The organism is Streptomyces sp. NPDC031049 (assembly GCF_055571015.1).
On record NZ_JBVIGC010000001.1, the window covers coordinates 303,642 to 360,960 of the forward strand.

Below are 57,319 nucleotides of genomic sequence, written 5' to 3' on the forward strand. Positions count from 1 at the left end.
CCCCCCCCCCCCCCCCCCCCCCCCCCCCCCCCCCCCCCCCCCCCCCCCCCTCCCTCCCCCCCCCCCCCCCCCCCCCCCCCCCCCCCCCCCCCCCCGGGGCGTTGCTCGGTGGGCGGCCCGGCGTCAGGCCTTCGAGACGCCGGTGTCGTCCTGCTCCAGGCCCTTGAGGCCCGGGTCCAGCACGACGTCCTCGTCGCGGGCCGCGACCGTCGGGTCCTCCGGGAAGTGGCACGCCGTCAGGTGGCCCGCACGGTTGCCGGAGATCTGGACGAGCGGCGGCTCCTCGGTCGCGCACTTGTCCTGCGCCTTCCAGCACCGGGTGCGGAAGCGGCAGCCGGACGGCGGCATGATCGGCGAGGGCACGTCACCGGCGAGGCGGATGCGCTCCCGGTTCTCCGCCTCGTCGTCCATGGCCACCTCTGGCACGGCCGACAGCAGGGCGTGCGTGTAGGGGTGGCGCGGGCGGTTGTAGATGGAGTCGCGGTCGCCGACCTCGACCACCTTGCCCAGGTACATCACGGCCACGCGCTGCGAGAAGTGCCGGACCACCGCCAGGTCGTGGGCGATGAACAGGAAGGCGATGCCCAGCTCTTCCTGGACCTTCTGGAGCAGGTTGACGACCTGGGCCTGGATGGACACGTCGAGCGCGGAGACCGGCTCGTCGGCCACGATCAGCTTCGGGTTGAGCGCGAGCGCCCGGGCGACGCCGATGCGCTGGCGCTGGCCGCCGGAGAACTCGTGCGGGAAGCGGTTGTAGTGCTCGGGGTTGAGGCCGACCAGCTCCAGCAGCTCGCGGACCTTCTTCTCCCGGCCGCCGGGCGGCTCGATCCCGTTGACCTCCATCGGCGACCGGATGATGGTGCCGACGGTCTGCCGCGGGTTCAGCGACGAGTACGGGTCCTGGAAGATCATCTGGATCTCGGACCGCACCGGCGCCAGCTGCCTTCGCGAGGCGTGCGTGATGTCCCGGCCCGCGTACTCGATCTTGCCGCCGGTCGGCTCCAGCAGCCGGGTGATGAGCCGGCCCGTGGTCGACTTGCCGCAGCCGGACTCGCCCACCAGGCCGACGCTCTCGCCGACGCCGACGGTCAGGTCGACGTTGTCGACGGCCTGGACCGCGCCGACCTTCCGCTTGATCGGAAAGCCGCCGTAGATGGGGAAGTGCTTGGTCAGGCCCTCCACCTTGAGCAGCGTCTCGGTCGACGCTCCGGTGGAGCCCTGCTGTGCGGGGAGGGTGAGGTTGTCGCTCATGTCTCGGATCTCTCCCTAGCGCAGCCGGGGCTGGATCGTGTCGATGAAGATGGACTGCTTCTGCTCCGCCGTCAGATGGCAGGCAGACGCACGCCCCGCGCCCAGCGGCGGGCGCTCGGTGCTGCACCGGTCACCGGACACCTCGCCGGTGAAGGCGCAGCGCGGGTGGAAGGGGCAGCCGGACGGCGGGTTGAGCAGGCTGGGCGGGGACCCGGGGATCGGGGTGAGCTGCTGCTCGGTGCTGCTGCTCAGGCGCGGCATGGAGCTGAGCAGACCCCAGGTGTAGGGGTGCCTCGGCGCGCGCAGCACCTCGCGCACGCTGCCGCGCTCCACGGCCCGGCCGGAGTACATCACCAGCAGGTCGTCGGCCATGTCGGAGATGACGCCGAGGTCGTGGGTGATGAAGATGATCGCCGAGCCGAACTCCTGCTGGAGGTCCTTGAGCAGGTCGAGGATCTGCGCCTGGACCGTCACGTCCAGGGCGGTGGTCGGTTCGTCGGCGATCAGCAGGTCGGGGTCGCAGACCAGGGCCATGGCGATCATCGCGCGCTGGCGCATACCGCCGGAGAACTGGTGCGGGTAGTCGTCCACCCGGGACTTGGGCTGCGGGATGCCGACCTTGGTCAGCATCTCGATCGCCCTCTCCCGCGCCTCCTTCTTGGAGGCGCCGGTGTGCTTCATGAACGGCTCGGCGATCTGCCGGCCGATCGTGTAGTAGGGCGACAGCGCCGTCAGCGGGTCCTGGAAGATCATCGCGACCTTGTTGCCGCGGAGCTTCTCCAGTTCCTTCTCGGTCGCGGTCACCAGTTCCTGGCCGTCGAGGACGATCTCGCCCTCCACGGTGGTGGTCTTGCGGTTGTGCAGGCCGAGCACCGTCAGGTTGGTGACCGACTTGCCGGATCCCGACTCGCCCACGATGCCGAGGGTCTTGCCGCGTTCGACGTCGAAGGACAGCCCGTCGACCGCCTTGACGATGCCGTCCTCGGTGGAGAACCGCACCCGCAGGTCGCGGACCGAGAGGAAGGCCTCGGACCCGGTCGGGGCCTTCTCGCCTTCGGTCTTGGTCAGTGTGGTCACGGTAGTTCTCCTAGCTGAGGCGCACGCGCGGGTCGATGTATGCGTAGACGACGTCCACGATGATGTTCAGAAGCAGGATGAAGAAGGCTCCGAACAGCATGACGCCCATCGTCACCGGAAGGTCCTTGGTCAGCGACGAGTCGACGGCGAGGCGGCCGATGCCGGCCAGGTCGAACGTGAACTCGGTGACCACCGCGCCGGACAGCAGGGCGCTGAGGTCGATGCCGAGGATGGTGACGATCGGGATGAGCGAACCGCGCCAGGCATAGCGGAAGAAGACGTACCGCTGGCGCATGCCCTTGGCGCGCGCGGTGCGGACGTGCTCCTCCTGAAGCTGCTCGATCATGGTCGAGCGGGACATACGAGTGTACTGGGCCGTGAAGATCGTGGCCATCACGAGCCAGGGGATGAGCATGCCGAGCGCCCAGGTGCCCGGGTTCTCGGTGAACGGGTGGTACTTCGGGTTCTCCATCCAGCCGGTGCTGTAGACGAAGATGCCGAGGGCGACCGGGCCGAGCAGGTAGATCTGGAAGGAGCTGAGCAGGATCGAGGCCCCGCTGACGAACTTGTCGACCATCGTGCCGCGCTTCCAGGCGGCGAGCAGACCCGCGCCGAGACCGACGGCCAGGAAGATCACCAGGCCACCGACGGTCAGCGACAGCGTGAGCGGGAAGCGGTCGATGATGGAGTCCCAGACGAACTCGCCGGTGTCGAAGGAGACACCCAGGCAGGGTGCCGAGCAGTGCCCCTGCGGGAAGTCCCGGCCGGAGACGATGCCCATCATGAACTCCCAGAACTGGGTGGTGATGGGCTTGTCCAGACCGAGGTTCTCGCGGATCACCGCGATGTTCTCGGGGGTGCAGTTCTTGCCGCAGGACAGCTGCGCGAAGTCCTGAGGGATCGTATAGAACAGGAAGAACGTGAAGGCGCCGATCAGGAACATGATGACGACGGCGCCGATCAGCCTGCGGATGAGGAACTGAAGCATGGCGGGTGGATGCTCTCTTCGAAACGCGGCGGCAGGGAGGGGGTACCGTCCGCGGGGGTGCGCTCCGCCTGGCGCGCACCCCCGCGGTCAGCCGGGCTGACGGATTACGGCTGCTTCACGAACAGGTCGTTGATGTCGACGTAGCTCGACTCGACGCTGTACTTCGCGCCACCGACGTTCGATCCGACGAGCTGGATGGTCTTGGAGTAGTAGACCGGGGCCGCCGGGTTGATCTCCTCCACGATGCGGTGGTGGGCCTGCTCCCAGGTCTTGGCCGCCTCCTCGGGCTGCTGCTTCAGAGCCTTCTGGATCAGCTCGTTGACCTGCTTGTCGTTGACGTGCGAGTAGTTCGACGCACCGTCGGCGACCAGCTCACCGTCGTAGACCGGGGTGATGACCGTGGACGGCGACGGCCAGTCCTGGCCCCAGCCGGTCATGTAGAGGTCGTACGGGTTGTCCAGCTTGCCGACCTGCTCGTAGAAGCTGGCCCGGTCGATCTCCTTGGCCTGGACGTCGAAGCCGAGCTTCTCCAGGGTGTCCCGGACGATGACCTGCTGGGCCTGGCCACGCGGGGTGTTGGAGTAGGCGTAGGTGAGCTTCGCGCCCTTCTCGACACCCGCCTCCTTCAGCAGCTGCTTGGCCTTCTCCAGGTCGCCGTTGGGCTTCTTCAGCTTGCCGAACGGGTCGTAGGTCGGGTCGAAGCCCGGCAGGGTCGGGGCGAGCAGGCCGCCGGCGACCTCACCGCCGTAGCGGCCACCGTCCGCCTGGACCATGGACTGGCTCGGCATCGCGTGGGCGATGGCGTCGCGGACCTTCTTGTCCTTCATCCGGTCCAGGTTGAAGGTCATCTGCCAGACGTAGGGCTGGTAGCCCTGGATGGTGCGCTTCTTGGCCGCCGCGTCGCCGATGACGGTCTGGAGCTGCGCCGGGTCCACGGTGTCCGTGAACTGGATGGCGTTCTTCGCCTCGCCCTGGTCGGCGATCAGACGCTTGGTCTGGCTGGCCTGGTCGATGGTGAAGGTGAAGTTGTAGCCGTCGACGTACTGGTGGCGCACCGGGTCCGTCTTCGGGTCCCACTGGTCGTTCTTGACCAGCTTGAGGGACTTGCCGGGCTTGTACTCGGCGAGCTTGTAGGGGCCGAGGGCCGCCGGGGCGTCGTCGTACTTCTCCTTCGTGTCCTGCTTCTCGGGCACGATGGAGTAGCCGGCCATCGCCAGGGCCTGCGGCAGGTCCGGGCGCGGCTGGTCGAACTTGAAGACGACGGTCTTGTCGTCCGGGGTCTCCAGGACGGAGTCCGGCAGGTGCTTGCCCTTGTACGGGCCGTCCGGCAGCGCCTTGCGGTAGTCGGAGCCGGAGAGCCAGGACTGGACGTAGGTCGGGCCGTCGAAGATGACCTTGGAGTACAGGCGCTCGATGGTGTGGCGGACGTCGGCCGAGGTGATCTCGTTGCCGTCCTCGTCCTTGATGCCGTCCTTGAGCTTGTACGTCCAGGTCTTGCCGCCGTCGGAGGACTGACCGGAGTCGGTGGCGATGTCGCCGACGACGGTCAGGTTGCCCTTGTCGTCCTCCTGGAAGTTGGTCAGACCGCGGTGGATCAGGTTGGAGAACTGGCCCGCGTCGCTGACGTAGATCTGGCCCGGGTCCATGTGGGTCAGGTCCGACTGCATGTAGACGTTGATGAAGCCACCGGTCTTGGCCCCGGCGACCTCCTCGGCCGGCCCGTTCGAAGCCGCGGCGTCGGCGTAGGCGACAGGCTTCTGCTGCTCGGCAGCGTCCTTCTGGGACTTGGAGTTGTCCTTGCCCTTGCTGCCACCACCGTCGCCGGAGCAACCGGTGAGCGCCAGCGAGCCGGCGACGATGGCCACGGCTATGGCGCGCGCAGTGCGCGTTCTGATGGGCTTCATGATGCCGATGCACCTACCTGTCGTTTGTTGTCCACGAGTGCTGCCTGACGGTCCGGTCACCCGGCACGGGGGCGGCAGCTCCCCCACCCACCAAAGGACGGTTAGCGTCCGGTCTTGGGGTCGAATGCGTCCCGGACGGAGTCGCCGAGAAGGTTGAAGGCGAGTACGAAGATCACCAGCGCCGCTCCCGGCCAGAACAGGAACATCGGGTCCTGCTCGTACACCTCGGTGCCGGTGGCGAACATGCGGCCCCAGTCCGGGGTGGGCTCGACGAACCCCACACCGATGAAGGAGAGGAAGGCGATGTTGAGGATCGTGCTCGGCAGGATGTAGGTGGCCTGCACCAGGATCGGCGTCACGATGTTCGGGAGGATCTCCTTGCGCACGATACGCCAGGGAGAGGCTCCGGAGACCTTCGCCGCCTCCACGAACTCCCGCTCGCGGAGCGAGAGTACCGAACTGCGGACCAGACGGGACAGACCCATCCAGCCGAGGAACCACATCACCAGGACGATGGCCACGGCCCTCAGGTAGGTCGGCGTCTCGTCCGTGGGGGAGACGAACAGCGCCGTCACCACCGGCATGAACGCGATGAAGAACAGCTGCTGCGGGAAGCCGAGGAAGAAGTCGGTGACCCGGCCCAGCCAGTAGTCGACCCGGCCGCCGAAGTAGCCGCCGACCATGCCGATGATCACGCCGGTGAGGACGCTGAACAGCGTCACGACCACCGCCATGTAGAGCGAGGTGCGCATGCCGTAGAGCAGCATGGTGAACACGTCACGCCCCAGCTTGGGCTCGACGCCGAACCAGAACTCGCCCGACATGCCGCCGAAGGAACCGGTCGGCATGGCGAAGTCGTCCAGCAGGAACGGGTAGTCGGGCTCCTGCGCGTACAGCGTGTAGGGGTCCTTGCCGTACAGCTTGGAGATGACCGGGGCAAGGGCGGCAACCACGAAGAAGAAAATCACCACGCACGCGGAGATGACTCCGGTACGGTCTCGCTTGAAGCGTTGCCACATCAACTGGCCGGGGGAACGACCCTCGGGCTGCTTCTCGCCCTTGGTGGCGACCTCGGTGGCCGTCTCCAGCTCAGGGTCCAAGGCAGCCGTGGACCCGGAGCCCTCGGCCTTGGTTGGACTGGTCATGTGTGTTCTTCCCCCGGGGGATGGAGAGTTGAGCGCAGCACAGATACCGGCAGGTTCTGTGGTTTGGGGGAACTTTCGCCAAGCGACTCAACGCGCGTCAAGGGCGGAAGACACAGGGATCTCCCTACCTTCCATATTTTGAGCAAAAATTGCAGCGATCGACACCTGAGCGCGCTTGACAGCTGATCCTTACATCGAGCCAATCGGACATACAGGGAAGATTTTTCGTTTACCTGTCCGAAACTTGATCACCAGATCACCGGTATGCGAACAGCGTCCGACGGCACACCAAAGGCCCGGCTCGCCTCCCGAGAAGGACGCGAAACCGGGCCTCCGGTCCGTCACCCGGCGTGACCGGCCGGGTGTCAGCTGTGCTTGGCGCGGCTGGCGGCGCGGGCGCGCTCGCGCTGGTCCAGCACCACCTTACGGATGCGGACCGCCTCCGGGGTCACCTCGACGCACTCGTCGTCGCGGCAGAACTCCAGGGACTGCTCCAGCGACAGCTTGCGCGGCGGCACGATCGACTCGGTCACGTCGGCCGTGGACGACCGCATGTTGGTGAGCTTCTTCTCCTTGGTGATGTTGACGTCCATGTCGTCGGAGCGAGAGTTCTCGCCGACGATCATGCCCTCGTACACCTCGGTGCCGGGCTCGACGAACAGCACGCCGCGCTCCTGAAGGTTCGTCATCGCGAAGGCGGTGACGGCGCCGGACCGGTCGGCGACCAGCGAGCCGTTGTTACGGGTCGTCAGCGTGCCGAACCAGGGCTCGTGGCCCTCGTGGATGGAGTGCGCGATACCGGTGCCCCGGGTCTGCGTCAGGAACTCCGTCCGGAACCCGATCAGCCCCCGCGAGGGCACCACGAACTCCATCCGCACCCAGCCGGAGCCGTGGTTGGACATGTTGTCCATCCGGCCCTTGCGGACGCCCATGAGCTGCGTGACGGCGCCCATGTGCTCCTCGGGCACGTCGATGGTCATCCGCTCGACGGGCTCGTAGACCTTGCCGTCGACGTCCTTGGTGACGACCTGGGGCTTGCCCACGGTCAGCTCGTACCCCTCCCGGCGCATGGTCTCCACCAGGATCGCCAGGGCCAGCTCACCGCGGCCCTGGACCTCCCAGGCGTCGGGCCGGTCGGTGTCCAGCACCCGCAGGCTGACGTTGCCGATCAGCTCACGGTCGAGCCGGTCCTTGACCTGGCGGGCGGTGACCTTGCGGTCCTTGACGGCGGCCTTGGCGTCGGCGCCCTTGCCGGTGCCGCCGCGGCCCACCAGCGGCGAGGTGTTCGTGCCGATGGTCATGGAGATCGCCGGCTCGTCGACGGTGATCAGCGGCAGCGCGACGGGGCTCTCCGGGTCGGCCAGGGTCTCGCCGATCATGATGTCCGGGATGCCGGCGACGGCGCAGATGTCACCGGGCCCGGCCTTCTCGGCCGGCTTGCGGGTCAGCGCCTCGGTCATCATCAGCTCGGAGATCCGCACGCTGGTGACGGACCCGTCGCGCTTCATCCACGCGACCGTCTGCCCCTTCTTCAGCTCGCCCTGGTGCACGCGCAGCAGCGCGATACGGCCGAGGAAGTTGTCCGCGTCGAGGTTGGTGACGTGGGCCTGGAGCGGGGCGCCCTCGTCGTAGGACGGGGCCGGGATGGTGTCCAGGATCGTGGAGAAGAACGGCTCCAGGCTGTCGGAGTCCGACGGGACGGTGCCGTCGTCCGGCTTGGTCAGCGAGGCGATGCCGTCACGGCCGCAGGCGTAGACGATCGGGAACTCGATCTGGTCCTCGTCGGCGTCCAGGTCCAGGAACAGGTCGTAGGTCTCGTTGACGACCTCGTCGATCCGGGAGTCCGGGCGGTCCGTCTTGTTGATGCACAGGATGATCGGCAGCCGCTGCTGGAGCGCCTTGCGCAGGACGAAGCGGGTCTGCGGCAGCGGGCCCTCGGAGGCGTCGACCAGCAACACGACCCCGTCCACCATCGACAGACCGCGCTCGACCTCGCCGCCGAAGTCGGCGTGGCCGGGGGTGTCGATGATGTTGATGGTGATCGGGTCCCCGCCGTCCTTGGGGTGATACTTCACCGCCGTGTTCTTGGCGAGGATCGTGATGCCCTTCTCACGCTCCAGGTCGTTCGAGTCCATCATGCGGTCGTCGACGGAGTCGAGCTGGTGGGCGGCGAAGGCACCGGCCTGCTTCAGCATGCCGTCGACGATGGTGGTCTTGCCGTGGTCGACGTGGGCGACGATGGCGACGTTGCGGATGTCGTGACGCGTTGCAGTCACAGCCATATTGCGGCGTTCTCCCGGAGTGGTGAGGACGGCTCTCGCGTACGTCCGTGTTACGCGGGCCCTGCCGGGCGGAACATGCCACGGCCTCACCCCATGGTACGGGGCCGCCGCGGCTCGGGCCGCGCGGGAGGGTTGGGGCGGGGCCGGCCGGCGTCGGGGGCGTTGCGGCAGCCCGGCGGAACGGGGTGCCGCCCGCTGCTGCGCCGCAGCAGAAGCACGAGCCGCACCCCCCGTCCCGCTCAGACCCCGTGTCTCAGTTGTCGGACGGGCTCGGCCGGGAGCCTGCGGTGCCCTTCTTCAGGTAGCCCATGTCCTCGTACACCGGTGTCTCGAAGCCGAAGGCCCCCGTGTTGACGAGGTTCTTGCGGGCCGCGACCAGCTCGGGGCGCTGATACAGCGGGATCGACCCGGCCGCCGCCCAGATCCGGGAGTCCGCCTTGCGCAGCAGCTCGCGGAGCTTCTTCTCGTCCAGCGTGCCGAGCGCCTGGTCGAAGAGCTGGTCGACCTGGTCGGTACCGACCCGCGTGTAGTTCTGCCCGACGTTCAGGGAGCCGTCGGCGGCCGGGACGGGCTTGGCGTAGATCGGGCGGGCGTCGGTCGCCGGGTAGGCCGAGGCCGGCCAGGAGTACAGCGCCAGGTCGTACTCGCCCGACGCCACGTGGTCCTTGAAGTAGCTCTCGTCCGGCACCTTGGTGATGTCCGTCCGGATGCCGACCTTCTTCAGCATCCCGGCGATCCGGTCGGCCACCGTCCGCAACGACTCCGCCCCGTCCCCCGACGGCACGACGAACCGGAGCGTCAGCGCCTTGCCGTCCTTGGCCAGCGGCGCCGACGCCGCCCCGGCCGGAGCCGCGGTGCCCTTCGGGGCGTAGGCCCCGGGAGCCCCGCCCTGCGCCTTCCGGTCGTGCCGGTCGCCGCCCTCGCCGTCCCCGCTCCGGCCACCACCGTCGCCGTCGTCGTTTCCGTCGCCTTCGCCGTCACCGGCTCCGTCACCGGGCTTGTCGTCCTCGCCCACGATGTACGTCCCGTCGCCCCCACCCGCCGACTGCCCGTCCTGCCCGGCGTCGCCGTCCCCCGTCTCGGCCCCGGCCGCCTTCTCCCCCTCGCCCTCGCCCTTCTTCCGCTTCTCGACCGGCCCGCCCGGCACCCACCCCGCGTCCGCCAGCAGCGCCCGCGCCTCCTTCACGTCCTGGTCGCCCAGCGCCCCGCTGCCGTCGGCGTACGCCTCCTGCCCGGACAGCGCGACGTGACTGCCGACGGGCTCGGTGGGCAGTCCCAGCGGCCCCAGGACGGCCTCGGCCAGCGCGTCCCGGTCGATGGCCCGCGCCACGGCCCTGCGGACCCGCTCGTCGGCGAGCGGTCCCCCGGCCCCGTTCAGCGCGAGCTGCGTGTAGGCGGGCTCCAGCGACTTGCGGACCTCGTAACGCGCCAGCGCCTTGTTCCGCCGCTCGGCCTCGGCCAGGGCCTCGCGCCGCTCCTCCCGCGCCAGGCTCTCCTCGTACGCGGCCTCCTCGTCGGACCCGTTGACGACGGCCCACGAGCGCAGCGCCTCCGCGGCCGACCGCCCCTCCGGCCCGCCGAGGGACACACCCCCACCACCGGACCCGCGACCGGACCCACCGCCGAACCCCTCACCGGACGGCCCCATCAGCGGTGCCCCGGACCGCTCACCACCCGGCGGTGCCGCCGCCACGTCGACCCGCCGCGCCGCCCCCGGATCGATCTCGGCCAGATCGATTCCGCCCGCCACCAGCGCCGCGACCCGCTTGTCGCGCGGCACGGCCTTCAGCACGATCTCCGACAGCTTCGGCGGCTCCCCCCACCAGCGCGGATTGCGGACGAGGACGACCTCGTCGGCGTCCCGGTCGACCTCCTTGACGCCGAAGGGCCCGGCGGTGACCTTCAGCTTCCGCCGCGCGCTGTCGTTGAAGGCGTCCGGCGTCCCGGTGACCTCCTTGGGGTACAGCGGCGTGAACAGCGACCTCCAGTCGGCGTAGGGCCGGCTGAAGGTGACCCTGACCTCCAGGTCACTGGCCCCGCGCTCGATCTTCTCGATGCGGTCGTACCCGGCGTTGCGCGCGGTCCAGTAGGCGGTGTCCTTGCCGGACAGCGCACGCCACTGCGCGGCGAAGTCGGCGGCGCCGATCTCCCGGCCGTCGCTCCAGACGGCCTGCTGATTGAGCTTGTACAGCACGACCTGCTTGGGCTCGGTCTCCACGACCTTCGCCGACTCCAGGTAGTCCGGGTTGCGCACCGGACGCCCGCGCTCGTCCATCCGGTACATCGACGGCAGCACGGCCTCGGCGACGCGCCTGGTGGTGGCGTCGGCGTCGGACTGGAAGGTGTTCAGGGTGCCCGGCACGGAGTCCACGGCCCAGCGCAGGGTGCCGCCGTCGGCGATCCGCGCCCGGGCCGCCGCCGCGATGTCCTGGCCGGCCAGCGGCTTGCCCGAGGGGTCCTCGGAGCTGCATCCGGAGAGCGCGGGGACCGCGAGCACCCCCGCGGTGAGGAAGGCGACCGAGCGCATCACCGCGCGCGGTCCGACGCCGACGTGGGACATCTCTGCTACCTCCGGAAAGCCGCGAGAGTTATGATCCGTTTTGGCGGTATATAAAGTTGATCATTTGTATCCAGATGTATGCCGCCACTGAAGAGGAATCGGTTCAGCAACAGAGGGCGACACGGCGACGACTCCCCGTAAGCCCACCCGTGCGGCGCAACGCACCGGGAAATGCACCCACACGCTCCGGCCAATCGGTGCACATCCCTTCCCACCGCCCGGTGTGACGCGCAACACTCGCAGGCGCATGAACGTCGCCGCCCAGGACCGGCCCGACGCCGCGTCCGACGGAAGTGAGGTCACGTCATGTCCGTGCACGACGAACTGGCAAGGATGCAGCACAGCCTCGACGATCTGAGGCGCTCGCTGAGCCGTCTGGAGCAGCAGATGGGCAGCGGCGGCCTGGAGATCCGCCGGGTCCGCACCGACACCGACCACCTGCGGGAGAGCGTCGCGCTGCTGCGGCAGGCCGCAGCAGCCGCCCCGGAGGCGACGAAGCGGCCCGACCTCGTCACCATCTCCGACGATCCCTACGACCTGTCGTTGTGGACGGACTCGGACGACGAGGGCCTCGGCGCCCGCGACCGCCGGGCTCCCTGACCCCGACCGGCGCGGACCCGGAAACCCCGACCGGACAACACACCCGGAAACCCGACCGGAGTCGCCCAGTGGCCACTGGTACGGAACCCCCAGCCACCGAACCCCATCCCCGTGGCGGCGGCGTCCACGCCCCGACGCGCGCCGCCATCGCCGCCCCGCACCTGCGCACCGACCGCTGGTGGCTGGCACCGGCCGCCACGGCCGCCGGGCTGCTGGCCTTCGTCGTCTACTCGACGTGGCGGGCGTTCGCAGGCGCCGACTACTACGCGGCGCCGTACGTCTCGCCGTTCTACTCCCCGTGCCTGGCGGAGAACTGCGAACCGATGCGGGGCGGCCCCAACTGGGAGATCTTCGGCTCGTGGTGGGGCATCTCCCCCGCGATCATCATCCTGATCTTCCCGCTCGGTTTCCGCCTGACCTGCTACTACTACCGCAAGGCCTACTACCGGGGCTTCTGGGCGTCCCCGCCGGCCTGCGCGGTGGCCGAGCCGCACAAGAAGTACACCGGCGAGACCCGCTTCCCGCTGGTCCTTCAGAACATCCACCGGTACTTCTTCTACGCGGCGATCCTGGTCGCGGGCGTCCTGACCTACGACACCGCACTCGCGTTCCGCGACGAGACGTACGAGTGGGGCCACATGGGCCTCGGCACCCTCGTCTTCCTGGTCAACATCGTGCTGATCTGGGCGTACACGATCTCCTGCCATTCCTGCCGGCACATCGTGGGCGGCAAGCTCAAGCACTTCTCCAAGCACCCGGTGCGCTACCGCATGTGGCAGTGGGTCGGAAAGCTCAACGCCCGGCACATGTCGCTCGCCTGGGCGTCCCTGCTGAGCGTCGCGCTCGCCGACTTCTACGTCTATCTCGTCGCGTCCGGTGTCTTCGAGGATCCGAGGTTCTTCTGATGAGCGTGGTCGACCGGCAGGAATGGGACGTCGTCGTGGTGGGGGCGGGCGGCGCCGGGCTGCGCGCGGCGATCGAGGCCCGCGAGCGGGGCGCCCGTACGGCCGTGATCTGCAAGTCGCTGTTCGGCAAGGCGCACACGGTGATGGCCGAGGGCGGCATCGCCGCGGCCATGGGCAACGTCAACGCCGGCGACGACTGGCGGGTGCACTTCCGCGACACCCTGCGCGGCGGCAAGTTCCTCAACCAGTGGCGGATGGCCGAGCTGCACGCCCGGGAGGCGCCGGACCGGGTGTGGGAGCTGGAGACCTGGGGCGCGCTGTTCGACCGCACCAAGGACGGCCGCATCTCGCAGCGCAACTTCGGCGGCCACGAGTACCCGCGCCTGGCGCATGTCGGCGACCGTACGGGCCTGGAGCTGATCCGCACCCTCCAGCAGAAGATCGTCCAGCTCCAGCAGGAGGACTTCGCCGAGACCGGCGACTACGAGTCCCGCCTGAAGGTCTTCCAGGAGTGCACGGTCACCCGCGTGCTCAAGACTGACGACCGCGTCTCCGGGGTCTTCGGCTACGAGCGCGAGTCCGGCCGCTTCTTCGTCCTCCAGGCGCCCGCCGTGGTCATCGCCACCGGCGGCATCGGCAAGTCGTTCAAGGTGACCTCGAACTCCTGGGAGTACACCGGCGACGGCCACGCGCTGGCGCTGCTGGCCGGGGCGCCGCTGCTGAACATGGAGTTCGTGCAGTTCCACCCCACGGGGATGGTCTGGCCGCCGTCGGTGAAGGGCATCCTGGTCACCGAGTCGGTGCGCGGCGACGGCGGGGTGCTGCGCAACAGCGACGGCAAGCGGTTCATGTTCGACTACATCCCGGACGTCTTCAAGGAGAAGTACGCCGAGACCGAGGACGAGGCCGACCGCTGGTACGACGACCCGGACCACCACCGGCGCCCGCCCGAGCTGCTGCCCCGCGACGAGGTGGCACGGGCGATCAACGCCGAGGTGAAGGAGGGCCGGGGCTCCCCGCACGGCGGTGTCTTCCTGGACGTGTCGACACGGATGCCGGCCGAGGTCGTCAAGCGGCGGCTGCCGTCGATGTACCACCAGTTCAAGGAGCTGGCCGACGTCGACATCACGGCGGAGGCGATGGAGGTCGGGCCCACCTGCCACTACGTGATGGGCGGCATCGCCGTCGACTCCGACACCGCCGCCGCGCGCGGGGTGCCGGGGCTGTTCGCGGCCGGTGAGGTGGCCGGCGGCATGCACGGCTCCAACCGGCTCGGCGGGAACTCGCTGTCCGACCTGCTGGTCTTCGGCCGCCGGGCGGGCCGGTACGCCGCCGAGCACGCGGCGGGGACGGCGGCCGGCGCCCGGCCCCGGGTGGACGACGAGCAGATCGACGCCGCCGCCGCGGAGGCCCTGCGCCCGTTCTCCGCCGAGGCCGGGACCGAGGAGCCGGCCGGCGGCCCGCCGGAGAACCCGTACACCCTCCACCAGGAACTCCAGCAGACGATGAACGACCTGGTGGGCATCATCCGCCGCGAGCCGGAGATGAAACAGGCCCTGGAGAAGCTGGCGGAGCTGCGGGTACGGGCCCGCCGGGCCGGCGTCGAGGGGCACCGGCAGTTCAACCCGGGCTGGCACCTCGCCCTGGACCTGAGGAACATGCTGCTGGTCAGCGAGTGCGTGGCGCGGGCCGCGCTGGAGCGCACCGAGTCCCGCGGCGGGCACACCCGCGAGGACCATCCGTCGATGGACCGCAAGTGGCGCGCCGTCAACCTGCTGTGCCGGCTGGCCGATCCGTCGGACGGGCTGGCGGCGACGGACCCGGTGCGCGGCCAGATCCTCCTGGAGCGGGAGACCACCGAACCCATCCGCCCCGACCTGCTCGCCCTCTTCGAGAAGGAGGAGCTGGTCAAGTACCTCGCCGAAGAGGAGCTGTACGAATGAGCAGCTACCAGGCCCGCTTCAAGGTGTGGCGGGGTGACGCGCAGGGCGGTGGCCTCGAGGACTTCACCGTCGAGGTGAACGACGGCGAGGTGGTCCTCGACATCGTGCACCGGCTCCAGGCGACCCAGGCGCCCGACCTGGCCGTGCGCTGGAACTGCAAGGCCGGCAAGTGCGGTTCGTGCTCGGCGGAGATCAACGGGCGGCCCCGGCTGCTGTGCATGACCCGCATGTCGGTCTTCAGCCGCGAGGAGACGATCACCGTCACGCCGCTGCGGGCCTTCCCGGTCGTGCGGGACCTGGTGACGGACGTCGGCTTCAACTACGCCAAGGCCCGCGAGGTCCCGGCGTTCGTGCCGCCCGCCGGTCTCGGGCCGGGCGAGTACCGGATGATGCAGGAGGACGTGGACCGTCCGCAGGAGTTCCGCAAGTGCATCGAGTGCTTCCTGTGCCAGGACACCTGCCATGTCGTCCGCGACCACGAGGAGAACAAGGCGGCGTTCGCGGGCCCGCGTTTCCTGATGCGGGTCGCGGAGCTGGACATGCATCCGCTGGACGCGGCGGCCGAGGCCGGTCTGGACCGCAAGAGCACGGCCCAGGACGAGCACGGCCTCGGCTACTGCAACATCACCAAGTGCTGCACGGAGGTCTGCCCCGAGGGCATCAAGATCACGGACAACGCCCTGATCCCGCTGAAGGAGCGGGCCGTGGACCGCAAGTACGACCCGCTGGTCTGGCTCGGGAACAAGATCCGCCGGCGGTCCTGACGGCGGCGCCCGGTCACCGGGCCGGGCGGACCCAGTCCTCGGTGTAGGCGGCCCAGTCGGCCTCCGTCGCCGCGAAGTCGATGTAGGCGGCCAGGCCGAAGCGGGCGCGGCCGGCGTCGGTGCGGGACAGGCCGAGGCGGACGCCGCGCACGGCGGCGGGGACGGTCTCGGCGTGGTTCCAGTGGCCGAAGCGGTTCTCGTGGAAGAACGGCAGGCCCATCAGCAGATGCGTGGTGGGCGGGGTGGCCTCCAGGGCGAGCGCGCTCTGCTGGGCGACGTAGCCGCCGTAGGTGCTCTCCAGCGGCTGCATGGTGTCGTACGACATCATCGCGATCTGGTCGACCCGGCGGGCGACCTGGCCGAAGAACCGCTGCGACCACCACTTCGGGTGCCCGGTGAACGTGCCCCACACGGAGTGGAAGCCGGGCAGCGGGTCGATCTGGTGGGCGGCGACCGACAGCTGTGCGCCGTGGGCGCGGGTGACCTCCCGCAGGTCGTCGAGGAGGGACAGGTAGTCGCCGTCGCCGGAGTGCAGCGGCTCCAGGTCGAGGTGGACGCCGTCGTAACCGGCGTCCAGGACCTGGCGGGCGGAGCCGGCGACCGCGGCACGGGTGGCGGCCCGCTCCAGCCGCATGCCGTCGGGGCTCTCGGTGGCCAGCACGTCGCCGAGGAAGGCCTGGACGCGGACGCCGGGCAGTTCCCGGTGCACGCCCTCGATCAGCCACCGCGCCCTCGGGTACCTCGACTCCGGCAGCGTGCCGTCGTGCTCCATCGGTCCGGAGTGCACGTACAGGTCGCGGATGCCGGTGCCCCGCAACCGCCGCGCCAGGGCGTCGAGGTCGGCGTCGTCCTTCCGCCCGTCCACCCAGGCGTGCCCGAGCCAGAGCGCGTCGCGGTTCCTGGTGTACGTGCCGTCGGCCGGATCGCCCGTGTAGTTGACCCGGAGGGCCGCCTCGGCGGCGAGCAGCGGCACGAGGACGACCAGGACGAGCCCGAGGACGCCGCGCCGGACCCACCGGACCGCGCGTCGAGTCCGGCGCCCGCCCCCGGCCGCGCGACCACCGGCCGAGGCGCCGTCGCCGTCGCCGTCGCCGCCGGCGTCGGCGTCGGCGTCGGCGTCGGCGTCGGCGTCGGGCTCGGCGTCGGCGTCGGGCACGGCGTCGGACTCGACGGCCGTCGCCCGTGGTTGGGCCGATGGCTCCCCGGCCGCCTGGGGCTCGGCGGGCGTCGGCTTCTCGGGCGGTGTCGGGGGCGGGTTCTGGCCGCCCCGGTCCTTCGGGATCGCCTCCGGGTCCGTGCGGCTCATCGTCGTGCCCCCTCCGTGTCGGCCGGCCGCCACGGTGCGAAGTGCCGCCGGGGTGGCCGGTGTTGCCCACGGGGACGACCCGGAATGATGTTCCGGTTCCGATCGCCGGGTACGTCGGTGCCGTCAGAACAGGCTCAGCAGGGCCTCCGCCGGGTCCGTCAGGACCGTTTCGCCGCCCGGCAGCGGCAGTTCGAACCACACCGTCTTGCCGCGCGGCGTCCGCCGTGAGCCCCAGGCCGCGCTGAGCAGGCCGACCAGTTGCAGGCCACGGCCGCCCTCGTCGGTGTCGCGGGCGCGGCGGCGGCGCGGCTGGACCAGGCCGGAGTCCCAGACCTCGCAGACCAGGGTGCGGTCGAGCAGCAGCCGGAGCCGGATCTCCCCCTCGCCGTACCGCAGCGCGTTGGTGACCAGCTCGCTGACCAGGAGTTCGGTGGTGTCGACCAGCGGCTCCATGTCCCAGGTGAGCAACTGGGCGCGCGCGTACTCACGGGCCCGGCCCACGCTGCGCGGTTCGCGCGGCAGCGTCCAGTCGCCGACGGACTCGGCGGGCAGGCCCTGCACCCGGGCCATCAGCAGGGCGATGTCGTCCTCGCCGTGGTGGGTGTCGAGGGTGTGCAGGACGTGGTCGCAGACGTCCTCCAACGGGCGCGCCGGATCGGTGAGCGCCCCCACGAAGGCCTGGAGCCCCTCGTCCAGGGGGTGGTCGCGGCTCTCGACCAGGCCGTCGGTGTAGAGCGCGAGCAGGGCGCCCTCGGGCAGTTCGACCTCGACGTCCTCGAAGGGCTCGCCGCCGACGCCGAGCGGCAGACCGGGCGGCACGTCCAGCATCAGCGCGGACTCGCCGGGCTCCACCAGGACCGGCGGCAGATGGCCCGCGTTGGCGAAGGTGCACCGTCTGGTCACCGAGTCGTAGACGGCGTAGACGCAGGTGGCCAGGTAGACCTCGGACAGGTCGGCCTCGCGGGGGCGGCGGGCGGCGCGGGTGGCCTGCTGGACGCCCCCGGGCGCGCCGAGGCCGCGGGCGATCTCGTCCAGCTGGGAGAGCACCTCGGCGGGCTCCAGGTCGAGCAGGGCCAGGGTGCGTACGGCGGTGCGGAGTTCGCCCATGGCGACCGCGGCGCGCAGTCCGCGGCCCATCACGTCGCCGACGACCAGCGCGGTGCGGTGGCCGGGCAGCTCGATGACGTCGAACCAGTCGCCGCCGACTTCGCTGGGCCGGCCGGTGGAGGCGTTGCCGGGCAGATAGCGGCAGGCGATGTCGAGCCCGGAGGCCTCCGGGTCGCCGGGCGGGAGCAGGGACCGCTGGAGTATCAGTGCCCGTTCGTGCTCGCGCCGGTACAGCCGGGCGTTGTCGATGCAGACGGCGGCCCGCGCGGCCAGCTCCACGGCGAGGTCGCGGTCGCGGTCCCCGAACGGTTCGCTGCCCTTGGTCCGGGAGAACTGCACGAGTCCGACCACGGTGTCCTGGGCGACCATCGGCACGGCCAGCGTGGACTGCACCAGGCCGCCGTCCTCGGCGGGCACGGTCCGCGGCCGGGCCGTGCGCAGGGCGTCGGCGCAGGGCGAGTTGAAGGGGTAGTGGTGGACGGAGCCGACCTCGATCTGCTCGCCGGTGCCGTGGAACGGCGCGTCGGACACGGCGCTGGAGAAGGCGACGCGGCGCAGTTCGGCGCTGCCGTCGGCGAGGCCGGGCGGCGTCTCGTCACCGGCCAGCAGACCCTGGTAGAGGTCGACGGTGGCCAGGTCGCAGAAGCCGGGGACGACGACGTCGAGGAGCTGGCGTGCGGTGGTCTCCAGGTCGAGGGAGTTGCCGATGCGGGCGCCCGCCTCGTTGAGGAGGGCGAGATTGCGCCGGGCGGCGGCGGCCTCGCGGGCGGCGGCGCGGCGGGCGGTGATGTCGGTTCCCAGCCAGGCGACGCCGATGGGGCGGCCGGTGCCGCTGTGCACGCGGTAGAGGTTGACGGACCAGTGGCGGCGCTCGTCGGAGTCCGGTGAGCCCGGCACGAAACCCGTGACGTGCATGTCCGTGATGGACTCGCCGGTCTCCAGCACCCGCCGCAGGGTGGCCGCGACGCGGTCGGCCTCGGCGCGCGGCAGGTAGTCGTGGACGCCCTTGCCGCGGTGGTCGTCGGGCGTGCCGCCGAAGACGGAGGCGAAGCGCTGGTTGGCGCGGCGCACCCGCAGGTCGGTGTCGATCAGCAGGAAGCCGAAGGGCGATTGACCGAATATGGCCTGTGAGGCGGCGAGGTCGGTCTCGATGCTGCGCAGGGTGCGGACGTCGACGACGATGCAGACGGCGGCCTTCTCGCCGTCGTCCGTGCGCGTCGGCATGACGTAGACCTCGGCGAGGCCGCGCCGGCCGCGTTCGCCGCGGGCGTCGTCCGGCAGCCGGAAGGAGACGACGCCCGTCCACTCTCGGCCGTCGAGGATTTCGGCCATCTTGCGCTGGCCGCGCTCGCGCAGGTCGGGGTCGATGAAGACCTCTATGGGGTCCACGCCGACGGCGTGCTCCGCGGGAATGCCGAACAGCTGCTCGGCGCGCAGGCTCCACTGGTCGACGAGGCCGTCGGGGCCGATGGAGAAGGACGCGACCTTGATGTAGTCGTAGATGGAGCCGGGCGGACTGCTCTGCCACATGGCGTCCCCGCCCGACGTCACGTCGGACTCCGTGGCCCTCGCTGGTATCTCGCTCACGCGAACCGTCCCCTCCAGCTCACCGCGTCCGGCACCGGTCACCGAAAGGCGGCTGCCCGCAGTATCCAGCACTACGGGGCCGCACGACACGGTGTTCACGATCACAGCACGGTCCCGATGGTTTTTGGACCGGACCGTGACAGCACTCCCAGTCTTCTAACCAGCGGACACGCCGTCGAATCCCACGTCGGGGCAACGGTCTGCGGCTCCGGACCACGGGGTGGCCGGGGCGCCCCCGGATGCGCCCCGGGCGCCGGACCGGCTCCGGGCCGGCACCGGACCGGCTCGGGATCGGCTCCGGGCCGGATCGGCGGACCGTCCGGCTCGGTCCGGCGGCAGGCCCCGCGGCTCAGTCGGGGACGGTGAGTTCGAACCACACGGTCTTGCCCGCCTCGCCCGGCCGGGTGCCCCAGCGGCGGGCCGCGGAGGCCACCAGCTGCAAGCCCCGGCCGCCCTCGTCCTCGGGGTGGGCGACGCGTTCGCGGGGCGGGTCGGGGAGCGGGTCGGAGACCTCCACGAGCAGGACCCCGTCCAGGGGGGCGGGGCGCACCAGACGGACGCCGATGGGACCGGTGGCGTGCCGCAGGGCGTTGGTCACCAGCTCGCTGACGAGCAGGGCGGCGACATCGCCGACGCTGTCCAGGCCCCAGCCGCGCAGCCGCCCGCGGACGAGTGTGCGGGCGGTCCGTACGGCGTCGGGCTGCGCGGGGAAGGTCCACTCCACACAGTCGCCGTCGGTCTCGATCACGCCGATCACTTCCCCGGCCAGCGAGCCCACCCCATGTCCGGTTTCGTGGGGTTAATGGGCACATACCCGATATCCGGGCGGCGGTACCGCGCCGGGCGGCGCACTGTGGCACGAACGGCGTACGGGACGCTCACCCCGCCCCCGGCCCGCGCACGGCGCCCCGCCGCGCGACCTCACGCGCCGGGTGCCGAGAGGCGGGGCGACGGGGCCACGCCCCTCGCGGCCGATCGCCGTTTCCGGCGCCGCCGGCGGCCGGGGCGGTCGGCGCCGCCACCGGCACTGCCCCGGTCGGTCCGGCCGGCCGGCGCCCCTACCGGCGCTGCCCACGGTCGGGCCGCTCAGCCGGCGCCGTCGGTCACGGCGCTGCCGGTCAGCCGGCGCCGCCGGTCAGGCCGCTGTGTGCGAGGGCGGCGCGGACGGCCGGCACGTCCTGGTCCAGCCAGTCCACGTCCCAGACCTCGGCGGGCGCGAGCCAGCGCAGCGCGTCGTGGTCCTCCAGCGCCTCGGGCGCGGGCGAGCCGGGGAGCAGGCGGGCGGTCCACACCCGCAGGACGTACGGGGACCTGAGCGGCCACTGCCCCGGGACCCGTTCCCCGGTCTCGGCCGCCACGCCCAGTTCCTCACGCAGTTCGCGCACCAGGGCCGCCTCGGGTGCCTCGCCGTCCTCGACCTTGCCGCCGGGCAGTTCCCAGCGCCCGGCGAGTTCGGCGGGCGCGCTGCGGCGTGCGGCCAGCAGGCGCCCGCCGTCGAACAGGGCGGCGCCCACCACGATTCGTTCCGTCATGCGCCGGAGCCTACGGTCCCACCGGGCGGTCAGCCGGACCCGCCCGTGCTCTGCTGGCCGATCTTCTCGACCCAGTAGAGCTGCTCGTGCCCGCGTTCGTCGAGGCTGTCGGCGATCCGCTGGGCCTCGGCCCGGGTCGCGTACCTGCCCACGCGGTAGCGATTGCCGTTGTCGTCCTGACGGACGACCAGCCAGGGCAGAGTGACCGTGCCGTCGTTCATCGCGCCCCTCCACTTCCCGCCCGCGGCCCGCGCCGCGCCCCACCCGGTAAGGAAACCGCAATCCGCATATGCCCGAGCCTACGCCTTACCTTCACGCACCGAATACGGCTTTTCACAAAGAGGTACGCAACCAGCCAGAACGCAGGGGGCGCACGGGACCGAACGCGCCGTCCGCCGGGCCGACACAGGCGGTCAGGGGCATACCGGGGAGAGCGGGCCGACCTGCGAGAACGGCCGGATCGGCACGCCAGCACCATGGCGGGCACCGGTCACGGGCGCCCGGTGCCGGGCGGGGAGGCGCACGGCGGGCGTGCGCCATGCCACACCCGGAGGCGAGCCATCCGCCCTGAGCGGGCCGCCGCGCAGGCCCGCACGGGCAGTCCCGCGCGCCTGCGGGCTATCGCACGGGCAGGTGGTACGCCACGCGGTAACGGTCGGCCGGGATCACGATGTCGGCCGTCTCGACCGGGCGCCCCGAGGCGTAGAACGTGCGCTGGACGACCATGACCACGTGTCCGGGGACACCGCCCAGGGCGAGCAGCTCCTCGGCGAGACCGGGGCGGGCGCCGACCTCCTCGGTGACGTTGTCCACGACGATGTCGATGGCGGCCATGCGCTCGACGACGCCCATGCCGCCGAGGGGGCCCTCCTCGGGCAGCATCACGGGCGTGCGGCCCGTCACGGCGAGCGGCTCCCAGGAGGTGGAGAGCATCATCGCCTCGCCGCCCTCCCGGAAGACGTACCGCGTGCGCATCACGCGGTCCCCGGGCTTGATCCCGAGCCGCTCGGCGACGGCGCCGCCGGCCTCGGTCTGCTCGCTGCGGGACTCCCAGGTGCCGCGCACCTCGCCGTCGGCCTGCTCCTGCCGGAAGGGCGTGGCCCCGCCCGCCGGCCGGTACCCGGAGCGGGCGATGCGGCGGGGCACCGGGCGCTCGCGCACATACGTGCCGGAGCCGGAGCGGCCCTCGACCAGCCCCTCCGCCATGAGGACCTTGCGCGCCTCCAGCGCGACGGTGTCCGAGACGCCGTACTCCTCGCGGATGCGGGCCTGGGACGGGAGGCGGGTGTGGGGCGGCAGCAGGCCGTCGACGATCTTCTTGCGGAGATCACCCGCGACGCGCAGGTACGCCGGCTGCTCACCGAATGTCACTGGCCGCTCCCATCAGGTTGTACAGACAGCAACAGCGTGGCAACCGAAGGTTGTGGCGAGCAAGCAAAGGCCAGAGAATCACTCGATGTGATGACTTGTTCGGGCCGGAGGCTTTACGCAGGCACTTTCTCCCCGCTATAGCCGCCGTCACACCTCGATGCCGGAGTCGCCGCCCCCGCCGTCGCCGCCGCCCTCGGCGCCCTCCTCGTAGTCGGGCCGCTCCGTCTCCAGCCCCAGGGCCTTGCGGGCGGTGACGGCCGACTCGCCCTCGACGAGGTCGTAGCCCTGGATGAAGTGCTCGTTGTAGGTGGCGACGTCGGTGGCCTCGGCCGCCTTGCTCCACGCCTGCTCCGCCGTCTCCAGGTCCTCGATCAGATCGGCGACCGGCTGCTCGGCCCCGGCTTCCCAGCCGTGCTTGCGCAGCAGCTCGATCTCCCGGTCGAGCGCCCCGGACACCTGACCCGCCCAGATCCGGTACGCGGCGAAGTCCTCCTCGGCGGACTCCGCTTCGGGCACCTCGTCCATGGCACGGTTGAGGTGTCCCTCCGCGAGCAGGTAGTGGAACTGGTCCCGGTCGAGCGTCTTGGCGTCGTTGCGCAGCGAGCCGGTGAGCGTGCCCCGCTCGTCCGTGCTCCCGAACAGGCAGACGATCTCCCGGTCGCCCGTGCGCCAGCTCTGCGAGGTCGGCGCCAGGTGGTACACGTCGACGTGGGCCGGCAGGGCCCACCGGTCCATGGCGTAGCCGTCCTGGGCGCCGTAGCACTGCTCGTCCGCCCTCCGCGTGATCTCCGCGTCGCCGGGGAAGCGGCCGGCGGGCAGGTCGAAGACGGCGAACACCTCGCCGTCGTGCTCCTTTTCGCAGGAGACCTCGTCGACGTCGTAGGTGACGCCGCTCAGGGAGCCGCTGGGGGTGGTGAAGCAGTCCCCCTCCCGCAGCGTGAAGGCGGAGCCGTCCCCTCGGGCGGCGTCGGTGAAGCCCCGCCAGAACTCGGAGGCGGCACCGGTGCCGAGCGCCACCGCCCACAGCGCCAGCCCCACCGAGGACAGCACGCACCCGGCCACGGCGAAGCCCTTGCCGCGCTCGCCCTTGCGCCGGATCTGCCCCAGCGCGACGAGCCCGAAGACCAGCCCGACGGCCGGCAGGAGGCACAGCAGCCCCAGGACGAACGCGGCGACGGCCAGGCCGTTGACGGAGCGCGGCTGCGGCCACACCGGGTAGGGCTGCGGCCCCCCGGCGTACGGCTGCTGGGGCGGGTACGGGCCGGGCGGCGGCGGTATGGACACAGGTACCGTGCTCCTGACTCGGGCGATGGCGACGGGCCCGCGGCTCGGAGACTCCGCGGGAACTGCCGTACGCCCGTGCGGCGTACGGCCAGCGCATCGTAAGCGGGGAGAACGGTGCGACGGGCGACGGGTCGTCCGCCGGCGGACGCGCCTCGTCCCCGCGGCGGACCGGGTGCCGACCCGGAGCCGTCCCGCGAGGACGAGGACGTCATGACGAGGAGTCACGACCAGGGCGTCATGACGAGGGCGTCATGGGGACCGCCGGAACCGAACGGGCGTCAGAACTGCAGCGCCCAGGCGTCGATCCGCCCGGTGTCCCACCAGGCGTTGTCGCTGACGCGGAGCTTCCAGGTGCCGTTGGCGGTCTCGGACGAGGCGTCGACGGTGTACGTGGTGTCGATGTTGTCCGCGCTGCCGCCGGTGCCGTACGACTTCAGCGTGTACGCGGTGCCGTCGGGGGCGACCAGCTGGACCTGGAGGTCACCGATGTAGCTGTGGACGATGTGCACCTCGACGGCGAGGTTGGAGGGCGCGTTGCCGGAGACGCCGGAGACGGTCACCGGGGACTCGACGGTGGCGTTGTCGTTGATCGCGTAGTCGGCGGTGTTCTCGAAGCGGTCACCGGGCGGGTCGGGGTTGCCGCCGCCCTCGCCGATGTACAGCAGCCGGTTGGGCGAGCCGGAGCCGGGGTTGCCGACGACGCCGGTGGTGGCGGCGGAGGTCAGCGCCGAGGACACCTGGGCGGGCGTGGCCGAGGGGTTGTCGGCCAGGTACAGGGCCGCCGCTCCGGCGACGTGCGGGGTCGCCATCGACGTACCGGAGATGGTGTTGGTGGCGGAGTCGCTGCTGTTCCAGGCCGAGGTGATGGAGGAGCCCGGGGCGAACAGGTCCAGGACCGTGCCGTAGTTGGAGTACGAGGCGCGGGAGTCGCTCGACGTGGTGGCGCCGACCGTGATCGCCTCGGTCACCCGGGCCGGGGAGCGGGTGCCGGCGTTGGTGGACTCGTTGCCGGCCGCGACGGCGAAGGTGACGCCGGAGGCGATGGCGTTGCGGACGGCGGTGTCCAGGGCGCTGTCGGCACCGCCGCCGAGGGACATGTTGGCGACGGCCGGCTTGACCGCGTTCCGGGCGACCCAGTCGATGCCGGCGACGACCTGGGCGGTGGTGCCGGAGCCCTGGTTGTTGAGCACGCGGACGCCGACGACCTTCGCCTTCTTGGCCACGCCGTGGGCGCTGCCCGCGACGGTGCCGGCGACGTGCGTGCCGTGGCCGTGGCCGTCCTGGGCGGTGTTGTCGTTGTCGATGGCGTCGTAGCCGTAGGAGGCCCGGCCGCCGAAGTCGCTGTGCGTGATGCGGACGCCGGTGTCGATGACGTACGCCGTCACACCCTCACCGGCGTGGTCCGGGTAGGTGTAGGAACCGTTCAGCGGCAGGTTGCGCTGGTCGATCCGGTCCAGGCCCCAGGAGGGCGGGTTGGGCTGGGTGCCGGTGATGCTGAACGTGCGGTTCTGGACGACCGACGCGACGGCCGGGTCGGCGGCGAGACGTTTCGCCTCGGCCTCGGAGGCCTCGACCTCGTAGCCGTTGAGCGCCTTGGTGTAGGTGCGCTCGATGTCGGCGCCGTACTTCTTGGCCACGGCGCGGCCCTCGGCGGAACCGGCCTTCGCCTTGTCCGCCTCGAGGGTCACGATGTAGCTGCCGGCGACGGCGTTCGGGGCGCCCGCGTACTGGACGGGGCCCTCGGCGGCCGTGGCGGGGAGGGCGGAGACGAGGCTCGCGGTGAGCGCCGCGGTGGCCACCGCGCCGATCGCGGCCAGTCTTCGCCGGGTGCTGCTGGGACGACGCATGAGGGGTCCTCCTCAGTCGGTGGTGCGTGGTGGGGTCGTGCACGCCGAGCAGGCCGCCCTCTAAGTCATGGTCATGACAAGGCGAGGGCGACACGTGTGCGTCAGCCGAAAGATTGAGGCCTGCAGAGGAATTGCACAAGGGTGCCTGCGGAGCTTTGGCGGTCCGGCGGGGCTCGCGACGCCGGAACGGCCGGAACACCGGCGGCCGGAGCCGGTGGCCGACCGGGGACTGTCCGGCCGGCCGAGGACTGTCCGGCCGGCCGGGAGGCGCCGTTTCCACGCCTGCGCCCGTGCGATGCCGTCAGCGCACGTAGATGCGGGGCTGCGGCGGGCGGGTCATGCCCGCGCCGAGGAAGTAGCTCGGGTGGGGCGGCTGGTTGTAGGCGGTGTTCTGCCAGGCCAGCGCGGTGCGGTACTGGGCGTCGTGGGCCAGGGTGTGCAGCTTGGTGGTCGTGGGGGTGGTGGTGGCGTAGATGCGCAGGGCGTTGTTGCCGGAGTGGCGCCAGACGACCTCCTCGCGCCAGTCGCCGAAGAGGTCGCCCGAGAGCACCGGGGTGGACTTGGTGCCGTTGCTGGAGGCCACGCCGCTGCCGGTGAGCAACCGGGTGTCGCCGCCGGTGCCGTACTTGTCGATCTGGGTGCCGTTCAGCAGTTCGCGCACCGGGTCGCCGTCCCACCAGGCGAGGAAGTTCGCCGAGGACGGGTTGCGGCCGACGTTGCCGCCGGAGGAGTCGCGCAGGTGGCTCATGTTCGGTCCGGAACCCCAGAACTCGGCGCCCGGGTTGCCGGCGTGGATGTCACCGGCCACGCCGCGGCCCGGCCCCTCGGAGCCGCTGACGGGGGTGCGGTGGAGGACCTGCCCGGTGCGGGCGTCGTGCAGGTCGGAGCCGGGCTGGTTGCCCGACTCGTGGATGGTGAAGACCTCCAGGCCGGAGCGGTGCGGCACGAAGTCGCCGACGTGCAGGGCGTCACCGTGGCCGAAGCCCGTGGCGTACATCAGACGGCCGCTGTCGTCGATGGTCGCGGAGCCGTAGACGATCTCCTGGCGGCCGTCGGCGTCGACGTCGGCGATGGACAGCTGGTGGTTGCCCTGGCCGTACGCGGCACCGTTGCCCGAGGCGTTGGAGTCGAACGTCCAGCGCTTGACGAGCTGCCCGTCGCGGAAGTCCCAGGCGGCGACGACCGCGCGGGTGTAGTAGCCGCGGGCCATGATCAGGGACGGGCGCTGCCCGTCGAGGTACGCGGTGCCGGCCAGGAAGCGGTCCACGCGGTTGCCGTAGCCGTCTCCCCAGGAGGAGACGTTGCCGCGCGGCGGATCGTAGGGGACGGTGGACATCGCGGCGCCGGTCAGGCCGTTGAACATGGTCAGGTACTCGGGCCCGGTCAGGATGTAGCCGCTGGAGTTGCGGTGGTCGGCGCCCGCGTTGCCGATGACCGTGCCGCGGCCGTCGCGCGTGGCGTCCGCCGTCTTCATGGCCACCTCGGCCCGGCCGTCGCCGTCGTAGTCGTACACCTGGAACTGGGTGTAGTGCGCCCCGGCCCGGATGTTGCGGCCGAGATCGATGCGCCACAGCCGCTGGCCGCTCAGCCGGTAGGCGTCGATGTAGACGTTGCCGGTCACGCCGGACTGCGAGTTGTCCTTCGCGTTGTCCGGGTCCCACTTGACGATCAGCTCGTACTGCCCGTCGCCGTCCACGTCACCCGGGCTCGCCTCCACGGGCGTGTAACCCGAACCCGGCGAGGACAGCGGCACGTCGAGGTGGTTGCCGCCGGTGAAACGCAGCGAGGGCTCCGAAGCCGGCTGCTCCGTGCCGTTCACCACCGCGCGCACGGTGTACGAGGCGTCCGGAGGGGCGCCGTTGTCCAGGTAGCCGGTGGAGTCGGTGACCGGCGAACCGTTCACCCTGGTGCCGTTGCGGTACACGTTGAACGCCGTGTCGTAGCCCTCGGTGCCCAGCAGCCGCCAGGACACCAGGTTGCCCGAGCCGGAGCGCACCGAGACCAGGCCCCGGTTCAGGTCCTCCATCTGCACGGCCTCCCCGACCGGCGGGCCGGGATCCGGGTCGCCGCCGGCCTTCACCAGCCGCCACTGCTGGTTGAAGCCGTCGTTGTCGTCGTACTGGGAGATCCGGGCACCGTCGTCCGTCGACCGCTCCCAGACGTCCAGCGCCTTCCCGCTGTTGCGGTTGATCAGCTGCACGTGCTCGCTGTCGACGTCGACCACCCTGAACTGCTGGTTGACGGCGTTGTCGTCCGTCCACTGCAGCACGTTCGCGCCGTTGGCCGTGGAGCGCCCCTCGACGTCCAGCACCTTGCCGCTGTGCCGGGCCTTGATCCGGTAGTACCCGTCGCCGGAATCGACGAACTGGAACTGCTGGTTGGCGCCGGTTCCAGGGGTCCACTGGACGACCTGGGCGCCGTCGGCGGTGGAACGCTCCGAGATGTCGATGGCCTTGCCGCTGTGGCGCGAGACCAGTTGGTAGTACGCGGACGTGTCGATCGGGGCCGCGCTCGCGCCGGCCGCCGGCAGGGCGACCAGCGAGGCGGCGGCCAGCAACGCCGCCAGCAGGAAGGTGACCGGCCGGCAGGTTCTTCGCAGGCTCGGGACGGGCGTGTGCGGCATGTGCGGCTCCTTCACGTGCGGGAATGAAACGATTCATTTGCGGCGCGCAGAGGGCCACCCGGTTCGAGATGGGTGGGAGCGCTCCCAGGGAGGCTAGAGAAGGCCGCCCGGAGCGACAAGGTGTGCCACGGGACGAATGTGGGGCTGGTTCCGCGGAGAAGACCGGCCCATCGCGCCGGCCAGCCACTGAGCCCGGGCCACGACGACCCCTTGGGACGGGTCCCGGGACGGCCGAAGAGGCCGGAACGAAGCATCCCGGCCTCTCTCGGCTACTCGTACTTCCGGGGCGAACTGCCCCGCATCAGCGACGGGGTGAAGTTCAGACGTTGAAGCGGAACTCCACCACGTCCCCGTCCTGCATCACGTAGTCCTTGCCCTCCATGCGGGCCTTGCCCTTGGCGCGGGCCTCGGCGACCGAGCCCGTCTCGACCAGGTCGTCGAAGGAGATGACCTCGGCCTTGATGAAGCCCTTCTGGAAGTCGGTGTGGATGACTCCGGCGGCCTCGGGGGCGGTCGCGCCCTTCTTGATGGTCCAGGCGCGGGACTCCTTGGGGCCGGCCGTCAGGTAGGTCTGGAGGCCGAGGGTGCGGAAGCCGACGTGGGCCAGGGTGGCGAGGCCGGGCTCCTCCTGGCCGACGGACTGGAGGAGTTCCAGCGCCTCGTCCTCGTCCAGCTCGGCCAGGTCGGCCTCCAGCTTGGCGTTGAGGAAGATGGCCTCGGCCGGGGCGACCAGGGCGCGCTGCTCGTTCTTGAAGTCCTCGTCGGTCAGCTCGTCCTCGTCGACGTTGAAGACGTAGAGGAAGGGCTTCGTCGTGAGCAGGTGAAGGTCGTGGAGGAGTTCCGCGCGCTCGCTGCCCTGGACGATGCCGTGGGCGAAGAGCGTGTCGCCCTTCTCCAGGATCTCCTTGGCCTCCTCGACCGCCTTGACCTTGGGCTGGACGTCCTTCTTGATCCGCGACTCCTTCTGGAGGCGCGGCAGGACCTTCTCGATGGTCTGGAGGTCGGCGAGGATCAGCTCGGTGTTGATCGTCTCGATGTCGTCCTTGGGCGAGACCTTGCCGTCGACGTGGACGACGTTCTCATCCTTGAAGGCACGGATGACCTGGCAGATCGCGTCGGACTCGCGGATGTTCGCGAGGAACTTGTTGCCCAGGCCCTCGCCCTCGCTCGCGCCGCGCACGATGCCGGCGATGTCGACGAAGTCGACCGTGGCCGGGAGGACCTTCTCGGAGGAGAAGATCTCGGCCAGCTTCGCCAGGCGGGGGTCGGGGACGCCCACGACACCGACGTTGGGCTCGATCGTGGCGAACGGGTAGTTGGCCGCGAGCACGTCGTTCTTGGTCAGGGCGTTGAACAGGGTCGACTTGCCGACATTCGGCAGACCGACGATTCCGATCGTGAGCGACACGTTGCGACTTCCCGTACGTGAGGATGGTGGGGTTGTGGAGGTGCGGAGCAGGCCGGACAGGGCCGATCCACCAGTCTACGGGGTGGTCGGCAACGGACCCGCGCGGTGTCGAACGCTTGGCCAAGGTGTGCCCCACGGCGTGTCCGAGAGCCGATTCGGCACATAAAACGACCTAAGTTGGTCCAGTGGAGCAACACAGGACGCGACCCCCGCAGCACGGAACGCGACGAGGCCGGGCGCCGCTGCCCCCGCAGGGGCGGGGCGTGGACGGCGGTCCGGCGGGCCCCGCGGCGCGCGCCGCGCCCGCCGCGGGTGGTGCGCGGGGCTCGGCCGGTGCGCCGGGTGCGCGCGGCGCCCGCGGAGGAGTCGGCAGACAGGGCGGGCCGGGTGGGGCGGCGCGCGCCGGTGGGACCGAGCGGGGCGGGGCGTCCGGGCGGCGCGGCGCACCGCAGGTGGCCCGGGCGGGGCGACCCGCGCGGGCTCCGGCAGGGGCGGTACGGATGTCCGGGGCGCCGGTGGTGCGGACGCTGCGGCGGATGCCCAACCCGCGGCTGACCGGACTCGGCGGCGGGCTGTTCTGCACGGCGGTGATGCTGGCGCTCGGCTTCCTCGACCAGTTGCTGTTCGGGTCCTCGCTGACGGTCTACGGGGTGCTGTTCCTGCCCGTGTGCGTGCTGACGGCCGTCTGGGTGCGCCGGGGGGATCTGCTGACCGCGCCCGTCGTGGTGCCGATCGCCTTCGCCGTGGGACTGACCACCGTCGCCGACGAGGGCGACGGTCAGTTCGGCGATCAGGCGATGGGGCTGGTGACCGCGCTGGCCACGGAGGCCGGGTGGCTGTACGGGGGCACTCTGGTCGCCGGGACGATCGTGATCGTACGGCGCATCCGGCTGCTGCGGCGCCGGGCCGCCGCCGCGCGGAAGCCACGTCCCGGCACGAGCCGGCCCGCCACGTGAGGCGCACGTCTCCGTGAGGCGCACGTCCCCGTGAGGCGCACGTCCCCGTGACCGACGGCTGCACGGCGCGTCGCATGGGCGACGGTGCCGGAGGCCGACGCCGGGGCCGGATCAACGCACGGGGCCGGATCAACGCACGGGACCGGATCGACGCCCGGTGCCGGACGCGTGTCGGCCCCGCCGGCCGGCCCTCGGCTCGCCCCGTGTCAGTCGGCCGTCCGCGCCCGGTATCAGCCGGTCGTCCGCCCCCGCTCCGCCGCTCTCATCGCCGCGCCCACGATCCCCGCGTTGTTCTGCAACCGCGCCGGAACGATCTCCGCCTTGACGCCCTCCAGGTACGGCAGGAACTTGTGGGCCTTGCGGCTGACCCCGCCGCCGAGGATGAACAGCTCGGGCGAGAAGAGCATCTCCACGTGCGCGAGGTACTTCCGCACGCGGTGCGCCCAGTGCTCCCACGACATGTCGTGGTCCTCCTTGACCTTGCTGGACGCCCGCTTCTCCGCGTCGTGTCCGTCCAGCTCCAGGTGGCCCAGCTCGGTGTTGGGGACGAGGGCGCCGTCGACGAAGACGGCGCTGCCGATGCCCGTGCCGAAGGTCAGGAGGATCACCGTGCCCCGCCGGTCGCGGCCCGCGCCGAAGTGCATCTCGGCGACGCCCGCCGCGTCCGCGTCGTTGACGACCGTCACCGGCAGGCCGCCCAGGCGGTCGCGGAACAACGCGCGCGCGTCGGTGTCGATCCAGCCCTTGTCCACGTTGGCCGCCGTACGGACCGTGGCGTCGTCCGTGACCACGCCGGGGAAGGTGAGGCCGACCGGGCCCTGCCAGCCGAAGTGCTCGACGACCTGCCGGACTCCGTCGGCCACGGCGTCGGGCGTCGCCGGCTGCGGGGTCAGCACCTTGTGGCGCTCCGCCGCCAGGTCGCCCCTGTCGAGATCCACAGGGGCGCCCTTGATCCCGGATCCGCCGATGTCCACGCCGAAGATCTGCATGGCACCACGTTACGGCCCGCGACTGACAGTCATGCCCCGGTCGTCGTACCCGGCACTCCGGAGCCACCCCGCTCGGCGACGAGCGCGGCGGCCTCGTCGCGCAGATCGCGGCGCAGTTCCTTGGGCAGCGAGAAGGTGATGGACTCCTCGGCCGCCCGGACGATCTCCACGTCCGCGTAGCCGCGCTCCGACAGCCAGTCCAGGACCTGCTCGACCAGGACCTCCGGGACGGAGGCGCCGGAGGTGACGCCGACCGTGGTCACGCCCTCCAGCCAGGCCTCGTCGATCTCGGCGGCGAAGTCCACCAGGTACGCCTCGCGGGCACCGGCCTGCTTGGCGACCTCGACCAGCCGCTTGGAGTTGGAGGAGTTGCGGGAACCGACGACGATCACCAGCTCGGCCTCGGCTCCCATCTGCTTCACCGCCAGCTGCCGGTTCTGCGTGGCGTAGCAGATGTCGTCGCTGGGCGGGGAGATCAGCTGCGGGAACTTCTCCTTCAGCGCGTCGACGGTCTCCATGGTCTCGTCCACGGAGAGGGTGGTCTGGGAGAGCCAGACCACCTTGGACGGGTCGCGGACCTCGACCTTCTCGACGTCCTCGGGGCCGTCGACCAGCTGGATGTGCTCGGGGGCCTCGCCGGAGGTGCCGATGACCTCCTCGTGGCCCTCGTGGCCGATCAGGAGGATGTCGTAGTCGTCGTTGGCGAAGCGGACGGCCTCCTTGTGGACCTTGGTCACCAGGGGGCAGGTGGCGTCGATGGTGGCGAGCCGGCCGCGCCGGGCCTCCTCGTGGACGACGGGGGCCACGCCGTGCGCGGAGAACATCACGATGTTCCCCGGGGGGACCTCCTCCGTCTGCTCGACGAAGATGGCGCCCTTCTTCTCGAGGGTCTGGACGACGTATTTGTTGTGGACGATCTCGTGCCGGACGTAGACGGGCGCTCCGTACTGCTCCAGCGCCTTCTCGACGGCGACCACGGCGCGGTCCACACCCGCGCAGTAACCGCGAGGGGCGGCGAGCAGGACACGGCGGCCAGGCGATGCAGTCATGGGAACCATCGTAAGGCCGCGTTCGGCGGGTCAAAGATCGCGGCGCGGTCGGTACGCCGGGGAGACTGGCCGCAGCGGCGAAGATCCTCGACTGGCACGGCGGAGGCGCGATGTCCGGGTCCGGTACGCAGACGCAGCGCGGCGGAGGCGAGCAGGGCGAGCACGAGCTGCGGCGCAGCCTGGGCTTCCGTGATCTCGTCGTCTACGGTCTGCTGTTCATCGCGCCGATGGCGCCGGTCGGCGTGTTCGGCACGCTGGACGCCAAGTCGCACGGCGCGGTGGCGCTGGTCTACGTGGTCGCCACCATCGCGATGGCCTTCACCGCATTCAGCTACGCGCAGATGGTGCGGGTGGTCCCCCAGGCGGGGTCGGTGTTCGCGTACGCGCGCGTGGGGCTCGGCAGGGGGGCCGGGTTCGTGGCGGGCTGGATGGCGATGCTGGACTACGTCCTCATCCCCGCCGTCGCCTATCTGTTCTCGGGCATCGCGATGAACGAACTGGTGCCGGAGGTCTCTCGGTGGGTGTGGACGGCGCTCGCGGTCGTCGTCACCACGCTGCTGAACCTGTGGGGGGTGCGGGCGGCGGCCCGGGTGGGCTTCGCGGTGCTCGCCATGGAGGTGATCGTCCTGCTGGTGTTCGTCGTGGCGGCGATCGTGGTCCTCGCCCGCGACGGCGCCGAGCGGGGCTGGCTGTCACCGCTGTCCGGGGACGCCACCCAGGGGGCGTTCGCGCTGTCGGCGGTACTGGCCGCGGTGTCGGTGGCGGTGCTGTCCTACCTGGGGTTCGACGCGATCGCGACCTTCGCGGAGGAGGTCACCGGGGGCTCGGCGAAGGTCGCGCGGGCGCTGCTGTTCTGTCTGGCGCTGGCCGGTGTGCTGTTCGTGGCGCAGACGTATCTGGCGGCGCTGCTGGCGCCGATGTCGTCGGCGGAGCTGGCGGCCGAGCCGGCCGGGCAGGGTTCGGCGTTCTACGACGCGGTGGACTCCTCCGTGGGGGCGTGGCTGCACGATCTGGTGGCGGTGAGCAAGGCGATCGGGGCGGCGTTCGCGGCGCTGGCCGGTCAGGCCGCGGCCGGCCGGCTGCTGTTCGCGATGGGGCGGGACCGGCGGCTGCCGGGGGTGCTGTCCCGGACGTTCTCGGGGGTGCCGCGGGTGGCGCTGCTGGTCTCGGCCGTGATCACCATGGTGGCGGCGGTGTGGGCGGCCCGGCGGGACGACGGGATGGACCATCTGGTGTCGGTGGTCGACATCGGCGCGCTGACGGCGTTCACGCTGCTGCACGCGAGCGTGGTGGGCTGGTTCGCCGTACGGCGCCGGGGCGGCGCGGTCAGCTGGTGGCGGCATGTGCTGATCCCCGTGGCCGGTGCGGCGATCACGATCGCGGTGATCGCGGAGGCGTCGGGGACGGCGCAGCTGGTGGGTCTGGTCTGGCTGGCGGTCGGACTGGTGGTGCTCGTCGCCCAGCGCAACCGGGTCGAGGGGTGACGGGGGCGACCGTCGTGGGAGTGGAATGCGCGTGCGGCGGCCGGGTCGAGGGGTGAAGTGTGCAGGGCGGCCGGGTCGTGGGGCGGGCGGGCCGGATTGTCGGTGGCGGCGACTACGCTCGCGGCATGGCGGTGAACACGAGTCCCGAGTCCCCCCTGCCGGTCGGTGAGGTGTCACGGCTCATCGGCGGCTGGATCGACCGGCTCGGCGCGGTGTGGGTCGAGGGGCAGATCACGCAGCTGTCCCGGCGGCCGGGTGCCGGGGTGGTGTTCCTGACGCTGCGCGACCCGTCGTACGACATCTCCGTCAGCGTCACCTGCTACCGGCAGGTGTTCGACGCGGTCGCCGACCTGGTCGGCGAAGGCGCCCGGGTCGTGGTGCACGCCAAGCCGGAGTGGTACGCCCCGCGCGGGCAGCTGTCGCTGCGGGCCGCGGAGATCAAGCCGGTCGGGGTCGGGGAGCTGCTGGCCCGGCTGGAGCAGCTGAAGAAGGCGCTCGCGCGGGAGGGGCTGTTCGCGCCGGAGCGGAAGAAGCCGCTGCCGTTCCTGCCGCATCTGGTCGGGCTGGTGTGCGGGCGGGCGTCGGCGGCCGAGCGGGACGTGCTGGAGAACGCCCGGCACCGCTGGCCGGCCGTCCGCTTCGAGGTGCGCAACGTGGCCGTGCAGGGCGTGCACGCGGTGCCCCAGGTGGTGCAGGCCGTCAAGGAGCTGGACGCGATCGACGACGTGGACGTGATCATCGTCGCGCGCGGCGGCGGGAGCGTGGAGGACCTGCTGCCGTTCTCCGACGAGCAGCTGGTCCGGGCGGTCGCGGCGTGCCGTACGCCGGTGGTGTCCGCGATCGGGCACGAACCGGACAACCCGCTGCTGGACCATGTCGCCGACGTGCGCGCCTCCACGCCGACGGACGCCGCCAAGAAGGTCGTGCCGGACGTCGGCGAGGAGTACGAGCGGGTTCGGCTGCTGCGGGACCGGGCGCGGCGGTGCGTGGAGGCGTTCCTCGAGCGGGAGGAGCGGGGGCTCGCCCATGCGCTGGCCCGCCCCTCGATAGAGGACCCGCACCGGATGATCGACGAACGGGCGGAGCAGGTGACCGGGCTGCTGGAGCGCAGCCGGCGCACGCTGCGGCACCATCTCGACCGGGCCGACTCCGAGCTGACGCACACGCACGCGCGCGTGGTGGCGCTCTCCCCCGCGGCGACGCTCAAGCGGGGGTACGCGGTGCTCCAGCGGTCCGACGGCCACGCCGTCCGCGACCCGGAGGAGGTCGCGGACGGGGAGACGCTGCGGGCGCGGGTGGCCGAGGGCGAGTTCCGTGTACGCGTCGATCGCGCCGGCACGGTCGACGCTTAGGGTGAGGGGATGACCAGCGAGGTGGAGCAGACGGCGGCGGCCCGGGACGAGGCGCTCGGGTACGAGCAGGCCCGCGACGAGCTGATCGAGGTCGTACGGCGGCTGGAGGCGGGCGGTACGTCGCTGGAGGAGTCCCTGGCCCTGTGGGAGCGGGGCGAGGAGCTGGCGAAGATCTGCCGGCGGCGGCTGGACGGGGCACGTGCCCGGCTGGACGCGGCGCTGGCGGAGGAGTCGGGCACCGAGGAGTAGCGGGCCGCGCCTGCGGGGGCGGGTGGTTTCCGTGGTGGGGCGGCTGCGGGGTGGTCGTGGCCGGTCGCGCAGTTCCCCGCGCCCCTGGGCCGGCGTGCGGGCGTCGAGGGCGGGGATGCCCCGGGTCGCCGGCGCGCCCTGCGGGCGGGCTACTTGCCGGCGGCTTCGGCGAGGGTGTGGGCGACCAGGGCGTTGGCGTGGCCGTGGCCCAGGCCGTGCTCGGTCTTGAGCCAGGCGACCAGGTCCATGTGCCTGGTGAGCGGCGAGGAGCGGATCAGCTCCTTCCAGTCCGCGATCGGACGGCCGTACTTCTTCTCGATCGACGGAAAGTAGCTCGCGGGGCCCTTCACGCTGCTGGTCATCTCGGTGCTGTCCCTTCGGTTCCGGTCGTTCCGACTGCTCTGTAGGACCGTCGGCGGCGGCCGGACTCACCGGGCGGGTGTGGTGATCTGCGTCACCCCCGCTTTGGTTGAAGGTTGAACTTCTCTTGGCGTACGGTCGTTCCCGTCAGCGGATCCGTGCCGCGATCACGGACCCGACGCAGTCCCGAGAAAGATCACGCATGTCTCTCGTTCTCGACCCCGCCGCCCAGGACCTGCTGTTCCGCGAGGCCCGCACCGCGAACACCTTCACCGACGAGCCGGTGACCGACGAGCAGGTGCAGGCGATCTACGACCTGGTCAAGTACGGCCCGACCGCCTTCAACCAGTCCCCGCTGCGCATCACGCTGGTCCGCTCCCCCGAGGCCCGCGAGCGCCTGGTGCAGCACATGGCCGAGGGCAACCGGCCCAAGACCGCCGCCGCCCCGCTGGTCGCGATCCTTTCCGCGGACGTCGAGTTCCACGAGGAGCTGCCCCAGCTCTTCCCGCACTTCCCCGCGGCCAAGGACGCCTTCTTCAGCGAGCGCCCGGTCCGGGAGAACTCCGCCGTGCTGAACGCCGCCCTCCAGGCCGGCTACTTCATCCTCGGCGTCCGCGCCGCCGGCCTGGCCGCCGGCCCGATGACCGGCCTCGACTTCGAGGGCGTGCGCAAGGAGTTCCTGGACGACGACCACACGCCGCTGATGGTGGTCAACATCGGCCGTCCGGGTCCGGACGCCTGGTTCCCGCGCTCCCCGCGCCTGGCGTACGAGCAGGTCGTCACGACCGTCTGACCGGCCGGGACACGCACCGGCCGGTACGCGCACCGGCCGAGTCATGCGCCGGCCGGGACGCAGGAAGGCCCCCGGCGCATCGCCGGGGGCCTTCGTCGTGCGCTGGGGCGGGCGGGCATCACGCCCGGCCGCCCACGGCGTTCACCGCATTCGCCGCACTCACGCATCCACGCATTCACGCATTCACGCATTCACGCATTCACGCATTCACGCATCATGGTGTTCACGGCATCTTCAGCGCCGCCGCCATCGTCGTCAGCTGCTCGAACGACCCCGTGCCCGCCACGACCGTCGTCGCGCCCTCGACGCCCTCGGTGTCCTCGAGCACCAGGGCGTCGTACCGGCCGCCCTCGTAGCGGGTCCACGTCCTGCCGTCGATCTCCTCGGACCGCTGCGTCTCCCGGGCGCCCTGGGTGGCGTCGTCGATGAACTCGGCCGGCTTCCGCGTCGACTGCTGGACCTGCACGTAGTCGCCGTCACCGGTGTGGAAGCCCAGGTGCCAGGTGTTGAAGTCCTCGCCGCGGTAGCGGACCGACGTCGGCTTCCACTCCTTGGCCAGCCCCTCGGGTGCCGCGACCGGATAGGGCGCGGCGCGGCGTGCCGTCAGCAGCTCCACCCGGTAGTCGACCCGCTTGAGGTCGGGCCGACTGTCGTCGTGCGGGAGGAAGAGCCACATGACCAGCCCCGCGAGGACGATGACGCCCATGGAGAGGACCATGTCACGGGCCGTCTTCTGCTTGCCTTTCATACCTGCCACGCCCCCTATCGTCGCAGGTCCCCGAAGTGCTCATCCGTGGGGTCCCCTGCTCATTCTGTCGACCTGACGATAGAGTCATGGCCAACACCCTCATCCGGCCGTCGTCGTATCAGAAAGGTGCGCTCCGATGACCGAGCATCATCATCTGCCGTCCGAGCTGGACGTCCCCTCCGAGGCCCCCGACCGCAACCTCGCACTGGAACTGGTGCGGGTGACCGAGGCGGCGGCGATGGCCGCCGGCCGCTGGGTCGGCCGCGGGGACAAGAACGGCGCCGACGGTGCCGCGGTGCGCGCCATGCGGACTCTCGTCTCCACCGTGTCGATGAACGGCGTCGTCGTCATCGGCGAGGGCGAGAAGGACGAGGCGCCGATGCTCTTCAACGGCGAGCGCGTCGGTGACGGGACCGGGCCCGAGTGCGACATCGCCGTGGACCCGATCGACGGCACCACCCTGACCGCCAAGGGCATGACCAACGCGATCGCGGTGCTGGCCGCCGCCGAACGCGGCTCGATGTTCGACCCGTCGGCCGTGTTCTACATGGACAAACTGGTCACCGGCCCGGAGGCGGCCGACTTCGTGGACATCGACGCGCCGGTGTCCGTGAACATCCGCCGGGTCGCCAAGGCCAAGCGGTCCACGCCCGAGGACGTCACCGTCGTCATCCTGGACCGGCCCCGGCACGAGGGCCTCATCCAGGAGATCCGGGAGACCGGCGCCCGCATCAAGCTGATCTCCGACGGCGACGTGGCCGGCTCCATCCTCGCGCTGCGCGAGGGCACCGGCATCGACCTGCTGCTCGGCATCGGCGGCACCCCCGAGGGCATCATCTCGGCCTGCGCCGTGAAGTGCCTGGGCGGCACCCTCCAGGGCAAGCTGTGGCCCAAGGACGACGAGGAGCGGCAGCGGGCGATCGACGCCGGTCACGATCTGGACCGCGTGCTGACCACGGACGACCTGGTCTCCGGCGACAACGTCTTCTTCGCCGCGACCGGGATCACCGACGGCGAGCTGCTGCGCGGGGTGCGGTACCGGGCCGAGACGGCGATGACGTCGTCGATCGTGATGCGCTCGCGGTCGGGCACGGTGCGGCGGATCGACTCGGAGCACCGGCTGAGCAAGCTGCGGGCCTACAGCGCGATCGATTTCGACCGGGCGAAGTGACTCCGCCGGTGGGGCCGGGGGCCTGAGGGCTCGGGTCGGTGGAGGCGGGGCGCCTGAGAGCTCGGGGCGTTCTGCCGGGCGGGCGGCTGCGGGTCGGTCGTGGCTTGTCGCGCAGTTCCCCGCGCCCCTGAGGTCGGCAAGCTCCCCGGCTGCCCCAGGGCGGCCCCCGGCCCCCGGCTGCCCGAGGGCGGCCCCCGCCCCCGGCTGTCCCAGGGCGGCCGGATCCCCGGCAGCGAAAAGGGCGCCCCCTGTGTGCGGGGGGCGCCCTCGTGCCGTTCGTGGGGTCAGCCGGCCGCCGCTATGCGCGCCGCTCGGGCCGTCTTCTTCAGTTCCAGTTCGCGGCGGCGGCGCCGGGCCAGGACGACGCGGCGCTCGGCGGCGGTGAGGCCGCCCCAGACGCCGTACGGCTCGGGCTGGAGCAGGGCGTGCTCGCGGCACTCGACCATGACCGGGCAGCGCGCGCACACGCGCTTGGCCGCCTCCTCGCGCGAGAGCCGGGCGGCGGTGGGCTCTTTGGACGGTGCGAAGAACAGGCCGGCTTCGTCGCGCCGGCACACCGCCTCGGTGTGCCAGGGAGCGTCTTGGTCCCTGTCCCGCCCCGGCACCCGCTGGGCCGGAACGGCAGCTACCTGCAGGGACGAATGCGGCGTTTGCAGCACGGTCTACTCCTGACGACGGCTTCGCGAGCGAGAGACGATGCGTCAAGGCTTACCCGCTGTGCGCGCGCCTATGCACTGGGTCCCGAAGCGCCGCTTCCGGCTTCACGACCGCCAATGGTCATCGGCGGTCACAGGTGCTTGCGCAGGCTCTTCTCCGTCTTGCGCCGCACCCGGTCCAGGATGTCGGCGACGAGCTTGCCGCGCTTGGGCCGCGCCTCCACGCTGCCGAGGACCGCCCACCCGTCCACGTAGACGACGGGGGCCTCGGCCTCGGCCGAGTCGAGGGTGTCCACCTCGAAGCTGCCGAGCACCCCGCCGCCGGTGCCGCGCAGCGACACGTTCTCCGGGACGCGGACCTCCACGCTGCCGAAGACCGAGAACGCCTTGATGACGACCTGCTGGTACTCGAAGATCGCCTCGCTCAGGTCGATCTCGACGCTGCCGAAGACCGCGTAGGCGTGGATACGGCGGCCCGGGCGCCAGCGGCCCTTGCGGACGGCGGCGCTGAAGACCGCGACCACGTTGTCGTCGGCCACGGCGGGCAGGGCGTCGGCGGCCGGCCGGCCGGGCGCCGGGGCAGGGGCGGTCCGGCGCCCGTGCGCCGCGGGCAGGTCGCGGACGAAGACGTCCAGCTCGCCGACCGTCTTGGCGGCCAGGACGCCCTCGACGCGCTCGGCGTGCTCCTCCGCGGTGAGGCGGCCCTCGGCGAGGGCCTCGCGCAGCATGTCGGCGACGCGGTCCCGGTCGGCGTCCGAGGCGCGCAGCTCGGCGGCCGGCGCGGGGGCGGCGGCAGCGGCTGTGGCAGCAGCGGGCGCGGGGGCGCGCGGGGCGGTTTCCTGCGGGCGGGCGTTCTTCTGGAGGTCCACGACAGCAGCGTACCGAAACGCGATAGATCGCGACTAGGGGGTGTGGACGGTGAAGTGCGACGAACTGAGCCTTACCTCACAAGCTCCCCCTCGACCGCAGGTTCTACGCTGGTGGACGCTGCCGAGGAGGCCAGCCGCTGTCTGCCGTGAGTGAGGAATGGGCGCCATGCCTGAGTTCGCGTACACCGATCTGCTCCCCATGGGAGAGGACACCACCCCGTACCGGCTGGTGACCTCCGAGGGTGTCTCCACCTTCGAGGCCGACGGGCGGACGTTTCTCAAGGTGGAGCCGGAGGCGCTGCGCAAGCTGGCCGAGGAGGCCATCCACGACATCCAGCACTACCTGCGCCCGGCCCACCTGGCGCAGCTGCGCCGGATCATCGACGACCCCGAGGCATCGGGCAACGACAAGTTCGTCGCCCTGGACCTGCTGAAGAACGCGAACATCGCGGCGGCGGGCGTGCTGCCGATGTGCCAGGACACCGGCACCGCGATCGTCATGGGCAAGCGCGGGCAGAACGTGCTGACCGAGGGCCGCGACGAGGAGGCCCTCAGCCGCGGCATCTACGACGCCTACCAGAACCTCAACCTGCGCTACTCGCAGATGGCGCCGCTGAGCATGTGGGAGGAGAAGAACACCGGCTCCAACCTCCCGGCCCAGATCGAGCTGTACGCGACGGACGGGGGCGCGTACAAGTTCCTCTTCATGGCCAAGGGCGGCGGCTCGGCCAACAAGTCCTTCCTCTACCAGGAGACCAAGGCCGTCCTGAACGAGGCCTCCATGATGAAGTTCCTGGAGGAGAAGATCCGTTCGCTGGGCACGGCCGCCTGTCCGCCGTACCACCTGGCGATCGTCGTCGGCGGCACGTCCGCCGAGTACGCGCTGAAGACCGCGAAGTACGCCTCCGCGCACTACCTGGACGAGATCCCCGCCGAGGGCTCGCCGCTCGGGCACGGCTTCCGGGACAAGGAGCTGGAGGAGAAGGTCTTCGAGCTGACGCAGAAGATCGGGATCGGCGCGCAGTTCGGCGGCAAGTACTTCTGCCACGACGTGCGCGTGGTGCGCCTGCCACGGCACGGCGCCTCCTGCCCCGTCGCCATCGCCGTGTCCTGCTCGGCCGACCGGCAGGCCGTCGCGAAGATCACCGCCGAGGGGGTCTTCCTGGAGCAGCTGGAGACCGACCCGGCGCGGTTCCTGCCGGAGACGACGGACGAGCAGCTGGAGTCGGAGGGCGACGTCGTCAAGATCGACCTCAACCAGCCGATGGACGAGATCCTCGCCGAGCTGACCAAGTACCCGGTCAAGACCCGGCTGTCGCTGACCGGTCCGCTGGTCGTGGCGCGCGACATCGCGCACGCCAAGATCAAGGAGCGGCTGGACGCGGGTGAGGAGATGCCGCAGTACCTGAAGGACCACCCGGTGTACTACGCGGGTCCCGCGAAGACGCCCGAGGGGTACGCCTCCGGGTCCTTCGGGCCGACCACGGCCGGGCGGATGGACTCCTACGTCGAGCAGTTCCAGGCGGCGGGCGGGTCCAAGGTGATGCTGGCCAAGGGCAACCGGAGCAAGCAGGTCACCGACGCGTGTGCCGCGCACGGGGGCTTCTACCTCGGGTCGATCGGGGGGCCGGCGGCGCGGCTCGCGCAGGACTGCATCAAGAAGGTGGAGGTCGTCGAGTACGAGGAGCTGGGGATGGAGGCCGTCTGGAAGATCGAGGTCGAGGACTTCCCGGCGTTCATCGTCGTGGACGACAAGGGCAACGACTTCTTCCAGGATCCGGCGCCGGCGCCGACCTTCACGTCGATTCCGGTGCGGGGGCCGGGGCTGGCGTAGGCCCCCGGGGCGACGCCGGGTTTCCTTCGCCCCCGCCGCCCTTACCCATTCCCGTCCCCTGGGGGCTGCGCCCCCGACCCCCTTTTCGGCCTGACGGCCTCGTCCTCAAGCGCCGGACAGGCTGAAAATTCAGCCCCTCCGGCGTTTGAGGAGCGGGGGTCCGGGGGCGGCGCGCCCCCGGGATGGGACGGGTAGGGGCGGCGGGGGCGGACGCAGGGCTGGGGGGAGCCGGTGGTGGAACATCCGCCGCCGTCGCCGCGCTGTACCTCGCATGAGCGAATACCGCATCGAGCACGACTCCATGGGCGAGGTCCGGGTCCCCGCCCACGCCAAGTGGCGGGCCCAGACGCAGCGGGCGGTGGAGAACTTCCCCGTCTCCGGGCAGCGCCTCGAACGCGCGCACATCGAGGCACTGGCCCGCATCAAGGGAGCCGCCGCGAAGGTCAACGCCGAGCTGGGTGTCCTGGACGAGGAGATCGCCGGCGCGATCCAGGAGGCCGCCGCGGAGGTGGCCGAGGGCAAGTGGGACGAGCACTTCCCGGTGGACGTGTTCCAGACCGGCTCCGGCACCTCCTCCAACATGAACACCAACGAGGTCGTCGCCACCCTGGCCGGTGAGAGGCTCGGGCGGGACGTGCACCCCAACGACCACGTCAACGCCTCCCAGTCGTCCAACGACGTCTTCCCGTCCTCGATCCACATCGCCGCCACCGCGGCCGTCAGCCGGGACCTGATCCCCGCGCTGGAGCACCTCGCCGCCGCGCTGGAGCGCAAGGCGGAGGAGTTCGCCGACGTGGTGAAGTCCGGGCGGACCCATCTCATGGACGCCACGCCCGTCACCCTGGGGCAGGAGTTCGGCGGGTACGCGGCCCAGGTGCGTCACGGCATCGAGCGGCTGCACTCCTCGCTCCCCCGGCTCGCCGAACTGCCGCTGGGCGGCACCGCCGTCGGCACCGGCATCAACACCCCGCCCGGCTTCTCCGCGGCCGTCATCGCGGAGGTGGCCCGCGCGACCGGGCTGCCGCTCACCGAGGCGCGCGACCACTTCGAGGCGCAGGGCGCCCGGGACGGCATCGTGGAGACCAGCGGGCAGCTGCGCACCATCGCCGTCGGGCTCACGAAGATCGCCAACGATCTGCGGTGGATGGCGTCGGGGCCGCGGACCGGGCTCGCCGAGATCCGGCTCCCCGACCTCCAGCCGGGCTCGTCCATCATGCCGGGCAAGGTCAACCCGGTGATCCCGGAGGCGGTGCTGATGGTCTGCGCGCAGGTCGTCGGCAACGACGCGACCATCGCCACCGCGGGCGCCTCCGGCAACTTCGAGCTCAACGTCATGCTGCCGGTGATCGGCAAGAACGTGCTGGAGTCCGTGCGGCTGCTGGCCAACGTCTCCCGGCTGCTCGCCGACCGGACCGTGGACGGGATCGCCGCCGACCGCGAGCGGGCCCGCGAGTACGCCGAGTCCTCGCCGTCCGTCGTGACGCCGCTGAACAAGTACATCGGCTACGAGGAGGCGGCCAAGGTCGCCAAGAAGTCGCTCGCGGAACGCAAGACGATCCGTCAGGTCGTGCTGGAGAGCGGGTACGTCGAGCGCGGCGATCTCACCGAGGAACAGCTGGACGAGGCGCTGGACGTACTGCGGATGACCCGCCCGTGAGCGGCCGGCCGGGCCGTGCGGCCGTGACGGCCGCCGCAGCGGTCGTATGGCCATGGCACCTAATATCTGGCCATGGCAGACGGTGAGACGGTGAGCACGGCGGCGGAAGCGGGCGGAGCGGTGGCCCCGGCGACGCCCACGGACTTCTGGGCGCCCGGGAGCCACATCCTGTGGCGCTACCGGGAGAACGGCGGCCCGCACCTCCACATCGCCCGCCCCGTCACCGTCGTCCGGGACGACCCGGAGCTGCTCGCCGTGTGGCTGGCGCCGGGCACCGAGTGCGTGAAGCCGGTGCTCGCCGACGGCACGCCCGTGCACCGGGAACCGCTGGCGTCCCGGTACACCAAGCCGCGCGGTGTGCAGCGCGACCGGTGGTTCGGGACCGGTGTGCTGAAGCTGGCGCGGCCCGGCGAGCCGTGGTCGGTGTGGCTGTTCTGGGAGCCCGGCTGGCGGTTCAAGAACTGGTACGTCAATCTGGAGGAGCCGCTGGCCCGTTGGTCCGGCGGCGTGGACTCCGAGGACCATTTTCTGGACATCTCGGTGCACCCGGACCGCAGCTGGCACTGGCGCGACGAGGACGAGTTCGCGCAGGCGCAGCGGGACGGCCTGATGGACTCCGCGCAGGCCGCGCGGGTGGAGCGGGCCGGCCGGGCGGCGCTGGAGGTCATCGGCGCCTGGGAGTCGCCGTTTTCGGACGGGTGGGAGAACTGGCGGCCCGATCCGGCTTGGCGGGTGCCGTCGCTGCCGGAGGACTGGGATCGTACGCCCGCGCATGTGTCCTCATGAGACCCTTGATGCGCCCCCAGGCGAGAAACGTAGGATCGTCCTCCGCACGTGCGCACGCGGCAACTTCCGGAGCGCGGGGCGGGCTTGACCGATCGTCACCGAGGGGCGGCAGGACGTGAGCGAGAGGTACGAGGGCAATCCGTTCCCGGGGCACGTGTTCCGGGTATCGGGACTTCTGCGGGACGAACTGCACGCGCGGCGCGCAGTCGCAGACGGATGGATTCGACACGCGTGACGGAGCACCCGATCTCCTTCCAGCGCCCCCAGCCGGGCGTCGCCCCCGCGGACCCCCGTGGGGCGCTGCTGCGTGCCCCGGTGCCGCCGCGGGCCCCGCAGGCCGCCCTGCCGGCCCAGGACCGCACCGGCGGGACGTCCTCGGCCGCGCCCGCCTCCGCGTCCGCGCCGGAAACAGCCCCGGCCGGCGGTGTCTCCGAGCACTCCCAGCCCGGCGCCGAGCACGACGCCGAGCCCCATGCGCACCGCCCGCGCCCCGCGCCCGAGTCGATCCCGGCCCAGCCGGACGGCGCACCGGCGGGCCCCGACGGCCAGCCGCCGGGCCCGGAGCGGCGTACGGGCGCGGAGCGGCGCACGGGGCAGCAGCCGGCGCCGGGGCGGCCCACGCCGATGCGGCGGGACGGGGACCGGCTGCGGTTCGTGGGCGCCGCGACCCGGCGGATCGCCCGCGGCATGGACCTCGACGAGATCGTGATGGGCCTGTGCCGGGCCACCGTGCCGACCTTCGCCGACGCGATCCTGGTCTATCTGCGCGAGCCGCTGCCCGTCGGTGACGAGCGCCCCACCGGCCCGCTGGTGCTGCGGCTGCGCCGCACCGACCGGATACCGGCCGAGCGGGACACCGAGGGCGGCTTCATGCCCCCGGCCCAGCCCGAGCCGTCCGAGCTGGACACGGTCGGCTCCGAGCTGTGCGAGGTGCGGCCGGGCAGTGCCCTCGCCGAGGTGCTGCGCGGGGTGCGACCGGTCTTCACGGACACGCCCGCCGCTCGCGCCGCACTGCCGGAACTGCTCGGCGACGGCGGTGAGTTCTGCGTTCCGGGCGGACGGCGCACCATCCTCGCGCCGCTGCGCGGCCGACGCCGGGTCATCGGCGCCGCGCTGTTCCTGCGCCGGCCGGAGCGCATGGCCTTTGAACCGGACGACCTGCTGGTCGCCGCCCAGCTCGCCACGCACAGCGCGCTCGGCATCGACAAGGCGGTGCTCTACGGCCGCGAGGCCTACATCGCCGACGAGCTTCAGCGCACGATGCTCCCCGAGCACCTGCCGCGCTGCACCGGCGTGCGGCTCGCCTCCCGCTACCTCCCGGCCGCCGAGACCGCCCGCGTCGGCGGCGACTGGTACGACGCGATCCCGCTGCCGGGCAGCCGGGTCGCCCTCGTCGTCGGCGACGTGATGGGCCACTCCATGACCTCGGCGGCGATCATGGGCCAGCTGCGCACCACCGCGCAGACGCTGGCCGGTCTCGACCTGCCGCCCCAGGAGGTCCTGCACCACCTCGACGAACAGGCCCAGCGGCTGGGCACCGACCGCATGGCCACCTGCCTGTACGCCGTGTACGACCCGGTGTCGCACCGCATCACCATCGCCAACGCCGGCCATCCGCCGCCCGTCCTGCTGCACCTGGGCGGCCGGGCCGAGGTGCTGCGCGTCCCGGCGGGCGCGCCGATCGGCGTCGGCGGCGTGGACTTCGAGGCCGTGGAGCTGGACGCCCCGGCCGGCGGCACCCTGCTGCTGTACACCGACGGGCTGGTGGAGTCCCGGCTGCGGGACGTGTGGACCGGCATCGAGCAGCTGAGGGAGAAACTCGCCGCCACGGCCCAGCTGACCGGCCCGGACCATCCGCCGCCGCTGGAGGCCCTGTGCGACGAGGTGCTGGACATGCTCGGGCCGGGCGACCGGGACGACGACATCGCGCTGCTCGCCGCCCGCTTCGACGGGATCGCGCCGAGCGACGTGGCGTACTGGTACCTGGAGCCGGAGGACGCCGCGCCCGGCCGGGCCCGGCGGCTGGCCCGGCGGGCGCTGGCCCGCTGGGGTCTGGACGAGCTGAGCGACTCCGTCGAGCTGCTGGTCAGCGAGGTCGTGACCAACGCCGTGCGGTACGCGACCCGGCCGGTCACCCTGCGGCTGCTGCGCACCGACGTGCTGCGCTGCGAGGTCGGCGACGACGTGCCGCAGCTGCCGCGGCTGCGGCAGGCGCGGGCCACCGACGAGGGCGGGCGGGGCCTGTTCCTGGTCAACCGGCTGGCCCGGCGCTGGGGGGCGACCCGGCTCAGCACCGGCAAGGTGGTGTGGTTCGAGCTGAACCGGGGCTGAGCGCGCCCCGGCGGGGACACGAGGGGCGCCCGGTGGTCACCGGGCGCCCCTCGGCCGTCACTGCTCCTGTTGCCGGTCCCGCTGCCCCCGGTCGCCGTTGGGCAGCAGCGGGTCGAAGCCGTCGCCCGGCGACTCTCCGTCCGTGGGCGGCTCCGGGGACTGCGAGGTCGTCGGCGGGGTCGACGACGGGGTGCCGGACGGCGTCTGCGACGGCGGCTCGGAGCTGGGCTCCTCGGACGTCGGCGGCTCGGAGGAGGGCTCCTCGCTGGACGGCTCCTCGGACGGGGACTGCGACGGCGACTGGGACTGCGACGGCGTGGTGCTCGGCTGCACGGCCGCGCCCTGCTTGGTGTCCAGCTCGAACTCGCTGACGCCGTCCATCACGCCGAAGGTGTACGCCGCCCAGATCTCCGCCGGGAAGCCGCCGCCGTTGACGCGGTACGGGACGCCGCCGGCCTTGTACATCGGGACCTGCGCGTGGGTCTTGCTGTCCTCGCCGAACAGACCGACGGAGGTGACCAGCTCCGGTGTGAAGCCGCTGAACCAGGCCGACTTGTTGTTGTCGGACGTACCCGTCTTGCCCGCGACCTGCTGGCCGCCGCGCAGCGGGTTGTCCCGCACGGACTTCCGGGCCGTGCCGTCGTTGACCACGCCGGTCAGCACGGACGTCACCGTGTCCGCGGCCTGGCGGCTGATGACCTGCTCGCCGACCGGGTCGGGGAACTCCACCGTGCGGGAGCTGTGCTCGGCGGACTTGACCAGGCTCGGGGTGATCTTCTCGCCGTGGTTGGCGAGGGTGGCGTAGACACCGGCCATCTCCAGCGGGCTCGCGCCCATGCTGCCCAGGGTCTGCGCGGGCACCGCCTCCATGCCCTCGGTCTCCATGCCGAGCTTGCCGGCGACGTCGACCACCTCGTCCATCCCGACGTCGATGCCCATCTGGGCGAAGACGGAGTTGACCGACTTGTTCATCGCCTCCTGGACGGTGATGTCGCCGTAGTCGACGTCGTCCTCGTTGGGGGGCGCGAAGCCGACCTTGCGGCCGTTGTCCACGACCGGGCGCCGGCTGTCGCCGTCGTAGACGGTGTTCGCGGTGATCGGCACGCCGTCCTGGGTCTCGGCGTCGCCGTCCACGGCGGCGGCCAGGACCACCGGCTTGAAGGTGGAGGCGGGCTGGTAGTCCTCGCGGGTGGCGTTGTTCGTGAAGTGCTTGAGGTAGTCCTGGCCGCCGTAGAGGGCCACCACCGCGCCCGTCTTCGGGTCCACGGAGACGGCGCCTGCCTGGACGTCGGCGTCGACCTGGCGCGCGTCGGGGTCGAGCTTGCTGGTCAGCCGGGTCTTGACGGCCTTCTCCAGCGCGTCCTGCTTCTTCTTGTCGATGTTGAGCGTGATGTTCCAGCCGCCGGCCTCGACCAGGGCGTCGGCCTGCTTCATGTCCTCGGCCGCGCCGTCGGCGACCAGCTGCCGCTTCAGCGCCGCGTTGGCCGCCTCCACCAGATACCCGGCCTGGCCCTTCAGTCCGGCGGAGGGCTTGGGCTCCTCGGGTACCTGGAACTTCATGGCCTGCCGCTCGGAGGCGTCCAGCCACTTCATCTCGACCATGTTGTCCAGCACGTAGTTCCAGCGCTGCTCGGCCAGCTTCTTGCCGGTGTCGCTGGCGATGGCCCAGTCGTACTGGTTCGGTGCCTGGAGCAGCGCGGCGAGGTAGGCGCCCTGCTCGACGGTGAGGTCCTCGGCGTCGACGCGGTAGTAGGCCTGGGCGGCGGCCTGGATGCCGTAGGCGCCGCGGCCGTAGTAGCTGGTGTTCATGTAGCCGGCGAGGATGTAGTCCTTGGACTTCTCCCGGTCCAGCTTGAGGGAGATCACCAGCTCCTTCAGCTTGCGGGTGACCGTCTGTTCCTGCGTCAGGTAGTAGTTCTTGACGTACTGCTGGGTGATGGTCGAGCCGCCCTGGGCGCCCTTGCCGGTCAGGGTGTTGAAGACACCACGCGCGGTGCCCTTCAGGTCGACGCCGGAGTCCTTGTAGAAGGTCTTGTTCTCGGCGGCGACGAAGGCGTGCTGGACGTCCTTGGGCACCTTGGCCAGGTCGACGATCTCGCGGTTGCGTTCGCCGTCCCGGGTGAGGACCGTGCCGTCGCTGTACTTGTAGACGTTGCTCTGGAGCTTGGCGTCGGACTTGGCCGGCGGGATGTCGATCACCAGGTAGAGCACGATGAAGGCGCCCATGCCGAGCAGGCAGAGGCCGAAGAACGTGCCGAGGATCTTCTTCCAGGTGAACAGCCGGCGTATGCCGCTCTTGCCGGCCGCGGTCGACGAGCGGCCGCGCTTCGGCGCCGCGCGGCGGCCGCCGCGCTGCCTCGCTCTTCTCTCTTCCGCTCGTCCCATGGGTCCGATGCGCTCCGCTTCGTTCATGTGTGCTCAGACGTCACACAGGTTTCGTCGGCAGGTCAGCTCAGAAAGCTAACACCGTCAGATAAGACAAAGGGCTGCCGATCCGGTCTTTTACGGACGTGAGAATCAGCACCCGTCCCCATGGAACCGACGTGCGAGAGCGAGTGAGGGTTGCCATGACGGGGTAAAGTGATATCATTTAGCTAGAATGAAGTGAGCGTCTCGATGACGTCCGACCCGACGGGGGAGCACCCATGGCCGCACAGGACACACAAGACACCCGGGACATGAAGGACACGCAGGTCGCCGCCGACGTGCCGGAGATGCCGGAGCCGCGGGTGCGGGAGTTCGCCGCGCACAGCGTGGGCGGCGGGCTCGCCCTGCTGCTCGGACTGGTGGGGCTGCTGGCCGGCGTCGGCACGGTCGTCGGCGCGACGGCCGTCTCCGGCGCCGGCGGCAAGGCGGCGCTGATCATCACCGGCATCCTGGTCGCCCTCGCGTCGATCCTCGCCATGTGCGGGCTGAACATGGTGGCGCCGGGCGAGGCGCGGGTGGTCCAGCTCTTCGGCCGGTACCGGGGGACGATCCGGCAGGACGGCCTGCGCTGGGTGAACCCGCTGACCTCCCGCCAGAAGATCTCCACGCGCGTGCGCAACCACGAGACCGCGGTCCTGAAGGTCAACGACGCCTACGGCAACCCGATCGAACTGGCGGCGGTCGTGGTCTGGCGGGTCGAGGACACCGCCCAGGCGACGTTCGAGGTCGACGACTACGTCGAGTTCGTCTCCACGCAGACCGAGGCGGCCGTGCGGCACATCGCCATCGAGTACCCCTACGACGCCCACGAGGAGGACGGCCTCTCGCTGCGCGGCAACGCCGAGGAGATCACCGAGAAGCTCGCGGTCGAGCTGCACGCGCGCGTGGAGGCGGCCGGCGTGCAGATCATCGAGTCCCGCTTCACCCACCTCGCCTACGCCCCCGAGATCGCCTCGGCCATGCTCCAGCGCCAGCAGGCCGGGGCGGTCGTCGCGGCCCGGCGGCAGATCGTGGACGGCGCCGTCGGGATGGTCGAGGCGGCGCTCGCCCGCATCTCCCAGCAGGACATCGTGGAGCTGGACGAGGAGCGCAAGGCCGCGATGGTGTCCAACCTGATGGTCGTGCTGTGCGGGGACCGCGCCGCCCAGCCGGTCCTCAACACCGGGACGCTCTACCAGTGACGGCCCCCGCCGAGGACCCCTCGCCGAAGCGCCGGCCGCAGCGGCGCAAGCAGGTGCTGCTGCGGCTGGACCCGTTGGTGTACGAGGCACTGGCCCGGTGGGCGGGCGACGAGCTGCGCTCGGCCAACGCCCAGATCGAGTTCCTGCTCCGCCGGGCCCTGGCGGAGTCCGGCCGGCTGCCCGGCGGGGCGGGCCCGATCCCCCGCCGGGGCCGCCCGCCGGCCGCGGACCGGGACACCGGCGAGGAAGCCTAGGACCGACCGCCGGGACGGCCCCGCCCCCATCGGCCCGGGGCCGTTTCGGAACCGTGACAATCGGCCCCGACCTGCATCGCCGTACCCCTCGGCATGATCTACACACTCTGCGTATACATCCCGCGTATACACCGTGTGTAGAGTGCTCGGCATGTCCATCGGTCACACCCTCCTCGGACTCCTGGAGTCCGGCCCCCGCCACGGTTACGACCTCAAGCGGGCCTTCGACGAGAAGTTCGGTCACGACCGGCCGCTGCACTACGGCCAGGTCTACTCGACGATGTCCCGGCTGCTGAAGAACGGCCTGGTCGAGGTCGACGGCATCGAGGCCGGCGGCGGCCCCGAGCGCAAGCGGTACGCGATCACCGACGCCGGCATCACCGACGTCGAGCGCTGGCTCGCCACGCCCGAGAAGCCCGAGCCGTACCTCCAGTCGACGCTGTACACCAAGGTCGTCCTCGCGCTGCTCACCCGGCGCGACGCCGCCGACATCCTCGACACCCAGCGTTCGGAGCACCTGCGCAGCATGCGCATCCTCACCGACCGCAAGCGCAAGGGCGACCTGGCCGACCAGCTCGTCTGCGACCACGCCCTGTTCCACCTGGAGGCCGACCTGCGCTGGCTGGAGCTGACCGCGGCACGCCTGGACAAGCTCCGGGAGGCGGTGACCCGATGACGCCGCCCGCCGGTTCGCTGCTCGCCGCCGAGCAGCTGCGCAAGGCCTACGGCCCCACCCTCGCCCTCGACGGCGCCGGGTTCTCCATCCACCCCGGCGAGGTCGTCGCCGTCATGGGCCCGTCCGGGTCCGGCAAGTCGACGCTGCTGCACTGCCTCGCGGGGATCGTCACCCCGGACTCCGGGACGATCACCTACGCCGGACGGGAACTGTCCGCGATGACCGACTCCCAGCGCAGCGCGCTCAGGCGCTCGGAGTTCGGGTTCGTCTTCCAGTTCGGCCAGCTCGTGCCGGAGCTGACCTGCGTGGAGAACGTCGCCCTGCCGCTGCGGCTGAACGGCACGCCGCGCAAGGAGGCCGAGCGCGCGGCGCTGACCTGGATGGAGCGGCTGGAGGTCGACGACCTGCGCCGGAAGCGGCCGGGCGAGGTCTCCGGCGGCCAGGGGCAGCGGGTGGCCGTCGCCCGTGCGCTGGTCACCGACCCGCGGGTGCTGTTCGCCGACGAGCCGACCGGCGCGCTGGACTCCCTCAACGGCGAACGCGTGATGGAGCTGCTCACGGACGCCGCCCGGTCCACCAACGCCGCCGTCGTCCTCGTCACCCACGAGGCGCGGGTGGCCGCCTACTCCGACCGCGAGATCGTCGTACGGGACGGGAAGTCCCGGGACATGGAGCGCGCCGTATGAACGCCCGGCAGTGGGCCGCCGATCTCGGCATGGGCGTCCGGTTCGCCTTCACCGGCGGGCGGGAGGGCTGGACCCGGGCGCTGCTGACGGCCGTCGGCGTCGGACTCGGCGTGGCGCTGCTGCTGCTGACGACCGCGATCCCCAACGCGCTGGCCGCCCGGCACGACCGGGAGGACGCACGCACCGACGTCACCTTCTCGCAGGACACGGTGACCCAGGCCGACGACACCCTGCTGGTCGCGCGGGTCGACACCGACTTCCGCGACGACAGCGTCCGGGGCCGCGCCCTGGAGCCCGAGGGCGCCCGGGCGCCGCTCCCGCCCGGCGTCGAGGAGTTCCCGGGCGTGGGCGAGATGGTGGTCTCCCCCGCGCTGAAGGAGCTGCTGGAGTCGGACGACGCGAAGCTGCTGCGCCAGCGGCTGCCGGAGCGGATCGTCGGCACGATCGGCGAGAGCGGGCTGGTCGGCTCGGCCGAGCTCGCCTTCTACCGCGGGGCCGAGGGGCTCGCCGCGCACCTCGACGACAGCCAGGTGGCCCGTATCGACCGGTTCGGCGACCCGGACGCCACCTCGGAGCCACTGGACCCGGTACTGCTCCTGCTGGTGCTGGTCGTCTTCGTGGTGCTGCTGGTGCCGGTCGCCGTCTTCATCGCCGCGGCCGTCCGCTTCGGCGGCGAGCGGCGCGACCGGCGGCTGGCGGCGCTGCGGCTGGTCGGCTCCGACAGCCGGATGACGCGGCGCATCGCGGCCGGCGAGGCCATGGCGGGCGCCCTGCTCGGGCTCGGCTTCGGCACCGTGTTCTTCCTCATCGGCCGGCAACTGGCGGGGCACGCCCAGGTCTTCCACGTCAGCGTCTTCCCGAGCTACCTCGACCCCTCGCCGCTGCTCGCGCTGCTGGTCGCGGTGACCGTCCCGGCGGCGGCCGTCCTGGTGACGCTGTTCGCGCTGCGCGGTGTGGTCATCGAGCCGCTCGGCGTGGTGCGCACGGCCAGGCCCGCGCGGCGCCGGCTGTGGTGGCGGCTGCTGCTGCCGCTGGCCGGGCTGGCGATGCTGTACCCGATGGTCGGCCAGGGACGGGAGAACGGCGACTTCAACCAGTACCTGGTGACCGGCGGTGTCGTCCTGCTGCTGATCGGGGTGACCGCGCTGCTGCCCTGGGTGGTGGAGACGGTCGTCGCCCGGCTCGGGGCCGGCGGGGTGTCCTGGCAGCTGGCGGTCCGCCGCCTCCAGCTGAGCAGCGGCACGGCGGCCCGCATGGTCAACGGCATCGCGGTGGCGGTGGCCGGCGCGATCGCGTTGCAGATGCTGTTCGCGGGCGTCGACGACCAGTACACCAAGGAGACCGGCTACGACGTCATGCGCGCCCAGATGCAGGTGCGGCTGCCGGAGCAGGTGCCGGTCGGGCCGGCCGCCGACAAGCTGCGCCGGACCGAGGGGGTGAGCGCGGTCTACGCGTACTCCGAGGGCTACCTCGGCGACCGGCGCCGTGGCCCGGAGCACTTCGCGCAGCTGACCGTCGGCGACTGCGCGGCGCTGCGCGAGATCGCCCGGCTGCCGTCGTGCCGGGACGGTGACACGTTCGCCGTGCTCGGCGCGGAGTACGACGACACCGAGCAGCTGGCGACGCCCGGGCGGACCCTGTACCTCGATCCGAGCGACGAGGGGGCGCCGCGAAGCAGGGAGATCCCCTGGACGGTGCCCGAGGGCCTGAAGCACGCCCGGCCGCGCCCGGGCATGACCGGCCAGGAGCAGGGCGGCTTCCTCCTCACGCCGAAGGCGCTGGCGTCCGCGGCCGAGCCCGCCCTGTCCGGCGAGGTCTACCTGCGGCTCGACGGCGCGGTGCGGGACGCCGAGGAGCACGTCCGCAACGCCGCGGCGGCCGTCGACCAGCTGGCCCATCCGATCGTGTGGACGGAGCGGGAGCGGGCCGACAGGTTCACCGCCATCCGCACCGGGCTGTTCGTCGGGGCGGCGTGTGTGCTGGCGCTGATCGGCGCGAGTCTGCTGGTGTCGCAGCTGGAGCAGTTGCGGGAGCGCAGGAAGCTGCTGTCGGCGCTGGTCGCCTTCGGTACGCGGCGGCGGACGCTGGGGTTGTCGGTGCTGTGGCAGACCGCGGTGCCGGTCGGGCTGGGGCTGCTGCTGGCGTCGGCGGTCGGGCTGACGCTGGGGGCGGTGCTGTTGAGGATGACGGCGACGCCGGTGCGGGTCGACTGGGTCGGCGTGTGGACGATGACCGGTATCGGGGCGGCGGTCGTGCTGGTGGTGACGCTGCTCAGTCTGCCGCCGCTGGTGCGGCTGATGCGGCCGGAGGGGTTGCGCACGGAGTAGGTACCGGCCGGTTCTCGCCCCCGCCGCCCCTACCCGTCCCATCCTTCTGGGGGCTGCCGCCCCCAGACCCCCGCTTCGGCCTGAACGGCCTCGTCCTCAAACGCCGGACGGGCTGGAGATCCAGCCCCTCCGGCGTTTGAGGAGCGGGGGTCCGGGGGCGGAGCCCCCGGGGTGGGACGGGTAGGGGCGGCGGGGGCGGGGTCAGGTCACGACGCGGACCGGCAGCTCCCCCACCGCCCCCCGTAGCGCCCCCGCCAGCTCCTCGTACTCCTCCGCCCGCGCCGCCCCCGCCCGCATCGCCAGCGCGACACGCCGCACGGGCGCCGGGTCGGCGAAGGACGCGGTGAGGAGCTGGGAGGACCGCGAGGTCTCCACGCGCACCGCCGTCCGCGGCAGCAGCGTCACCCCGAGTCCCCCCGCCACCAGCTGCACCAGCGTGGACAGCCCCGCCGCCGTCGTCGTCGCCGGGACGTCGGCGCGCCCGGCCTCGCGGCAGATGTCCAGCGCCTGGTCGCGCAGACAGTGCCCTTCGTCGAGCAGCAGCAGGTTCAGCGAGCGCAGCGCCTCGCGCGGCACGCCCTCCCGGCCGCCGAGCCAGTGGTCCAGCGGGGTGACGAGCACGAAGTCCTCGTCGAAGAGGGGCAGTTCGGTGACGCCCGGCACGCCGAGCGGCACCGCGAGCAGCAGCAGGTCCAGGCGGCCGGCGGCCAGCCCGTCCAGCAGGCTGGCGGTCTGCTCCTCGTGCACCTGGAGGTCGAGGTCCGGGTACCGCTCGTGCACCAGGCGCAGCACGGTCGGCAGCACGTAGGGCGCCACGGTCGGGATGACGCCGAGCCGCAGCGCGCCGGTGAACGGTGCCCGGACCGCCTCCGCCTCCTCCATCAGCGCCCCGACCTCCGCCAGCACCGCCTTGGCGCGGACGGCGAGCCGCTCGCCCGCGGGCGAGAGCAGCACCTTGCGCGTCGTACGCTCGACGAGGGTGACACCGAGTGTCTCCTCGAGGGCGGAGACGGCGCCCGAGAGCGCGGGCTGGCTGGTGCCGATCGCGGCGGCGGCGTCCCGGAAGTGGAGATGCTCGGCGACGGCGGCGAAGGCCCTGAGCTGGGCGAGGCTGGGCTGCCTCGGCTTACCGACAGTACTGATAACTACCTCCGATCAACCCGACCGAGTGTAGCTATTTCCGTAATCAATGCACCGTGTGCCAACATCAGCAGCGTCCAACCCATGGGAAACACCAGCAAACCCGGTGTTTCTTCGCTGCAAGGAGAGTCTGTGCTCACTGTCGGTGACAAGTTCCCCGAGTTCGAACTGACCGCCTGCGTCTCGCTGGAGAAGGGCAAGGAGTTCGAGGAGATCACCCACAAGACCTACGAGGGCAAGTGGAAGGTGATCTTCGCCTGGCCCAAGGACTTCACCTTCGTGTGCCCGACCGAGATCGCCGCCTTCGGCAAGCTGAACGACGAGTTCGCCGACCGCGACGCCCAGGTCCTCGGCTTCTCCGGCGACTCCGAGTTCGTCCACCACGCCTGGCGCAAGGACCACGACGACCTGCGTGACCTGCCCTTCCCGATGATGGCCGACTCCAAGCACGAGCTGATGCGCGACCTCGGCATCGAGGGCGAGGACGGCTTCGCCAAGCGCGCCGTCTTCATCGTCGACCAGAACAACGAGATCCAGTTCTCCATGGTGACCGCCGGCTCCGTCGGCCGTAACCCCAAGGAGGTCCTGCGGGTCCTGGACGCCCTGCAGACCGACGAGCTGTGCCCCTGCAACTGGACCAAGGGCGAGGAGACCCTCGACCCGGTCAAGCTGCTCGCCGGAGAGTGATCTGACATGTCTCTCGACACCCTGAAGTCCGCCATACCGGACTACGCCAAGGACCTGAAGCTCAACCTGGGCTCGGTCATCGGCAACTCCGAGCTGCCCGCCCAGCAGCTGTGGGGCACCGTGCTGGCGACCGCCATCGCCTCGCGCTCCCCCATCGTGCTGCGCGAGCTGGAGCCGGAGGCGAAGGCCAACCTGACGCCGGAGGCGTACACGGCCGCCAAGGCCGCCGCCGCCGTCATGGCGATGAACAACGTGTTCTACCGCACCCGGCACCTGCTGTCGGACCACGAGTACGGCTCCCTGCGGGCCGGTCTGCGGATGAACGTCATCGGCAACCCCGGCGTCGACAAGGTCGACTTCGAGCTGTGGTCCTTCGCGGTCTCCGCGATCAACGGCTGCGGCATGTGCCTGGACTCGCACGAGCAGGTGCTGCGCAAGGCGGGCCTGGACCGCGAGACGATCCAGGAGGCCTTCAAGATCGCGTCCGTGGTCCAGGCCGTGGGCGCCACGCTGGACGCCGAGGCGGTCCTCGCCGAGTAGTCGTCCGCGCGTCCCGCACCGGGACACGTGAAACGGGCCCCGTCCACCGGGTGGTGGGCGGGGCCCGTCGGCGTGCCGTGGGTCAGGCCGACGCCGGGCCGGGCGGGGCCGGGGGCGAGGGCGGCGGGTCGGACGGCGGCCCCGGCTCCGCCGCCGGGGCGGCGTCGGTCGAGGTGGCGCCGTGCGGCTTCGGCGCCTGGCGCAGCGCGGCCTCCCGGGCGTGCGCCCGCAGATAGCCCACGACCGTGTTGGTCACCGCGACCAGCGGCACGGCGACCACCGCGCCGCCGATGCCGGCCACCAGACCGCCGCAGGAGACCGCCAGCACCACGGCCAGCGGGTGGACGCGCACCGCCCGGCCGAGGATGAACGGCTGGAGGATGTGCCCCTCGATCTGCTGCACCGCCAGCACGACGACGAGGGTCATCACGGCGGTGAACACGCCCTGTGTGACCAGCGCGACGACGACCGCGAGCGCCCCCGACACCACCGCGCCGACCAGCGGGATGAAGGCGAACAGGAAGATGAAGACGGCCAGCGGCACGGCCATCGGCACGTCCAGGAAGTAGATGCCGAGGCCGATGAAGATGGCGTCGATCAGGGCCACTATCACCGTGCCGCGCACATACGCCG

General features: G+C 71.5%; 47 protein-coding genes (1 of these 47 running past the window's edge). 21 read left to right on the forward strand and 26 right to left on the reverse strand.

What is annotated here, in order from left to right; genetic code table 11:
• Positions 1–123: 123 nt before the first annotated feature.
• From ACZ45Q_RS01350 to ACZ45Q_RS01380, 7 genes are all read right to left on the reverse strand, one after another.
• Positions 124–1,251 (reverse strand): ABC transporter ATP-binding protein, encoded by a 1,128-nt coding sequence (locus ACZ45Q_RS01350; RefSeq protein ID WP_468253720.1) that lies wholly within the window; start codon positions 1,249–1,251, stop codon positions 124–126.
• A gap of 15 nt (positions 1,252–1,266) precedes the next feature.
• Positions 1,267–2,328, reverse strand: coding sequence for an ABC transporter ATP-binding protein (locus ACZ45Q_RS01355; protein ID WP_468253721.1), 1,062 nt, complete (start codon positions 2,326–2,328; stop codon positions 1,267–1,269).
• Positions 2,329–2,338: 10 nt separating this feature from the next.
• A complete protein-coding gene (locus ACZ45Q_RS01360; RefSeq protein WP_468253722.1) occupies positions 2,339–3,316 on the reverse strand; it encodes an ABC transporter permease in 978 nt (325 codons plus the stop codon).
• A 104-nt stretch (positions 3,317–3,420) separates the two neighbouring features.
• On the reverse strand, positions 3,421–5,220 hold the full coding sequence (locus tag ACZ45Q_RS01365) for an ABC transporter substrate-binding protein (protein ID WP_468253723.1): 1,800 nt from the start codon (positions 5,218–5,220) through the stop codon (positions 3,421–3,423).
• 101 nt (positions 5,221–5,321) lie between these two features.
• Entirely contained in the window at positions 5,322–6,365 is a 1,044-nt protein-coding gene (locus ACZ45Q_RS01370) for an ABC transporter permease (protein WP_468253724.1), read from the reverse strand.
• 365 nt (positions 6,366–6,730) lie between these two features.
• Positions 6,731–8,647, reverse strand: coding sequence for a translational GTPase TypA (gene typA / locus ACZ45Q_RS01375; RefSeq protein WP_468253725.1), 1,917 nt, complete (start codon positions 8,645–8,647; stop codon positions 6,731–6,733).
• 253 nt (positions 8,648–8,900) lie between these two features.
• Positions 8,901–11,207 carry an ABC transporter family substrate-binding protein gene (locus tag ACZ45Q_RS01380; protein ID WP_468253726.1) on the reverse strand — a complete coding sequence of 769 codons (2,307 nt, stop codon included), beginning with the start codon at positions 11,205–11,207 and terminating at the stop codon, positions 8,901–8,903.
• A 306-nt stretch (positions 11,208–11,513) separates the two neighbouring features.
• Here ACZ45Q_RS01380 and ACZ45Q_RS01385 point away from each other — a divergent pair, with 306 nt between their 5' ends.
• The 4 genes from ACZ45Q_RS01385 (at position 11,514) to ACZ45Q_RS01400 (ending at position 15,419) form a co-directional block, all read left to right on the forward strand.
• Complete coding sequence (locus ACZ45Q_RS01385) at positions 11,514–11,807, forward strand: hypothetical protein (protein WP_468253727.1); 294 nt, start codon at positions 11,514–11,516, stop codon at positions 11,805–11,807.
• A 68-nt stretch (positions 11,808–11,875) separates the two neighbouring features.
• Positions 11,876–12,712, forward strand: coding sequence for a hypothetical protein (locus tag ACZ45Q_RS01390; protein WP_468253728.1), 837 nt, complete (start codon positions 11,876–11,878; stop codon positions 12,710–12,712).
• Positions 12,712–14,655, forward strand: coding sequence for a fumarate reductase/succinate dehydrogenase flavoprotein subunit (locus tag ACZ45Q_RS01395; RefSeq protein ID WP_468253729.1), 1,944 nt, complete (start codon positions 12,712–12,714; stop codon positions 14,653–14,655). The genes ACZ45Q_RS01390 and ACZ45Q_RS01395 overlap by 1 nt, the downstream gene beginning before the upstream one ends.
• Positions 14,652–15,419, forward strand: coding sequence for a succinate dehydrogenase/fumarate reductase iron-sulfur subunit (locus ACZ45Q_RS01400; RefSeq protein WP_468253730.1), 768 nt, complete (start codon positions 14,652–14,654; stop codon positions 15,417–15,419). Before ACZ45Q_RS01395 ends, ACZ45Q_RS01400 begins: the two co-directional genes overlap by 4 nt.
• A gap of 13 nt (positions 15,420–15,432) precedes the next feature.
• Here the strand turns inward: ACZ45Q_RS01400 and ACZ45Q_RS01405 are convergent, their stop codons facing one another.
• The 10 genes from ACZ45Q_RS01405 to ychF form a co-directional block, all read right to left on the reverse strand.
• The gene (locus ACZ45Q_RS01405) at positions 15,433–16,725 is read right to left on the reverse strand and encodes a glycoside hydrolase family 18 protein (protein WP_468253731.1); all 1,293 of its coding nucleotides are present in this window, start codon (positions 16,723–16,725) and stop codon (positions 15,433–15,435) included.
• 123 nt (positions 16,726–16,848) lie between these two features.
• Positions 16,849–19,419, reverse strand: a complete 2,571-nt coding sequence (locus ACZ45Q_RS01410) for a SpoIIE family protein phosphatase (protein ID WP_468253732.1) — start codon at positions 19,417–19,419, stop codon at positions 16,849–16,851.
• 349 nt (positions 19,420–19,768) lie between these two features.
• Positions 19,769–20,197, reverse strand: a complete 429-nt coding sequence (locus tag ACZ45Q_RS01415) for an ATP-binding protein (protein ID WP_468253733.1) — start codon at positions 20,195–20,197, stop codon at positions 19,769–19,771.
• A gap of 340 nt (positions 20,198–20,537) precedes the next feature.
• Positions 20,538–20,951 (reverse strand): (deoxy)nucleoside triphosphate pyrophosphohydrolase, encoded by a 414-nt coding sequence (locus ACZ45Q_RS01420; protein ID WP_468253734.1) that lies wholly within the window; start codon positions 20,949–20,951, stop codon positions 20,538–20,540.
• A gap of 29 nt (positions 20,952–20,980) precedes the next feature.
• Positions 20,981–21,172: an SPOR domain-containing protein gene (locus tag ACZ45Q_RS01425; RefSeq protein ID WP_468253735.1), complete on the reverse strand. Its 192-nt coding sequence runs from the start codon at positions 21,170–21,172 to the stop codon at positions 20,981–20,983.
• A 397-nt stretch (positions 21,173–21,569) separates the two neighbouring features.
• On the reverse strand, positions 21,570–22,322 hold the full coding sequence (locus ACZ45Q_RS01430; RefSeq protein WP_468253736.1) for a GntR family transcriptional regulator: 753 nt from the start codon (positions 22,320–22,322) through the stop codon (positions 21,570–21,572).
• 147 nt (positions 22,323–22,469) lie between these two features.
• Positions 22,470–23,606, reverse strand: coding sequence for a DUF4190 domain-containing protein (locus ACZ45Q_RS01435; protein ID WP_468253737.1), 1,137 nt, complete (start codon positions 23,604–23,606; stop codon positions 22,470–22,472).
• A gap of 278 nt (positions 23,607–23,884) precedes the next feature.
• Positions 23,885–25,453, reverse strand: a complete 1,569-nt coding sequence (locus ACZ45Q_RS01440) for a S8 family peptidase (RefSeq protein ID WP_468253738.1) — start codon at positions 25,451–25,453, stop codon at positions 23,885–23,887.
• Positions 25,454–25,754: 301 nt separating this feature from the next.
• Complete coding sequence (locus ACZ45Q_RS01445) at positions 25,755–28,076, reverse strand: rhamnogalacturonan lyase family protein (RefSeq protein WP_468253739.1); 2,322 nt, start codon at positions 28,074–28,076, stop codon at positions 25,755–25,757.
• 319 nt (positions 28,077–28,395) lie between these two features.
• Complete coding sequence (gene ychF, locus ACZ45Q_RS01450) at positions 28,396–29,484, reverse strand: redox-regulated ATPase YchF (RefSeq protein ID WP_468253740.1); 1,089 nt, start codon at positions 29,482–29,484, stop codon at positions 28,396–28,398.
• Positions 29,485–29,984: 500 nt separating this feature from the next.
• Between ychF and ACZ45Q_RS01455 the strand changes: the two genes are divergently transcribed.
• Entirely contained in the window at positions 29,985–30,440 is a 456-nt protein-coding gene (locus ACZ45Q_RS01455) for a DUF6542 domain-containing protein (protein ID WP_468253741.1), read from the forward strand.
• Positions 30,441–30,670: 230 nt separating this feature from the next.
• On the opposite strand, the gene ppgK is transcribed toward ACZ45Q_RS01455, so the two are convergent.
• Together ppgK and ACZ45Q_RS01465 are read right to left on the reverse strand one after the other, a co-directional pair.
• Entirely contained in the window at positions 30,671–31,429 is a 759-nt protein-coding gene (gene ppgK, locus ACZ45Q_RS01460; protein WP_468253742.1) for a polyphosphate--glucose phosphotransferase, read from the reverse strand.
• Between the two features lie 29 nt (positions 31,430–31,458).
• Positions 31,459–32,487, reverse strand: a complete 1,029-nt coding sequence (locus ACZ45Q_RS01465) for a 4-hydroxy-3-methylbut-2-enyl diphosphate reductase (RefSeq protein ID WP_468253743.1) — start codon at positions 32,485–32,487, stop codon at positions 31,459–31,461.
• Between the two features lie 101 nt (positions 32,488–32,588).
• Here ACZ45Q_RS01465 and ACZ45Q_RS01470 point away from each other — a divergent pair, with 101 nt between their 5' ends.
• From ACZ45Q_RS01470 to ACZ45Q_RS01480, 3 genes are all read left to right on the forward strand, one after another.
• Positions 32,589–33,962, forward strand: coding sequence for an APC family permease (locus ACZ45Q_RS01470; RefSeq protein ID WP_468253744.1), 1,374 nt, complete (start codon positions 32,589–32,591; stop codon positions 33,960–33,962).
• Between the two features lie 125 nt (positions 33,963–34,087).
• On the forward strand, positions 34,088–35,314 hold the full coding sequence (xseA, locus tag ACZ45Q_RS01475; RefSeq protein WP_468253745.1) for an exodeoxyribonuclease VII large subunit: 1,227 nt from the start codon (positions 34,088–34,090) through the stop codon (positions 35,312–35,314).
• A 9-nt stretch (positions 35,315–35,323) separates the two neighbouring features.
• Positions 35,324–35,563: an exodeoxyribonuclease VII small subunit gene (locus ACZ45Q_RS01480; protein ID WP_468253746.1), complete on the forward strand. Its 240-nt coding sequence runs from the start codon at positions 35,324–35,326 to the stop codon at positions 35,561–35,563.
• A gap of 149 nt (positions 35,564–35,712) precedes the next feature.
• Here the strand turns inward: ACZ45Q_RS01480 and ACZ45Q_RS01485 are convergent, their stop codons facing one another.
• Positions 35,713–35,925, reverse strand: coding sequence for a DUF4287 domain-containing protein (locus tag ACZ45Q_RS01485; RefSeq protein WP_468253747.1), 213 nt, complete (start codon positions 35,923–35,925; stop codon positions 35,713–35,715).
• Positions 35,926–36,125: 200 nt separating this feature from the next.
• Between ACZ45Q_RS01485 and ACZ45Q_RS01490 the strand changes: the two genes are divergently transcribed.
• On the forward strand, positions 36,126–36,716 hold the full coding sequence (locus tag ACZ45Q_RS01490) for a malonic semialdehyde reductase (protein ID WP_468253748.1): 591 nt from the start codon (positions 36,126–36,128) through the stop codon (positions 36,714–36,716).
• A gap of 223 nt (positions 36,717–36,939) precedes the next feature.
• On the opposite strand, the gene ACZ45Q_RS01495 is transcribed toward ACZ45Q_RS01490, so the two are convergent.
• On the reverse strand, positions 36,940–37,473 hold the full coding sequence (locus ACZ45Q_RS01495) for a DUF4245 domain-containing protein (RefSeq protein WP_468253749.1): 534 nt from the start codon (positions 37,471–37,473) through the stop codon (positions 36,940–36,942).
• 127 nt (positions 37,474–37,600) lie between these two features.
• Between ACZ45Q_RS01495 and glpX the strand changes: the two genes are divergently transcribed.
• Positions 37,601–38,635 carry a class II fructose-bisphosphatase gene (glpX, locus tag ACZ45Q_RS01500; RefSeq protein ID WP_468253750.1) on the forward strand — a complete coding sequence of 345 codons (1,035 nt, stop codon included), beginning with the start codon at positions 37,601–37,603 and terminating at the stop codon, positions 38,633–38,635.
• 284 nt (positions 38,636–38,919) lie between these two features.
• Here the strand turns inward: glpX and ACZ45Q_RS01505 are convergent, their stop codons facing one another.
• Entirely contained in the window at positions 38,920–39,294 is a 375-nt protein-coding gene (locus ACZ45Q_RS01505) for a WhiB family transcriptional regulator (RefSeq protein ID WP_468253751.1), read from the reverse strand.
• A 128-nt stretch (positions 39,295–39,422) separates the two neighbouring features.
• Complete coding sequence (locus ACZ45Q_RS01510; RefSeq protein ID WP_468253752.1) at positions 39,423–40,160, reverse strand: DUF1707 SHOCT-like domain-containing protein; 738 nt, start codon at positions 40,158–40,160, stop codon at positions 39,423–39,425.
• Positions 40,161–40,317: 157 nt separating this feature from the next.
• Here ACZ45Q_RS01510 and ACZ45Q_RS01515 point away from each other — a divergent pair, with 157 nt between their 5' ends.
• From ACZ45Q_RS01515 to ACZ45Q_RS01530, 4 genes are all read left to right on the forward strand, one after another.
• The gene (locus tag ACZ45Q_RS01515; RefSeq protein ID WP_468253753.1) at positions 40,318–41,994 is read left to right on the forward strand and encodes a fumarate hydratase; all 1,677 of its coding nucleotides are present in this window, start codon (positions 40,318–40,320) and stop codon (positions 41,992–41,994) included.
• Positions 41,995–42,265: 271 nt separating this feature from the next.
• A complete protein-coding gene (locus tag ACZ45Q_RS01520; RefSeq protein ID WP_468253754.1) occupies positions 42,266–43,651 on the forward strand; it encodes a class II fumarate hydratase in 1,386 nt (461 codons plus the stop codon).
• 72 nt (positions 43,652–43,723) lie between these two features.
• Complete coding sequence (gene fomD, locus ACZ45Q_RS01525) at positions 43,724–44,437, forward strand: cytidylyl-2-hydroxypropylphosphonate hydrolase (RefSeq protein ID WP_468253755.1); 714 nt, start codon at positions 43,724–43,726, stop codon at positions 44,435–44,437.
• A 216-nt stretch (positions 44,438–44,653) separates the two neighbouring features.
• Positions 44,654–46,768, forward strand: coding sequence for a SpoIIE family protein phosphatase (locus tag ACZ45Q_RS01530; RefSeq protein WP_468253756.1), 2,115 nt, complete (start codon positions 44,654–44,656; stop codon positions 46,766–46,768).
• A 57-nt stretch (positions 46,769–46,825) separates the two neighbouring features.
• Here ACZ45Q_RS01530 and ACZ45Q_RS01535 read toward each other — a convergent pair whose 3' ends face one another.
• Entirely contained in the window at positions 46,826–49,153 is a 2,328-nt protein-coding gene (locus ACZ45Q_RS01535) for a transglycosylase domain-containing protein (RefSeq protein WP_468253757.1), read from the reverse strand.
• Between the two features lie 293 nt (positions 49,154–49,446).
• Here ACZ45Q_RS01535 and ACZ45Q_RS01540 point away from each other — a divergent pair, with 293 nt between their 5' ends.
• From ACZ45Q_RS01540 to ACZ45Q_RS01560, 5 genes are all read left to right on the forward strand, one after another.
• Entirely contained in the window at positions 49,447–50,376 is a 930-nt protein-coding gene (locus ACZ45Q_RS01540) for an SPFH domain-containing protein (RefSeq protein WP_468254290.1), read from the forward strand.
• Positions 50,373–50,630: a type II toxin-antitoxin system antitoxin gene (locus tag ACZ45Q_RS01545; RefSeq protein WP_468253758.1), complete on the forward strand. Its 258-nt coding sequence runs from the start codon at positions 50,373–50,375 to the stop codon at positions 50,628–50,630. Before ACZ45Q_RS01540 ends, ACZ45Q_RS01545 begins: the two co-directional genes overlap by 4 nt.
• 151 nt (positions 50,631–50,781) lie before the next feature.
• The gene (locus ACZ45Q_RS01550; protein ID WP_468253759.1) at positions 50,782–51,306 is read left to right on the forward strand and encodes a PadR family transcriptional regulator; all 525 of its coding nucleotides are present in this window, start codon (positions 50,782–50,784) and stop codon (positions 51,304–51,306) included.
• The gene (locus tag ACZ45Q_RS01555) at positions 51,303–51,992 is read left to right on the forward strand and encodes an ABC transporter ATP-binding protein (RefSeq protein WP_468253760.1); all 690 of its coding nucleotides are present in this window, start codon (positions 51,303–51,305) and stop codon (positions 51,990–51,992) included. Before ACZ45Q_RS01550 ends, ACZ45Q_RS01555 begins: the two co-directional genes overlap by 4 nt.
• On the forward strand, positions 51,989–54,319 hold the full coding sequence (locus ACZ45Q_RS01560; RefSeq protein ID WP_468253761.1) for an ABC transporter permease: 2,331 nt from the start codon (positions 51,989–51,991) through the stop codon (positions 54,317–54,319). Before ACZ45Q_RS01555 ends, ACZ45Q_RS01560 begins: the two co-directional genes overlap by 4 nt.
• Positions 54,320–54,520: 201 nt before the next feature.
• Here the strand turns inward: ACZ45Q_RS01560 and ACZ45Q_RS01565 are convergent, their stop codons facing one another.
• Entirely contained in the window at positions 54,521–55,462 is a 942-nt protein-coding gene (locus ACZ45Q_RS01565) for a hydrogen peroxide-inducible genes activator (RefSeq protein WP_468254291.1), read from the reverse strand.
• Between the two features lie 129 nt (positions 55,463–55,591).
• Here ACZ45Q_RS01565 and ACZ45Q_RS01570 point away from each other — a divergent pair, with 129 nt between their 5' ends.
• Both ACZ45Q_RS01570 and ACZ45Q_RS01575 read left to right on the forward strand, forming a co-directional pair.
• On the forward strand, positions 55,592–56,146 hold the full coding sequence (locus ACZ45Q_RS01570) for a peroxiredoxin (RefSeq protein ID WP_468253762.1): 555 nt from the start codon (positions 55,592–55,594) through the stop codon (positions 56,144–56,146).
• Positions 56,147–56,152: 6 nt separating this feature from the next.
• Complete coding sequence (locus tag ACZ45Q_RS01575) at positions 56,153–56,686, forward strand: alkyl hydroperoxide reductase (RefSeq protein ID WP_468253763.1); 534 nt, start codon at positions 56,153–56,155, stop codon at positions 56,684–56,686.
• 82 nt (positions 56,687–56,768) lie between these two features.
• Here the strand turns inward: ACZ45Q_RS01575 and ACZ45Q_RS01580 are convergent, their stop codons facing one another.
• A protein-coding gene (locus ACZ45Q_RS01580) for an AI-2E family transporter (protein ID WP_468253764.1) crosses the window boundary here: on the reverse strand, positions 56,769–57,319 show its final stretch. The gene runs 808 nt beyond the window's last position; the window shows 551 of its 1,359 coding nt (coding positions 809–1,359); the start codon falls outside the window, past its right edge — the gene reads right to left on this strand; the stop codon is at positions 56,769–56,771.

What these genes read in the sequence shown, in the direction of transcription:
- ppgK (WP_468253742.1), bottom strand. Translation starts at nt 31,429, where the DNA reads ATGCAGATCTTCGGCGTGGACATCGGCGGATCCGGGATCAAGGGCGCC.
- ACZ45Q_RS01385 (WP_468253727.1), top strand. Translation starts at nt 11,514, where the DNA reads ATGTCCGTGCACGACGAACTGGCAAGGATGCAGCACAGCCTCGACGAT.
- fomD (WP_468253755.1), top strand. Translation starts at nt 43,724, where the DNA reads ATGGCAGACGGTGAGACGGTGAGCACGGCGGCGGAAGCGGGCGGAGCG.
- ACZ45Q_RS01490 (WP_468253748.1), top strand. Translation starts at nt 36,126, where the DNA reads ATGTCTCTCGTTCTCGACCCCGCCGCCCAGGACCTGCTGTTCCGCGAG.
- ACZ45Q_RS01445 (WP_468253739.1), bottom strand. Translation starts at nt 28,076, where the DNA reads ATGCCGCACACGCCCGTCCCGAGCCTGCGAAGAACCTGCCGGCCGGTC.
- ACZ45Q_RS01455 (WP_468253741.1), top strand. Translation starts at nt 29,985, where the DNA reads ATGTCCGGGGCGCCGGTGGTGCGGACGCTGCGGCGGATGCCCAACCCG.
- ACZ45Q_RS01420 (WP_468253734.1), bottom strand. Translation starts at nt 20,951, where the DNA reads ATGACGGAACGAATCGTGGTGGGCGCCGCCCTGTTCGACGGCGGGCGC.
- xseA (WP_468253745.1), top strand. Translation starts at nt 34,088, where the DNA reads ATGGCGGTGAACACGAGTCCCGAGTCCCCCCTGCCGGTCGGTGAGGTG.
- ACZ45Q_RS01365 (WP_468253723.1), bottom strand. Translation starts at nt 5,220, where the DNA reads ATGAAGCCCATCAGAACGCGCACTGCGCGCGCCATAGCCGTGGCCATC.
- ACZ45Q_RS01405 (WP_468253731.1), bottom strand. Translation starts at nt 16,725, where the DNA reads ATGAGCCGCACGGACCCGGAGGCGATCCCGAAGGACCGGGGCGGCCAG.
- ACZ45Q_RS01575 (WP_468253763.1), top strand. Translation starts at nt 56,153, where the DNA reads ATGTCTCTCGACACCCTGAAGTCCGCCATACCGGACTACGCCAAGGAC.
- ACZ45Q_RS01520 (WP_468253754.1), top strand. Translation starts at nt 42,266, where the DNA reads ATGAGCGAATACCGCATCGAGCACGACTCCATGGGCGAGGTCCGGGTC.
- ACZ45Q_RS01350 (WP_468253720.1), bottom strand. Translation starts at nt 1,251, where the DNA reads ATGAGCGACAACCTCACCCTCCCCGCACAGCAGGGCTCCACCGGAGCG.
- ACZ45Q_RS01425 (WP_468253735.1), bottom strand. Translation starts at nt 21,172, where the DNA reads ATGAACGACGGCACGGTCACTCTGCCCTGGCTGGTCGTCCGTCAGGAC.
- glpX (WP_468253750.1), top strand. Translation starts at nt 37,601, where the DNA reads ATGACCGAGCATCATCATCTGCCGTCCGAGCTGGACGTCCCCTCCGAG.
- ACZ45Q_RS01485 (WP_468253747.1), bottom strand. Translation starts at nt 35,925, where the DNA reads ATGACCAGCAGCGTGAAGGGCCCCGCGAGCTACTTTCCGTCGATCGAG.
- ACZ45Q_RS01535 (WP_468253757.1), bottom strand. Translation starts at nt 49,153, where the DNA reads ATGGGACGAGCGGAAGAGAGAAGAGCGAGGCAGCGCGGCGGCCGCCGC.
- ACZ45Q_RS01360 (WP_468253722.1), bottom strand. Translation starts at nt 3,316, where the DNA reads ATGCTTCAGTTCCTCATCCGCAGGCTGATCGGCGCCGTCGTCATCATG.
- ACZ45Q_RS01515 (WP_468253753.1), top strand. Translation starts at nt 40,318, where the DNA reads ATGGGCGCCATGCCTGAGTTCGCGTACACCGATCTGCTCCCCATGGGA.
- ACZ45Q_RS01400 (WP_468253730.1), top strand. Translation starts at nt 14,652, where the DNA reads ATGAGCAGCTACCAGGCCCGCTTCAAGGTGTGGCGGGGTGACGCGCAG.
- ACZ45Q_RS01370 (WP_468253724.1), bottom strand. Translation starts at nt 6,365, where the DNA reads ATGACCAGTCCAACCAAGGCCGAGGGCTCCGGGTCCACGGCTGCCTTG.
- typA (WP_468253725.1), bottom strand. Translation starts at nt 8,647, where the DNA reads ATGGCTGTGACTGCAACGCGTCACGACATCCGCAACGTCGCCATCGTC.
- ACZ45Q_RS01480 (WP_468253746.1), top strand. Translation starts at nt 35,324, where the DNA reads ATGACCAGCGAGGTGGAGCAGACGGCGGCGGCCCGGGACGAGGCGCTC.
- ACZ45Q_RS01550 (WP_468253759.1), top strand. Translation starts at nt 50,782, where the DNA reads ATGTCCATCGGTCACACCCTCCTCGGACTCCTGGAGTCCGGCCCCCGC.
- ACZ45Q_RS01440 (WP_468253738.1), bottom strand. Translation starts at nt 25,453, where the DNA reads ATGCGTCGTCCCAGCAGCACCCGGCGAAGACTGGCCGCGATCGGCGCG.
- ACZ45Q_RS01465 (WP_468253743.1), bottom strand. Translation starts at nt 32,487, where the DNA reads ATGGTTCCCATGACTGCATCGCCTGGCCGCCGTGTCCTGCTCGCCGCC.
- ACZ45Q_RS01395 (WP_468253729.1), top strand. Translation starts at nt 12,712, where the DNA reads ATGAGCGTGGTCGACCGGCAGGAATGGGACGTCGTCGTGGTGGGGGCG.
- ACZ45Q_RS01555 (WP_468253760.1), top strand. Translation starts at nt 51,303, where the DNA reads ATGACGCCGCCCGCCGGTTCGCTGCTCGCCGCCGAGCAGCTGCGCAAG.
- ACZ45Q_RS01380 (WP_468253726.1), bottom strand. Translation starts at nt 11,207, where the DNA reads ATGTCCCACGTCGGCGTCGGACCGCGCGCGGTGATGCGCTCGGTCGCC.
- ACZ45Q_RS01530 (WP_468253756.1), top strand. Translation starts at nt 44,654, where the DNA reads ATGGATTCGACACGCGTGACGGAGCACCCGATCTCCTTCCAGCGCCCC.
- ACZ45Q_RS01560 (WP_468253761.1), top strand. Translation starts at nt 51,989, where the DNA reads ATGAACGCCCGGCAGTGGGCCGCCGATCTCGGCATGGGCGTCCGGTTC.
- ACZ45Q_RS01540 (WP_468254290.1), top strand. Translation starts at nt 49,447, where the DNA reads ATGAAGGACACGCAGGTCGCCGCCGACGTGCCGGAGATGCCGGAGCCG.
- ACZ45Q_RS01470 (WP_468253744.1), top strand. Translation starts at nt 32,589, where the DNA reads ATGTCCGGGTCCGGTACGCAGACGCAGCGCGGCGGAGGCGAGCAGGGC.